Raw genomic sequence first — 57671 nt, forward strand, 5'->3', positions numbered from 1 at the left:
GGGGGTGCTACTCGGGCGGCCCGGGGGATGTAACCACTGCCGGGCCCGGTGCATTCCGGGTCGGGCGAGCACCGGTGGTTCGGTGGTTCGGCGGGGGCGCTCGCGGCTGCCCTGCATGGTTACGCCAGGTATAACCATGGGCCCCCGTCGCCGATTCCCCACCGACTGAGACCCAGACCACCCGGGCAGCCCGCCCAGGGTGGGCGAACGGGTGGCATCTCCCAGCTCAGGCGTCGGGGCGAAAACGGATATCTGACTCAGCCGAGTGGTTACGTGACACCGTGGCCCGGGACCCGCCCGCTCCGTTATCCCTGCCCGGGGCGGGGGCGCGGCGCGGGTGGCGGGGCCTGCGCCGTCGGCGGGTCGGCGGGTGTCGCTGGCCAGGGGAGCTCGGGGGAGCGGTGGAAGGCGATGCCGGCCGCCGTCCAGCGGGGTCCCTGCCCGGCCAACCGGGCGCGAAACGCCGACCAGTCGTGGGTGGCCCGCGGTGACCAGCCCAGCTCCGCGATGGCGGGCAACCGGGGCAGGAGCATGAACTCTATCTCCGCCAGCGAGGTGACCGACTCGGTCCAGAGCGGGGCCTCCACGCCCAACACGGCCTCCGCCGGCACCCCCGTCACCTGGGTGGCCGGATCCCAGTCGTACGCCCGCCGTACGTCGATCAGGCCCGCCCAGTCATGTCCGATCGGGGTGTCGGAGGCGTACTTCATGTCCAGATACGCGTGGTTACCAGGGGAGAGGATCAGGCGGGCGCCGCGGCGGACCGCGCCCGCGGTCGTCGGGTCAACTCCGTCGGTGCCCCACCACTGGAGCACCCGCCCCTCGATGTGGGCTGCCGGCGCCAGCTGGTGCCAGCCCACCACCGTCTTGCCAAGCTCGGCCACGATGCGTTGCGCTCGCTCGACGAATCCGGTGTACGCCGCTCCCTTCACTTTGAAGGCCTCATCCCCGCCGATGTGCAGGTACGGCCCGGGGGTGCGCGCGGCGACTTCCCCGAGCACGTCGGCGACGAATTCGTACGTCTGCGCGTTGGCTGGGTCCAGGTAGCTAAAGCCGACCTCGGTGCCGGTGTAGGGCACCGGTGTGGTGCCGTCCGGGGCCAGCTCCGGGTAGGCGGTCAGCGCGGCGTTGGTGTGCCCCGGCAGGTCGATCTCCGGAACGACGGTGAGGTGCCGTTCGGCCGCGTACGCGACGATCCGCTGATAGTCGGCCGGGGTGTACCACCCGCCGGGGCCGCCACCGACCGCCGTGCTTCCGCCGACCGTGGTCAGTCGTGGCCGGGACTCGACCGCGATCCGCCACCCTTGGTCATCGGTGAGGTGCAGGTGCAGGTGGTTGAGCTTGTAGCGGGCGAGGTGGTCGATCACCCGCAGTACGTCGTCAACCCCGAAGAAGTGGCGGGCCACGTCGAGCATGGCGCCCCGGTATGGGAAGCGCGGCCGGTCAATGATCGACCCACCGGGCAGCGTCCAGGTGGCGCGAACTGGTGTGCTGCTCTCGATCGCGGCCGGGAGAAGCTGGCGCAGGGTTTGGGTGCCGTGGTGGAGCCCGGCGGTGGTGGCGGCACTGATCCGGACGCCGGTCGGCGTCACGTCGAGTCGGTAGCCCTCGGGGCCGAGGTCGGGCTGCTCGGCGAGGACGAGCACGATGCCGTGGGCCAGCTCGGGGTGCGGGGCTTCGGCGATCGGGAGCCGATATCCAGTGGCCGGGCGGAGCAGGCCGGCGAGGCGTTCGGCGACGGCCCGTGCGGCGGGGTCAGGGCTGACCCGTACCACGGTGTCGGCCGTCAGCGTGAAGTCAGCGCGGGGCTCCGGTCGTACCTGTTCGGGCGCGGGCACCACGTCGCCCAGCCGGACCGGAGTGGGGGTGAGTCGGGTGCCGGCTTCGTGGGCCGCCAGCCGGGCCAGCTCGCCCGCTGCCGGCTGGGCCGGGGCCAGCTCGCCCGGTGTCGGCTGGACCGGCGTCGGCTCGCCCGCTGCCGGCTGGGCCGGGGCCAAGGTGGATGTCGTCGGGGTGTTCGCGTCGCCGTCGGTGGCCGGCACGGTGCCCGTCGCGCCCGAGGTCGCGGGTGCGGGCCGGTGCTCCGGCTGCTGCGGCGAGGTGGCGGGGGTGGGGTGCACGGAGCTGCCTTTCGGGGGTGTATTCGCGGCGGTTATGGCAAGGCTTCACCGAGAGCGTTGCATCAAGGGTACGGCGGCAGGACGGATGCGTGATCGTGCGCGTGGAAGCGTTTCCAAAGACGGGTGCGAACACGGAAAGTGGGGACAGCTGTGCCGATTGTCACCGAACGGTCCCTGAAGGTTCGATGTTCGCCTAACCTTCGCCCCACGATCGGCAGCGTGGCCACGGACCGTCGGCGACCGGGCCGGCCCGGTGGCAGCTGAACTTCGTCAAGTGACACATTCGGCGTGCGTGGGAGGCTCTGGTGGCAGCGCAGAAGACAGTCGATCACAAGTACGTCTATGACTTCGCCGAGGGGAACAAGGACCAGAAGGATCTCCTCGGTGGCAAGGGCGCGAACCTGGCCGAGATGACCAACCTCGGCCTGCCGGTGCCGCCCGGCTTCACGATCACCACCGCGGCGTGTCAGGCGTACCTCGCCACCGGTAGCGAGCCGGCCGGCCTCGCCGATCAGGTCGGCTCCCACCTCGACGCCCTGGAACAGGCGATGGGGCGAACCCTCGGTGACCCGGAGGACCCGCTGCTGGTCTCGGTGCGTTCGGGCGCCAAGTTCTCGATGCCGGGCATGATGGAGACCGTCCTCAACGTCGGCCTCAACGACCGGAGCGTCGTGGGGCTGGCCCGTCAGGCCGGCGGCTCGACGGGCCCCGACTCCGCCAGCGACAGCGACCGGTTCGCGTGGGACTCCTACCGCCGCCTGATCCAGATGTTCGGCAAGACCGTCTGCGATGTGCCGGGGGAGGACTTCGAGCACGCCCTTGACGACGCCAAGCGGGCCAAGGGCAGCGACCTGGACCTGGACCTGACCGCCGACGACCTCCGTGCACTGGTCGACACCTACAAGAAGATCTTCCGCCGGCACACCGGCCGGGACTTCCCGCAGGAGCCACGGGAGCAGCTGGACCTTGCGATCCGGGCGGTCTTCGAGTCGTGGAACGCCGAGCGGGCGGTGATCTACCGCCGCCAGGAGCGACTGCCCGCCGAGGCGGGCACCGCGGTGAACGTGGTCGCCATGGTCTTCGGCAACCTCGGTACGGATTCGGGGACCGGTGTTGCCTTCACCCGTGACCCGGCCAGCGGGGCTCAGGGCATCTACGGCGACTACCTGGCCAACGCACAGGGCGAGGATGTCGTTTCCGGGATCCGCAACACCGTGCCGCTGCAGGAGCTGGAGCGGATCGACAAGAAGTCCTACGACGAACTGCTCGACTACATGGCCCGGCTCGAGCGGCACTACAAGGATCTCTGCGACATCGAGTTCACCATCGAGCGGGGCAAGCTGTGGATGCTTCAGACCCGGGTCGGCAAGCGCACCGCAGCCGCGGCGTTCAACATCGCCGGGCAGCTCGTTGACGAGGGCCTCATCGACCTGGACGAGGCGCTGCACCGGGTCAACGGTGCCCAGCTCGCCCAGCTGATGTTCCCGCGTTTCGACCTGGACCACGAGTTCCAGCCGGTCGCCACCGGTATCGGCGCCTCTCCGGGCGCAGCCGTCGGCAAGGTGGTCTTCACCTCTGCCCGCGCGGTGGAGCTGGCCGGCCAGGGCGAGGCGGTGATCCTGGTCCGCCGGGAGACCAACCCGGACGACCTCAACGGCATGATCGCCGCACAGGGCATCCTCACCTCGCGGGGCGGTAAGACCAGCCACGCCGCCGTGGTGGCCCGAGGCATGGGCAAGACCTGTGTCTCCGGTGCCGACCAACTCGACGTGGACATCCCGGCGAAGCGGTTCACCGTGGCCGGACAGACCGTCAACGAGGGCGACGTGGTGTCGATCGACGGCACCACCGGCAAGGTCTACCTGGGCGAGGTGCCGGTGATGCCGTCCGAAGTGGTGCGGTACTTCGAGGGCACCCTCGACCCGGAGCAGGCCGACGTACTGGTGCGGGCCGTACATCGGATCATGACGCACGCCGACGACCGGCGGCGGTTGGCCGTGCGGACGAACGCGGACACCAAGGCGGACGCGGCGCGGGCCCGGCGCTTCGGCGCCCAGGGGATCGGCCTGTGCCGCACCGAGCACATGTTCCTTGGCGACCGGCGGGAACTGGTCGAGCGGCTGATCCTCGCCTCCACCGACGCCGACCGGGAGCAGGCGCTGGCCGCGTTGCTGCCGTTGCAACGGGCGGACTTCATCGAGATCTTCCGTGAGATGGACGGGCTGCCGGTCACGGTGCGGTTGATCGACCCGCCGCTGCACGAGTTCCTGCCCCCGCTGGAGCAGCTGGCGGTCAACGTGGCGGTGGCCCAGGAGCGGGGCGAGGCCGCGGCCCGGGAGGAGGCGCTGCTGGCCGCCGTCCGGCGGATGCACGAGGAGAATCCGATGCTGGGCCTGCGTGGGGTCCGGCTCGGCCTGGTCGTTCCTGGCCTGTTCGCCATGCAGGTCCGTGCGATTACGGAGGCCGCCGTCGCGGTCACCAAGTCTGGTGGGTCCGCCTTCCCGGAGATCATGGTCCCGCTGGTCGGTGCGGTGCAGGAGTTGGAGACGGTACGCGCCGAAGCCGAGAAGATCATCGCCGAGGTGGTCGGCGGCAGCGGTGTCGAGGTGTTGATCGGCACGATGATCGAGGTGCCACGGGCGGCGTTGACCGCCGGCGAGATCGCCGAGGCGGCGCAGTTCTTCTCGTTCGGCACCAATGACCTGACCCAGATGGCGTGGGGCTTCTCCCGCGACGACGTGGAGGGCGCCTTCTTCTGGCGCTATCTCGAGCTGGGCATCTTCGGCATCTCGCCATTCGAGTCGATCGACCGGGACGGGGTGGGCCGGCTGGTGCGGATCGCCGCCGAGGAGGGGCGGGCCGCCCGGTCGGGGCTGAAGCTCGGCGTCTGCGGCGAGCACGGCGGTGACCCCGACTCGGTGCACTTCTTCCACGATGTTGGGCTGGACTACGTCTCGTGCTCGCCGTTCCGGGTGCCGGTCGCCCGGCTGGAGGCGGGGCGGGCCGCCGTGGAGACCGCTGGTTCAGACAGCCGCTGACCTGACGGGCGGTGGCGCGGCCGTACCGTTGGCCATCACCGCCCACCGGCCGCCCGGCGTAACCTGACGGCATGAACCCGGTCGACCCGGACCAGCGGCGGTGGGTGGACGAGCCCGCGAAGGACACCGGGCAGGGTCGGTCGGCGTTCGAGCGAGACCGTGCCCGAGTACTGCACTCGGCGGCCTTCCGGCGGCTCGCCGCCAAGACCCAGGTGCACACGGCCGGCACCGACGACTTCCTTCGCACCCGGTTGACGCACTCGTTGGAGGTCGCCCAGATCGCCCGCGAGATGGGCAGTCGGCTCGGCTGCGACCCCGACGTGGTGGACGCCGCCGGACTCGCCCACGATCTCGGGCACCCGCCGTTCGGGCACAGCGGCGAGGAGACGCTGGACGCCCTCGCCACGACCTGCGGCGGCTTCGAGGGCAACGCGCAGACCCTGCGGGTGCTCACCCGCCTGGAGGCGAAGGTGATCGGCCCGGATGGCGCCTGCGCCGGGCTGAACCTCACCCGGGCCACCCTCGACGCGGTCAGCAAGTATCCGTGGCCGCGCCGGCCGGGCGAGCGCAAGTTCGGGGTGTACGCCGACGACCGCCCGGTCTTCGAGTGGCTGCGCGCCGACGTGCCGGACGGGCGGCGGTGCCTGGAGGCGCAGGTGATGGACTGGGCCGACGACGTCGCGTACTCGGTGCACGACGTCGAGGACGGCATCCATGGTGGGTACGTGACCCTACGTCCGCTGCTGGCCGACCCCGACGAGCGGGCGGCGCTCGGTGCCGATGTCGCGGCGACCTACTCCAGCGAGTCCCCGGCCGACCTTGCTGAGGTGCTGGTTGACCTGCTCGCCGACCCGCTGCTCGCGGCGCTGGCCGGCTACGACGGGAGTCACCGGGCGCAGGCCGCGCTGAAGGCGACCACCAGCGTGCTGACCGGTCGTTTCGCCGCCGCCGCCGTGGCCGCCACCCGGCGTCGGTTCGGGCCCGGCCCGCACCGGCGGTACGCCGCCGACCTGGTCGTGCCGCGTGAGGTCCGGGCCCGGTGCGCGCTACTCAAGGGCATCGCCCTGCGGTACGTGCTGCGTCGCCCTGGCTCCGCCGCCCGGCACGAGCGGCAGCGGCAGCTCCTCGCCGGCCTGGTAGCGGGCCTGACCGATCGGGCCCCCGACGCGTTGGACGCGGTGTTCGCCCCGCTGTGGCGGGCTGCCGGAGATGATGCGGCCCGACTGCGGGTGGTGGTCGATCAGGTGGCGTCGTTGACCGATCCGGCGGCGGTGCAGTGGCATGCCCGGCTCTTCGGTGGCCTGACCGGCGAGCCCGGCACTTCGGTGGCCCGACCGGCGCCGTCCGGGTCGACTGACTTAGGTTAACCTAACCGCATGACGGATCGTCCGAAGAAGGTCACGTCCACCCGCGTCGTCCGGATCGGACGGCCCACCCCGCACGTTGTTCGGCTGGTTCTCGGCGGCGACGAGCTGGCCGGACTGCCGGTCGGTGAGTTCACCGACCACTACATCAAATTTCTCTTTCCGGTGCCCGGGGCGGTCTACCCGGAGCCGATCGACCTGGCCGCAATCCGTCGGGACCTACCGGCCGCGCAGTGGCCGCGGCTGCGCGCCTACACCGTACGGGCCTTCGACGCCCACGCCGGTGAGCTGACTGTGGACGTGGTGTACCACGGCGACGAGGGGCTGGCCGGGCCGTGGGCGGCGGCGTTGCGCCCCGGTGACCCGGTGCACTTCGTCGGCCCGGGTGGGGGTTACGCCCCGAGCCCCGAGGCCGACTGGCACCTGCTGGTCGGCGACGAGAGCGCCCTGCCGGCCATCGCCGTCGCCCTGGAACGGCTGCCCGCCGGCGCGCCGGCCACCGTCCTGGTCGAGACCAGCGGACCGGCCGAGGAACAGCCGCTGCCCAGCCCGGGGCAGGTACGGCTGACCTGGCTGCACCGGGGGGAGCGACCGGTCGGCGCGGCGCTGGTCGCGGCGGTCCGGGAGCTGGACTTCCCACCCGGGGTGCACGCCTTCGTGCACGGTGAGGCGACCTTTGTCCGGGAGCTGCGCCGGCTGCTGCGGGTGGAGCGGGAGGTTCCGCGCGAGCGGCTCTCCGTCTCCGGCTACTGGCGTCGCGGTGTGGACGACGAGGGCTGGCGGGCCAGCAAAGCGGAGTGGAACCGTCAGGTCGAGGCCGAGGAGTCCGTCGCTACCCCGACCTGACGCCGACCGTTCCGATTTCGCCCCGGTGCTACCCCCGCCACCCGCAGGATGGCAGGGGGGCATTGGTGGAGGGCGGGCAGCGGCTCGTCGTCGGAGGGGGCGGACATGGACGAGTGGGCGGAGCAGCGGGCCGCGAGCAGGAGCGTGGACCGACTGCTGCTGGGCCTGGCTGTCGGCGGTGTGCTGGCCGTCGTGGCCTGGGGGGTCTGGTCGCCCGAGTCGGTCTCCAGCGTCGGGGAGTCCGGCCTGAGCTGGGTCATCACCACGTTCGGCTGGTTGTTCGTCGTCGCGGCGAATGCCTTCCTGGCGTTGACCATCGTGCTGGCCCTCTCCCGGTTCGGCACCATTCGGCTGGGGGCCGAGACCGAGCGGCCGGAGTTCACCACCCTGGCCTGGGTCGCCATGATGTTCAGCGCCGGGATGGGGATCGGCCTGGTCTTCTTCGCCGTGGCCGAGCCGATCCAGCACTACGCCTCGCCGCCACCGGCCACCGGGGCCGAGCCGGAGACTGGCGCCGCCGCCTCGGTCGCCATGCAGTTCACCCTCTTCCATTGGACGCTGCACCCCTGGGCGATCTACGCGGTGGTGGCGCTCGCCCTGGCCTACTCGACCTTCCGTAAGGGGCGGGAGAACCGGATCTCGGCGGTGTTCCGCCCGGTGCTCGGGTCCCGAGCCGACGGCACGGTCGGGCGGGTGATCGACCTGCTGTCGATCTTCGCCACGGTCTTCGGCTCGGCGACCAGTCTCGGCCTTGGCGCGCTCCAGGTCGCCGCGGGCCTGGACCGGGTCGCCGGGATCCCCAGCAGCAGGGCGGTGGAGCTGGTGGTGATCGGGGCGTTGACCCTGGCCTTCGTCATCTCGGCCTTCTCCGGGCTGTACCGGGGCATCAAGTGGCTGTCCACCACCAACGTGGTGCTGGCGGTGTTGTTGATGCTCTTCGTCTTCGTGGTCGGCCCGACCGTCTACGTCCTTGATGTGCTGCCCGCCTCGATCGGCGACTATTTCAGCAACCTGATCTTCATGTCGACCCGGACCGGGGCCTTTTCCGAGTCGTCCTGGTTGGGCTCCTGGACAATCTTCTACTGGGCCTGGTGGATCTCCTGGGCGCCGTTCGTCGGCACCTTCATCGCCCGCATATCCCGTGGCCGTACAGTGCGCCAGTTCCTGATCGGCGTGCTGTTGGTGCCCAGCGGGGCCAGCGTGGTCTGGTTCGCGGTGCTGGGCGGCAGCGCGCTGCGGGTGCAGGCCACCGGCGGCGCGGACCTGGTCGCCGAGACCGCCGCCGGCAGCGAGAATGCGCTCTTCGGCCTGCTCGAGGCACTGCCGCTGGGCGTGCTGACCAGCGTGCTGGCCATGGTGCTGGTGACGCTCTACTTCGTCACCAGCGCCGACTCCGCCTCCCTCGTGCTGGCGTCGCTGTCCTCCCGGGGTGCGCTGCACCCGCGCCGGGTGATCGTCGTCACCTGGGGTGTGCTCATCGGTGGAACCGCCGCGGTGCTGCTGCTGGCCGGCGGGCTGAGCGCGCTCCAACAGGCGACGATCATGGTTGCGCTGCCGTTCGTGGTGGTGATGCTCGGCCTCGCCGTGTCGCTGGTCAAGGAGATGCTCCAGGACCCGGCGGTGCGGGCGCGCCCGCCCCACCAGCACGGGCTGGCCGAGGCCCTGCACCGTGCCCGTTCGACCAGGGAAGAGGAGCACCACGCCCGCTCGACCAAAAAAGAGGAGGAGTAGTCCCCGACCACTCTGGTCTCACGCCGCGAGTTCCGCCGAGGGGGATTCGGGCGGCGGTCGCCGTGCCCGCGTCCCCCGGCCATCGGGACGCCGGTCGGACAGGGCAGGATGTACGGCGAGGAGGTGGCGGAGATGACGGGGCGGATCCGGGACGAGGACATCGCGTTGGTCCGCGAGCGCACCTCGATCGCGGAGATCATTTCCGAGACGGTCACCCTGCGGTCCGCGGGTGGCGGCAACCTCAAGGGGCTCTGTCCGTTCCACGACGAGAAGAGCCCGTCATTCAACGTGTCACCGGCCCGAAACGTCTGGTATTGCTTCGGCTGTGGGGCCGGTGGGGACGCCATCAAGTTCCTGATGGATGCCGAACACCTCAGTTTCGTCGAGTCCGTCGAGCGGTTGGCCGGCCGGGCCGGCCTTCAGCTTCGCTACGTGGCCAACGACCAGACCACCCCCCGGGCCCGGCCGCAGCAGGGGCAGAAGCAGCGGTTGATCGCCGCGCACGTCGCCGCGGTCGAGTTTTACCAAGGGCAGCTGACTACCCCCGGAGCCCGGCCGGCCCGCGAGTTCCTCGCCCAACGCGGCTTCGACAAGGCCGCCGCCGAGCGGTATGCCTGCGGCTTCGCACCCGACGGGTGGGACCTGTTGACCCGCCACCTGCGCCAGCAGGGTTTCAGCCACGACGAGTTGGTTATCGCCGGGCTGTCCCGGCCGGCCCGGTCGGGCAGCCTCATCGACCGGTTCCGCCGCCGGCTGCTCTGGCCCATCCGGGACTTGGCCGGTGATGTCGTCGGCTTCGGCGCCCGCAAGCTCTTTGACGACGACGACAGCCCGAAATATCTGAACACTCCTGAGACGCCGATCTACAAGAAGTCCCACGTCCTCTACGGCATCGACCAGGCCAAGCGGGAGATCGCCAAGCAGGGCAAGGTGGTCGTGGTCGAGGGCTACACCGACGTGATGGCCTGCCACCTGGCCGGGGTGCCGACCGCCGTGGCGACCTGCGGCACCGCATTCGGCGGCGACCACATCGGGGTGCTGCGCCGGCTGCTGTTGGACACCGAAGCCGTCGCCGGGGAGATTATCTTCACCTTCGACGGGGACGCGGCCGGGCAGAAGGCGGCGCTACGCGCCTTCGATGACGATCAGCGCTTCGTCGGGCGTACCTTCATCGCGGTCAGTCCGGACGGCATGGACCCCTGTGAGCTGCGGCTGGCCAAGGGGGAGCTGGCCGTTCGGGACTTGGTCGCGCGCCGTGAACCGTTGGTCGACTTCGCGCTGCGGCACGTGATCGGCCGGCACGACCTCGACACCGTTGATGGCCGGGTGGAGGCGATGCGGCGGGCGGCCCCGCTGGTCGCCAAGATCAAAGACCGGGAAAAGCGCCCGGAGTACGTCCGTAAGCTCGCCGGGGACCTCGGCATGGAGATCGAGCCGGTGCAGCGGGCCGTGCTGGCTGCCGCCCACGCTCCCGACAGGGCCAACACCGCGCCCCGCGGGGCCCCAGCACAGCCGCAACCGCAGTCACCGGCGGACAGCCCACAGGCGGCGGTCGAGCGGGAGGCGCTGAAGCTGGCCCTGCAGGCGCCGGTGCTCGCCGGGCCGATGTTCGACGCCGTGGAGGCCACGGAGTATCGCCATCCGGTGCACGTCGCGGTCCGGGCGGCGGTGGCGGCGGCCGGGGGAGCGGCGGCGGCTACCGGCGGTGCGGTCTGGATCGAGTCGGTCCGCCACGCCTGTGCAGACCTCGCCGCCCAGGCGCTCGTCGGCGAGCTGGCTGTCGAGCCGTTGCGAATCGATGGGGAACTCGATCCGCGCTACGTGTCGGTGACGATGGCCCGCCTCCAGTGGGGGGCAGTGACCGGCCGGATCCGGGAGCTCAAGTCGAGAATTCAGCGGATAAATCCGGTCAGCAACAAGGACGAGTACTTCGCCGCCTTCGGCGAATTGTTGTCCCTCGAGCAACATGCCCGGGCGTTGCGTGAGCAGGCCGCGGGTGGGCTGTGATGCCGACCGCCGGCAGGTGCGGGTACCGGTAGCCGTGGGAGGGTGCTAGATGGGGTTGTTCCGCCGCCGGCCGAAATTGTCGCCGGCAGACCGTCCACCGCTCGACGCCGGGGAACGGGTGCTCGCCTGGGCTGCCGCCGGTGGCTGCGCTGAGGGCAGCGTACTGGTCGCCACCAACCTCGGGCTCTGGCTACCCCGGCGGGTGGAACGGCTGGGCTGGCACGACATCCTCCGGGCGGTCTGGTCTGGGCAGGAACTGGTGGTCACCGCCGCCGAACCCGTCGTCGAGCGCGACGACTACCTGGTGGTGGCCGACCGCCCCACCGAGACCTACCCGCTGCCGGACCCGGGGGAACTGCCGCACCAGGTGCGGGAACGGGTGACCCGCTCGGTGGCGTACACCGAGGCGCACCCGGTGCCCGGTGGCGCGGGCCGGGTGGTCGCCCGGCGCGTCCCGGGGGTTGATGGGCTGACCTGGACCGTGCGGTACGAGCCGGGCACTCCCGTCGACGATCCGGCGGTCCGTGCGGAGACCGAGCGTCTGGTCGCCGCAGCCCGCGCCGCGACCACCGCACCGGAGGTGTGACAAACACGGCCAGGGGGCGGTGGAGGCGGCCCCGCCGCGGATCTGGACCGGCCGGCTGGGCGAAAACCTGGTGGGGAGTGTCGGACCGGGTGGCTAGGGTCAGGGGGTGACCACGGCTCAACCACTCATCCAGGCGCGGGGGCTGGTGAAGCGGTTCGGCGGCTTCACAGCGGTCGACGCCATCGACGTTGCGGTCCGGGCTGGGGAGGCGTTCGGCTTCCTCGGGCCCAACGGCGCCGGCAAATCGTCCACCATGCGCATGATCGGTTGTGTCTCGCCGCCCAGCGGCGGGGAGCTGCGCATCCTCGGCATGGACCCGGTGCGAGACGGGCCGGAGATCCGGGCCCGCCTCGGTGTCTGCCCCCAGCTCGACACGCTCGACCCGGAGTTGACCGTCCGGGAAAATCTGATCACCTACGCTCGCTACTTCGGCATCGCCCGCCGGGTGGCTCGGCTGCGTGCCGCCGAGTTGCTCGACTTCGTGCAGCTCAGCGAGCGGGCCGACAGCAAGGTGGAGCCGCTGTCCGGCGGCATGAAGCGACGGCTCACCATCGCCCGCGCGCTCGTCAACGAGCCCGAGATCGTGCTCCTGGACGAGCCGACCACCGGTCTCGACCCGCAGGCCCGGCACCTGGTCTGGGAGCGGCTGTTCCAGCTCAAGCAGCAGGGCGTCACGCTGGTGCTTACCACGCACTACATGGACGAGGCCGAGCAGCTCTGTGACCGGCTGGTGGTGATGGACGGGGGGCGGATCGTCGCCGAAGGCTCCCCCCGCGTGCTGATCGAGCAGCACTCCACCCGCGAGGTGGTCGAGCTGCGCTTCGCGGGCGAGTCGCAGGAGCCGTTCGCCAGCAAACTCGAGCAGCTCGGCGAACGGGTCGAGGTGCTGCCCGACCGGATCCTGCTCTACGTGCCCGACGGTGATGCGGCGGTGGCCGAGGTGACCGCGCTCGGCCTGCACCCGATCAACGTGCTGGTGCGGCGCAGCGGCCTGGAGGATGTCTTTCTGCACCTCACCGGCCGCACTTTGATCGACTGAGGCCGCGAGGAGCCGGGCCGGAGGGTCGGATGGATGGGGAGCGAAGTGGCATGACACAACTCGCGGCCAAGCGGGCCCGGCCCGGCCCGGCCCGGGTGCCGGCGTTAGCGGTGCTGCAATACCACCTGGTCGGTTACCGGCGCACCTGGCGGGGTGGGGCGCTCTCGTCGTTCCTGCTCCCCACACTGACCGTGCTTGGCTTCGGTGTGGGCGTCGGGGCCCTTATCGACCAGGGGGTCGAGGGCGTCTCCTACCTGGAGTGGATCGTCGGGGGATTGCTCGCGTCAACCGCGTTACAGGTGGCGATCGCCGAGTCCACCTGGCCGGTCTACAGCAGCCTCCAGTGGACAAAGATCTACTTCGCCCAGTTCGCGGCACCGCTGCGGGTAGCGGACATCATGGCCGGTCAGCTGGCGTTCGTGCTGTTCCGGGTGCTGACCTCGGCCGCGGCGTATCTGCTGGTGACCGGGGTGCTGGGGGCCCTGCGCTCACCGTGGGCGGTGCTGGCGCTACCGGTGGCGGCGCTGCTCGGCCTGGCTGTTGCCGCACCCACCTTCGCGTACGCGGCAACAGCCTCCAGCGACAGCTGGCTCGCCTTACTATTCCGGTTCGCGGTGATCCCGATGACGCTCTTCGCCGGGGTCTTCTTCCCGGTCGAGTCGCTGCCGGTGGGGCTGCGCTGGCTGGCGTACGCGACGCCGCTCTGGCACGCGGTTGACCTGAGCCGGGCAGCCACCCTCGGCACTGCGCCGGTCTGGTCGGTCACCGGCCACCTGCTCTACCTCGCCGCCTGGGCGGTCGGCGGGTGGCTGCTCGCCCATCGTGCCCTGCGCCGCAGGCTCGTCGTCTAGGAAAGGGGGCGTCATGGTCACTCTGGTGTTGCCCCGGCTGATGGATGTCTCGGCGGCGTCGCGACGGTCGGTCTCGGTGGCCGAACGGAACGTCTCGGCCCTGAAGTCGATCTACTGGCTGTTGTTGGTCTCCGGCTTCATCGAGCCGCTGCTCTACCTCTTCTCCATCGGGGTCGGGGTGGGGGCGCTGGTCGGTGACCTGACGCTGCCCGGCGGAACCGTCGTCAGCTACGCGGCGTTCGTCGCGCCCGCGATGCTCGCCGCATCGGCGATGACCGGATCGTTCGCGGAGACCACCTTCAACTTCTTCGGCAAGATGAAGTACATGAAGCTGTACGACGGGGTGATCGCCACTCCCGTGCAGCCGTTCGAGATCGCCCTCGGCGAGCTGGCCTGGGCGATGCTCCGGGGCAGCGCCTACTCCGGCGCGTTCCTCGTGGTGATGGTGGTGATGGACCTGACTACCGCCGCCCGGGCGGTGGTCGCCTTCCCGGCGGCGGTGCTGGTCGGTTTCACGTTCGGGGCGATTGGCATGACGATCGCCACTTTCATGCGGAGCTGGCAGGACTTCGACGTGTTGGCATCGGCACAGTTCGTGCTCTTCCTCTTCTCCGGCACGTTCGTACCGGCACAGGCCTACCCGACGCTGCTGCGCTGGCTGGTCGAGGTAACTCCGCTCTACCGCGCGGTGCACCTGATCCGGGGGATCACCGTCGGCGGCGGTGGCTGGACGTGGCTGCTCGACATCGGATACCTGCTGGTGGTCCTGGCCGTCGGCCTCTTTATCGCATCCCGCCGGATGAGTCGGTTGCTCTACCGGTAACCGGTGCGCCGGCGAAGGGGTCGTCCGCGGCGGCCGGGCCCCATCGCTGGCCGTTGCCGCCGAAGGTCTCGCCCAGCTTGGACTGACCGAGCTTGTCTCGGCTCTCGCTGTAGAACCGGTTCGCTTGTGCCTGCGCCACTCCCGCCGCCTCCTGGACGGTCGGGTGGTCGACGATCTTTCGACCCCAGACCACCAGTTCCTCGTACGCTTCCCGGCCGGCGCGGGCGCCCAGGACGAATCCCAGCGCCATCCCGCCCAGGAACATGATCTTTCCGCGCATGGCGGCTCCTTCCGTACCTGACGTGTTAACTCCCCATCCTGCTCCCCGTGCTGGTCTCCGGGTGCCCTGACGCCGATTTATCCTGAACATCCTGAATATTGGGGTGGGAATTCCTGCGGCAGCACCCGCAACGGCCCGGTAACCCCCTCGACTGAGACCGCCGGTAGTCCTGTACTCTTGTCCCGTCGCCCGGCGAACCGGAGCTCCGGAAGTCGGGTGACGGCACGATCCCCCGTAGCTCAATTGGCAGAGCAGCCGGCTGTTAACCGGCAGGTTTTTGGTTCGAGTCCAAACGGGGGAGCTCCCTCCCCATCAAGCCCACCGACCTGAGTCGGTGGGCTTCCTTCGTTTCGAGGCCCGGACCATCAGGCCGGCGCATCACCCCACGGTGGTCCCTGCCGGTGGTTCCGGTACCGAAACGGGAGCCGGAGGGCAGGATAGGAGACGTTGACCAAGATCCCTAACGTGCCGGAAGGCGCATCGGGTGGGTGTGGATGTCCGGGAAAGGTGCCGCGGGCCGGGGCACGTTGGTCGCGCTGCTCATCGCGCTCGCCTGGCTGGTGGTCGGCGGCCTCGCCGGGCCGTACACCGGCAGACTCAGTGAGGTCACCACCAACGACAACGCCGCCTTCCTCCCCACCGAGGCCGAGGCGACCCGGGCCCAGGACCTCTCCGAACTCTTCGTGGACCAGCTGACCACCCCGGCGCTGATCGTCTACGAACGCACCAGCGGCATCACCGACGCCGACCAGCAGCAGATCGCCGCCGACGCGGCCGAGATCGCCGAAGTACCCGGTGTGGTTGGCCCGCTGCCGCCGCCGATCCCCAGCTCGGATGGGCAAGCGGTCCAGCTGATCGTCCCGGTGGACGATGAGCGGGGCGAGGAGATCGCCGACGTCGTGGCGGAGCTGCGCACCGTCGTCGGTGCGGATCGGGACGGGCTCACCGTCAACGTCACCGGGCCGGCCGGCCTGCTCGCCGACCTGATCGATGTCTTCTCGGCGATCGACGGGACGCTGCTGCTGGTCACTCTCTGCGTAGTGCTCCTCATCCTGCTGGTCGTCTACCGCAGCCCGGTGCTGTGGATCTTCCCGCTGCTCGCCGCCGGCATGTCTTTCTCACTGGCCACGGCGATCGTCTACCGGCTCGCCGAAACCGACATCCTGACCCTCGACGGGCAGGCGCAGGGCATCCTCACCGTGCTGGTCTTCGGCGCCGGCACCGACTACGCCCTGCTCCTGATCGCCCGGTACCGGGAGGAGCTACACCGGCACGACAAGCCCGCCGCCGCCATGGCGGCGGCCTGGCGCGGCGCCGCCCCGGCGATCGCCGCCTCCGCCGGCACCACCATCGCCAGCCTGCTCTGCCTGCTGCTGTCCAGCCTGAGCTCCAACCAGGCACTCGGGCCGGTGGCCGCCATCGGCATCGGCGCCACCCTGCTGGTGATGCTCACCCTCCTACCCGCGCTGCTCGTGCTCGGCGGACGCCGAGTGTTCTGGCCACGCCAACCGCGACTCGACCACGCCGAGCCGCAGACCGAACACGGCATCTGGGGCCGCGTCGCGGGGTTCGTCGCCCGCCGGTCCCGCACAGTGTGGTTGGTCACCGCGTTCGCGCTGGCCGCACTCGCCCTCGGCCTCACCCAGCTGAACGTGACCACCCTGGGCGAGAGCGACCTGTTTACCGAGCCGACGGACTCGGTCGCGGGCCAGGACACGATCGCCCGCCACTACCCGGCCGGCACCGGTAGCCCGGCCATCATCTTCACCCGCCAGGAGACCGCCGAACAGGTCGCCGCCGTGGCCCAGGAGACGCCCGGTGTCGTTGCGGTCCGACCGGTCACCGACCGCCCCGGCGTCGGCCCAGGCTCGGACTCGGGCGGCGATTCACCACCGACCGAGCCGCCGAAGGTCGTCAACGGCATCGTGCAACTCGAGGCGACCCTCGCCGACACACCGGACTCCGACGGCGCCGAAGAGACCATTCGGGAGCTACGGACGGCGGTCCACGCCGTACCCGCCGCCGACGCGGTCGTCGGCGGCGTCACCGCGATCAACATCGACACCGCTGACGCCTCCACCAGAGACCGCAATGTCATCATCCCGGTGGTCCTCAGCGTCATCGCCGTCATCCTGGCGCTGCTGCTGCGCGCCCTGCTCGCCCCGTTGCTGCTCGTCGCCACCGTGCTGCTCTCGTACGGCGCCACGCTGGGCCTCTGCGCGCTGATCTTCAAGTACCTCTTCGACTTCCCCGGTGTGGACGCCTCCTTCCCGCTGTTCGCCTTCGTCTTCCTGGTCGCCCTCGGCATCGACTACAACATCTTCCTGATGAGCCGAATCCGGCAGGAAGCGGTGCGGCGGGGTACCCGCTCCGGGGTGCTGCACGGGCTCGTCGTCACCGGTGGAGTCATCACCTCCGCCGGCGTCGTGCTCGCCGCGACGTTCAGCGCGCTGGCCGTACTTCCGCTGGTGGTGCTCATCGAACTGGGCGTGGCGGTCGCCGTGGGCGTCCTGATCGACACGATCATCGTCCGCTCGCTGCTGGTGCCCGCCCTCGCGTACGACATCGGGTCGAAGATCTGGTGGCCGAGCCGGCTGGCCCGGACCAGCGGAGGGCGGGAGTCGCGCGATGCCGGTTGATACGGACGTGGTGATCGTCGGTGGTGGCCTGGCCGGGCTGGCGGTGGCACGCCGGCTGCACCGCGCCGGGGTGCCCTGGCGGCTCCTCGAAGCGAGTGGCCGGCTCGGCGGCCGGGTCGGCACCGACCTCGTTGACGGGTTCCGGCTCGACCGGGGCTTCCAGGTGCTCAACACCGCGTACCCGCGGCTCGGCACCCTGCTGGACGTCAACCAGCTCGACCTCGGGTACCTCGTCCCCGGGGTGCTGGTGCGCCACGGCGACACCCGTACCAGACTGGTTAACCCGCTCCGCGAACCCGCCGGTGCGCCCACCGCCCTGCTCGCCGGAGTCGGGTCGCTGCTCGACCGACTCCGCTTCGCCGCACTCGCCACCGGCGCCGCCACGCTGCCCGCGCGGCAGTTACTCCACGCCCCGGAGACCACCACCGAGGCGGCACTGCGCCGCGCCGGCCTCTCCGGCACCATCATCGAGCAACTGCTCCGGCCGTTTCTCTCCGGTGTGTTCCTGGAACGTGAGCTGGAGACCTCCAGCCACGTCTTCGCGCTGGTGCTGCGCTCCTTCGTCCGGGGCCGCATCGGGCTGCCCGCCGAGGGGATGGCCGCGCTGCCGTACGCGATCGCCGCCCCGCTCCCCACCGACCTGATCGACCTGGACACCCCGGTTGACCACGTCGCGCCGGGTCGGGTGCGGACCCCGGCCGGTGCCGTCACCGCCCGGGCCGTCGTGGTCGCGGTCGACCCACCCACGGCGACCACTCTGCTGCCGGCGCTCTCCGCAGTCCGCATGCACAGCTACACGACCTGGTACCACGCCACCGAGACGGCGCCACTGAAGGAGCCGATTCTGCTCGTTGACGGCGACCGCCGAGAGTTGATCACTAACACCGTCGTCGTGAGCAAGGCGGCACCGACGTACGCGCCGAAGGGCCAGCACCTCGTCGCCACCTCGATGGTGGGCCCAACCGTACCGCCCGAGCCGGTGATCCGAACCGAGCTGGCCCGCCTCTACGGACAGTCCACCGCCGACTGGGCGTATCTGAGCACCGTCACCATCGCCGGGGCGCTCCCCGCCGCGCCACCGCCACAGGGCCGGCTCCGGCGCCCGGTCGCGCTCGGCGACGGCCTCTTCGTCTCCGGTGACCACCGAGACAGCCCGTCGATCCAGGGCGCACTGGCCAGCGGCTGGCGTACCGCCGGCGCGGTCCTCGCGTACCTGCGGCCAACGGCCTGACCGTGCCTCGGCCGAGCAGGCCGGGAGCACACTGTTATCCTCGCGTTGCCCATCGTGCTACAGCGCTTGCCGCCGTGATCGAGGGAAGCTGGTTCATGCTGGCCACTGATCAACCAGGCGGGTACGATCCAGCGCGGTACGGGGCGGTAGCTCAGCTGGTCAGAGCAGGGGACTCATAATCCCTCGGTCGCGGGTTCAAGTCCCGCCCGCCCCACATCAAGAAGCGCGCTTGACCTGGTGTTTCTTGCCACTCTTGCAATCTTTTCCATTGCTCGGCGTCGATGCAGAGGGCCGCTGTGAGCCCGACGTGAGCCCGGCGGATCAGGTGCACGCCGAGGGCCGCGCCGAGCTGCGCCAATCGCAACAGGTTCGTGGTCGCCCGCAGCGCTTCGTCCTTGTCCGCACGGGAGGCGACCAGGTACAGCTCTGCCAACTCGTCGACGATCACGATCACGACCACCGGCGACCGGCAGGCGAATTGCGGTACATAAAACACAGCTCGGCACAGTGCCAGTAGCGCTAGCGACAGTTGGCATCGTGCCAATTGGGCTATTGCCAGTAGCTACCGGCGCGCAGACAACCGCGATCCGGCTACAGCCCTCGTTCCGCCGACCGCAGGCGGTAGGTTCATCACGTGTTTCCGATGACTCTGCAAGGGATCACGGCCGTTGTCGGCGGAGCCGTCCACGACGCTCCCCAAGGCGTGATCGTGACCGCCCCAGTTGTGTTCGACAGCCGACGCGTCGAGGCCGGCGGCATGTTCGTGGCGCTGCCCGGTGAGCGCGTCGACGGGCACGACTACGCCGCCCAGGCGATCGAGGCCGGCGCGGCAGCGGTGCTGGCGTCACGGCCAGTCGGAGTACCCGCCGTGGTCGTCGAGGACGTGCCCACTGCCTACGGGCGACTCGCCCGCGCGGTGGTGGACCGGCTGCCGCAAACCACCGTGATCGGGGTGACCGGCTCGGTGGGCAAGACGTCGACCAAGGACATCCTCGCCCAGGTGCTGCCCGCGTGGGGTGCCACGGTGGCCAACCGGGCGTCGAACAACAACGAGCTTGGGTTGCCGTACACGGTCACCCGCGCCACCGCCGACACCCGCTATCTGGTGTTGGAGATGGGCGCACGCGGCATAGGCCACGTGGCCTACCTGACCCGCATCGCCCCACCCACCGTCAGCGTCGTCACCCGCGTCGGACACGCGCACCTTGGCGAGTTCGGGTCGGTGGAGAATATCGCCCAGGCCAAGGGTGAGATCGTGGAAGCGCTGCCCGACGCCCGCGACGGCGGGTTGGCCGTGCTCAACGGCGACGATGGTTTGGTGGCCGCGCTGGCGAGCCGTACCCGCGCCCGGGTGTTGACCTACGGCATCGACAACCCGGCTGACGTGCGCGCCGAGAGCGTGACCGTGGACGAGTTGGGCCGCGCCGGCTTCCGGCTGATGCATGGCGGCCAGGCCGCCGAGGTGCGGTTGCGTCTCTACGGCCTGCACCAGGCGTCCAACGCGTTGGCCGCCGCCACGGTTGCCCTCGGTCTAGGGCACCCGATCGAGGCGGTAGCCGACGCGGTGTCGCAAGCCGAGGCGGCGTCGCCCGGCCGCATGCAGGTCAGCACCCGCGCCGACGGGGTGACCGTCATCAACGACGCCTACAACGCCGCGCCTGACGCGATGCGGGCCGCGTTGCGCGCCTTGCACGCGATGGCCGGGGACGGGCGGCGGGCGGTCGCGGTGCTCGGGGAGATGGCTGAGCTGGGCGACCACGCCGCACAGGTGCACCGCGAGATCGGGCAACAGGTGGCCGAGATCGGAGCCGGGTGGCTAGTCGCCATCGGCGGAGCCGACGCCGAGCAGTACGCGACCGGAGCAGCCGGCAACGGCACGGCCCTAGACCGGGCGGGCAACGTAGCCGAGGCGTGGGAGTTGCTGCGCGACGGGTTGCGGCCGGGCGACGTGGTGTTGGTCAAGGCAGCCAACAGCGCCGGGCTCCTCGCGCTCGCGGACAAGCTAATCGAGGAACCCGGCGCCATCACCGCCCAGGCGTAGCACTCACGCGGACAACGCGACCTCGCTCCGGCTGCTCAGAGCGTCAAGGATCGCCGCACCGTAGCCGGTTACGTCACCGGTGCCCATCGTCAGCACCACGTCACCGCGGCCAGCCATCCGCCCGATGAGCCGCGCCGCCTGGTCCGGGCCGAGCGGCAGGCAGTAGTCGCCCTCGCGCAGCCGGGCCACGATCGCGGAGGTGTCCGCCACGGGTCGACCGGTCGGCACCGTGCCGTGCACATCCAGGAGCAAGACGTGATCGGCCTTGTCCGCCAGAACGCCGCCGATGCGCTCCCCGAACGCCAGCACGCGGGCGTGTCCGGATGGCTGGAACACCACGAACACCCGACCCCGCGCCAGGGTGCGCGCGGCATCCAGATCGGCGGCGATCTCGTGCGGGTGATCGGCGTAGGAATCGATCACCGTCACCCCGGCGCGGGTGTCGATGTGCTCGAACCGCCGACGCACCCCGGCGAAAGAGCACACTGCCCCGGCCACGTCGACGGGGTCCAGGCCCAGCGCCACCGCGCACGCAATGGCCGCCGCCGCGTTGTCCAGGTGGTGCGTCGCCGGAGTCGGCAAGGTCAGCCGGGCCTCCGTTCCGTTCGGCATCCGCACCGTCGCGGACGCACTCCAGCCCTCGGCGTGCACGTCCAACAGCCGCACATCCGCCGTCCGGTCCCAGCCATAGCGCAGTACCGTCAGGTCGGGACGCTCGTCGGCGATCACATCGGCGGCCACCGTCGCCCCCACACAATCCGCGTTGACGATCAGGAACCCGTCGGGGGCGACCCGGCCGCCGAACCCGACGTAGGCCCGCAGAACCTCGGCGTGGCTGACAAAATTCTCCGGGTGGTCGTCGGTCACGTTCGTGATGACCGCGATCGACGGAGTAAGGAAGTGGAACGAGCGGTCCGACTCGTCCGCCTCCGCCACCAGCAGCCGAGACGCGCCGAGGTGGGCGCCCGAGCCGACCTCGGCCACGTCGGCACCGATCAGGTAACTCGGGTTCTGCCCAAGCGTGCGCAGGATGTGAGCGAGCATGCCCGCCGTGGTGGACTTGCCATGCGATCCGGACACCGCCACCAGTCGCCGCGCGGCGGCCAACACGTCGAGGACCTGCGCCCGATGCACCACCGGGACGCCCGCGACCCGGGCCGCACGCACCTCGGGCGCGTTCTGCGCGACGGTGGTGTAGACGACGCAGCTAGCGCCCTCAGTGCGCGCCGGGTCGTGCCCAACCTGCGCTCGCACGCCGGCCGCACGCAGCGCCGCCAGCGCGGCCGAGTCACGTAGATCGCTGCCGCTGACCTCGTGGCCCAACTCGACCAACAGCCGCGCCAGGCCGGACATCGCGCAACCGCCGATGCCCACGAAGTGCGGACGGGACAGGTCGATCGGACCGGTGTACGCCTCGATTGTCGGGTTACCAGTGATCGTGTCGGTCATGGTGCCGTGTCTCCTTCTGTGTGAAAGCTGACGGGTTCGTGCCAAGAGCTGACGTGCTAGAGGGATTCACTCCTTCCACTCGTGCGACTCCTTGCACGGCCGAGCTGACCTCGGGTCACCGTCTCGGCCGCGCGAGTCCAATCGATCTGTGTCGGGCCATCCGACGCCCGTGTCGCCGAAGCAGACGGTGGAGCGGCCCGAAGCGACGGCAGGTAGCCCGCAGGCGGCATCGTCGGCCCAGGGGTCAGGCGCTTGCGCCTACGCCCTGACCGGCATGCCGGACGCCCGGCCGCGCGGGAGGCGGCGTGACCGATACGGACGGTGCCGAGGACGGCTCAGGTCCGCGTCGTAATCCACGGCGCTGTCCCTTCCATCCGCTTGGACGACGGACGAGCGGCCGAGGTGCGCCGCCGACGTAGCTACTGCTACTTCATTGAGCAGGAGTTGAAGATCGCGGCACACGCACCTTGGCGGCGACTCAGACAAGCGCAGCTGGATCCGCTCCATCGCTCTCTGATCGCGTAAGCGGCTCGACAGCATCTCGGTTTTCGCCCACGCGGCCACCTACAAACCACCGGCACCCAGAGCAAGATCACACGCAAACCAGAACTCTCGTGGAGTTGACTGCCGTCCCGTCCCGTCCCGTCTCGACGCTGGCGACCGTGCTGCGCGACCAGCGAACCATCCGGGCGAGGTCCACCTGTCTGACGCCGGCAGCCCTACGCGTGTTCGCTAACCGAGCCCCCAGCAACCGACGAGCATCCGCCACCGTTGCTGGCGTCACCGGCTCCGCAGCAGCGCGTAGGGGAAAACGCGCAGCGGTGGCAACTGCCATGACGACCACCTACCGCGCCGCGAGCAGCATGGGCACACCGACACGACGCGCGCCGACCAGCTCCGGGCGAGTAGCCCCGGGCCGACGGCAGGGCAGACGTAGTGATCGCGTGAACACCAACACCGCTGCTTCCCGGGAAGCGCACGGCCCCGCCGTTCCGCAGCTCAGACACCTACCATCCGCGCTCGACACCGCGTGTCGCTCAAGCGCGACCTGCGCGGCATCTACCTGTTCGCCGCCGGGGTACATGGCCATCCTCAACCGCCTTTCACGCTGGTGGTCGTACGCCTTGCGAGCGGAAGACCGGGCGTTGTCCGGCCTAGCGCAACGTGCCGACCGCCTGCCTGCGTGGACTGAGCAGCGCAAAGCAGGAGCCGCAACGCCGTAATCGACCTATCGCTTATCGTTACGACACGATGCCGTGGGGCGGACCTTGGGCAACATGACAGATGATGGATGTCGATATGCACCTCCTGCATGGGCACAACCGACACTCGGATGGGATCTTGGAGAGGCACTGCCTACCATCAAGGCTCGGCAGCCACGCAAGGACGCCAAGATGACATCGACCCGCCAGACCCGCTATTGCCGCTGCGGCGCACGGCTCGCACGCGACAATACCGATGGCCGCTGTTCACCCTGCTCGTCCCACGACCGACAGCACCCAGAGTCAGCGCCGAAGGTTCCGGCCGACTTTTGGAACGAGGTCGTCCTTGCTCGAGCGCTACAAGACCGCCACATGGGCCGAGTGATCCGAGCCTGGCGAACCCACCCCTACCATGGCCGCCATCCGATATCTCAAGATCAGGCCGCTTCCTGGGTCGGCATGAGCCAAGCTCAACTAAGCCGGATCGAGAACGGTCCCCCCGTCGTCCACCTTGACCGCTTGGCGCAGTGGGCAGCAGTGCTACACATACCGGAAGACCGATTGTGGTTCGCACTGCCAGCCGCCAACGAAGAGCTGGACGAGAAAGAGGGCACAGTGAACCGCCGCCAGTTCCTTTCCTCGACGGCCGCCACCGCCGCCAGCGGGTTTCTGTACGACCCTTCGATTCCCGCCCAGCCAATTGGTGACCACGAAGCCGTCGATTGGCTCGCATGGCACCTTTGGCAAAACCGTAAGGACGAGCTGGATCCTTCCCGAATCCCGCAGTCAATTTCTCATCGCTTGAACGCGCACCCACACGTCCTACGAACAGCAGGCGGAGCCTACCGATTCATGGACCCGGCACTGACCGACGTTCTCGTCGCCCACCGCGTATTCGGTGACATCGCCCAGGGCAGCGGGCATCTCCTCGCTACCGCCCAGACCAGTCACGCCACCGATCTCACCATCAGCGCTCTGGCAGCCGAAAACGAGAAAGCATGCCGGGGCCTGACCGCATGGATGCGTAGCGGTGCCACCGCAGTCCTCAGAGTCAACTCCGCCGGCATCCTCGCCAAGGTGGGAGCGGCTGACCTTAGCGATGCGGCAATCTCGGCCATCCGCAGCGACCGAGACGCCCGACACCTCTACGTCACAGCCGTCGCCAGCCGAGTCCTGGAACTGCCGTGGGAGCGAGCAGCCGATCTATCCGGCGCGACAAACACACATGCAGCCGACTGGACGCTTGGTGAAGGTGACGGCACGAAAGCGTGGGCATCGCGCCGTCTTGCCGATGAGCTTGCGAACAACCGGGACGCCGCCGCCCGATGGTGCAGCGCCGTACTGTTCGCGACGTGCATAGACATAGAGGATACCCGGATGCGATCCGCTCTGATGTTGGCTGTCAAGAACGAACCGTGCCGCGAAAACCTGCGCGCATATGCGGCAGTGCTGGCCGGTGCCACTCCTCTAAAGATTGGATAAGCAGTCGATGAAGCTGTTGAGCGTCAAGCCTGGTGAAGAAGTAGTCGACACGCTTACCCGGCGTGCAGCGGAAGAGGGCATAGCGAATGGCGCAATCGTCTCTCTCATCGGTGCTGTTGAGGGGTGCGCGATCAGCAACATGCCTGCGGACGACGCAAGCACGGACATCGTCAACGAGTACCGGCAGCCATTCGAGTTGAGTGGCACCGGCGAGATCCGGGACGGCAAGGTCCATGTGCATGTGGTCCTCGGTCGGGAGGGCGACGGGGCACTTGCCGGTCACCTGCACTGGGCGCGCGTCGAAACCTTCTTCGTGCACGCGTACACGATCCCGTTGGAGTAGGGTAGCCAGAGTCAGAAGGAATCAGCCCAATCACCTATCGCTACCCCTCCACAAGCTGGCAGTAGGTAAGCGTGCCATGAAAGCGGGGACTCAGGTCGGCCCACGCGGCGAGGCCAAGCCAACCGACCTGGCCGATTCAGGTGCTCGGACTGTACTTCGCAGATCCCGGAGCGGCTCAGGCAGAGCGGCAGCCAAAGTGAGCCCGACGTGAGCCCGGACGTCTACGGACTAAGCGACACTGTCCACTACGAATGAACCGCCGTAGGGGTGTCTACCTGCATAGATAGACACCCCTACGGACTGCCCGTCACCCGCGATCATGATCGGGATTCAACTCATAATCCCTCGGTCGCGGGTTCAAGTCCCGCCCGCCCCACTCCAAGCCACTCCTGAGCTGCGAAAACGTAAGCTGAAGATCATCGGGCACAGAGTCAGGGCGCAACCTAACTCCGATCTTGGGTTCGGTAGCTACTCTGCCCGGCACTGCCGGAGTTCCGCAGGAGGTCACCGACCAGGCCACGGCCGGTCCTTCTTCGGCAGCCAGTGCACGTAGGTCTCCAAGGTGATCCGCAGATTGGCATGCCGGAGCGCCTTCTGCGCCTCCTGGGGCTCGACGCCGAGGCAAGTTGCGATCCCTCCGGGTGATGAGCGACAGCAGGGTGTCGGCCGGGGCGGCGAGGACTAACTTGATCTTTAACCTGCGGGGCGGCGCGTTCGGTGATGCCGACGGAGGTGGCGACGTCACGCAGGCGTGCGGCCGGCTCGCGAACGATGGCCAGTAGCACGTGCGCGTGGTTGGTGAAAAATGTCCACCCCTTTCGCTGCGGGTGCAGTGTTCGGCTGGGCTGCCACAGTCATCAGCGCCTCCGTTCTCGACGTGGTCCTCTACTCCGATTTACGTAGTTCGAGACACGAAACCAGCATCGCAAGTCCTCTCCCTAGTCTTGACAGACGAAGCATGCTTCGCGAATAATTCGTCGTAGTTCGAAGGGGAGTACCCGACGTTCCGCGCACCGCCGTCAGTACGAGTCCGGCCTACCCGGGTTCCGGTGGTGCAGCCACTGGTTCAGTGGCTTGGGGAGACCTTCGTCCAGCACGGCCGGCCTCTTGTGTGGGTCCGGCCGGGACGAAAGGTCTCCCCAAGAATGTCCGTGTCCTGGTGGGTCTGGGCCGTACTCATGCTCGCGGTTGCCGCGATGCTGGCAGTCGACCTGTTCCTGCATCGCGACAACCACGTCATCGGGTTCCGCGAGGCCGCGATCTGGTCTGGTATCTGGATCGTCGCCGGTCTGCTGTTCGGCGTGATCCTGTGGCTGTGGCAGGGTGGCGAGGTAGCCGGCACCTATTACGCCGGATACCTGATCGAGAAGGCGCTGTCGATCGACAACGTGTTCATCTTCGCGCTGATCTTCACCTACTTCGCCGTCCCCGCCGCCTTCCAACACAAGGTGCTGTTCTGGGGAGTCATCGGCGCCCTGGTGTTTCGGCTGGTGTTCATCATCGTCGGCGCGGAACTGCTGGAATCGTTCTTCTGGACCGCCTACGTGTTCGGTGTGTTCCTCATCTACACCGGCTACCAGATGGCATTCCGCCACGGCGGGCAGACCCCGCCGGACCGCAACCCGGTCGTACGTCTGGTGCGCAAGGTGATCCCGACCGACCCGGCATATCACGGCGACAAGTTCTTCACCCGAATCAACGGCAAGCGGGTGGCCACCCTGTTGTTCGTGGTGCTCATCGCGGTCGAGGCCACCGACCTGATCTTCGCCATGGATTCTGTGGCGACGATCTTGGCCATCACCAGTAGCACCTTCATCGTCTGGACCGCGAACGCGTTCGCGATCCTCGGCCTGCGCAGCCTCTACTTCTGCCTCGCCGGGCTGCTGCGCCGCTTCGTGCACCTGCACTACGGACTTGCAGTCCTGCTCACCTTCGCCGGCGTCAAGCTGATCCTGTCGGAGACCCCGGTCGGCAAACTCCCGATTCCGGTCACTCTCGGCGTCATCGTCGCCACGCTCACGGTGTCGATCGTATGGAGCCTGCACAGCACCCGCGGCACCACCACGGACGCCATCGACGCCGGCGAGCCGACCGACTCCGCCCCGGATTCGCGCACTGATCACCTCGAACAGTTGCCGACACCGCGACGAGGGGCACGGTGATGACGACGACCCCGCTGTTTGTTCGCCGAGTTGCCCACCACTGCGACCACCGATGTCGGGAACGGCGCATGCCGCCGCGCAGCGGGCCGTGGGCTGCCTGCCCGGCCGACGGCCTTCCGGTCCGGCACGCCACCGTCGTCGGTGTCGACCTACGCCTGGCTGATCGTCGTCGCGGTGACCCGCTGGCGTCGCGGTACGGGGCGTGGACACCGGCGCAGTCGCCCAGGCCGCTACCCGCGGCAGCCGTGAGTCCTCACCACCGTCGACGAGCGCATCGAACTCGGGCTGATCCGTGGCGGCTGGATCGCCCACTACCTTCAGTGCCCTCGACCACCATCACGGCGTCGCCCTCGCCGTCCGGAACGGACAAGCAACCGCCGCGCCCGGCCCTCGCGAGTGAGGTGGGCAGCGACCCGGCGGCGAGGCCGAGCCGTACAAAGCTGCTCAGCCTCGCCGTGACACGTCCCTCGTGAGGCGCTGCCCCGTACCCACCAGACAGGAGGACCGATGGACGCCACCCGACAAGATCTCCCGCCCGGATCCGTCGTACGACGCCAGGCCGGCCGCATCGCCGATGTCCTGCGCGCGGAGACGACCGGCGGCGCGCTCCTGCTCGCCGGAGCCGTCATCGCGCTCATCTGGGCGAACTCGCCCGGATCCCCCGGCTACGACGCCATGCGCTCGTTCACTGTCGGTCCGACCTGGCTGCACCTGGATCTGTCGCTGGCGGCATGGGCCAAGGACGGCCTGCTGGCCATCTTCTTCTTCGTTGCCGGGCTGGAACTCAAACGCGAGTTCGTGACTGGTGAACTCCGGCAGCCACGCCGCGCCGCGGTGCCCATCGCCGCCGCCGTCGGCGGTGTCCTGGCACCCGCAGCCGTGTACGTGCTGATCACCGCCGCCGCCGGAGCCGACGCCCTACGCGGCTGGGCCATCCCCGCCGCCACCGACATCGCCTTCGCCTTGGCGGTACTCGCCGTCATTGGCCGACACCTGCCACCCGCCGTCCGGGTCTTCCTTCTCACCCTGGCCGTGGTGGACGACCTGATCGCCATCATGATCATCGCCGTTTTCTACACCGCCACCCTGTCGGTCACGCCGCTGTTGGCCAGCGCCCTACCGCTGGTTGCCTTCGCGATCTTGTTACGACGCCAGGTGACCTCCGCCTGGCTGCTTCTGCCGCTGGCTCTCACGGCCTGGGCACTCGTGCATGCCTCCGGTGTCCACGCCACCGTCGCCGGAGTTTTGCTCGCCCTCACCGTGCCCGCCCGCCCGCAGGCCCAGCACGAGCACACCGCCGTGCCCACCAGCCTGATCGAACGCTTCGAGCACACCGTCAAACCGGTCTCCGCTGGCCTGGCCGTACCTGTCTTCGCGTTGATGTCCGCCGGGGTTGCCATAGGCGGCCTGGGCGGACTGGTGTCCGCCCTCACCGATCCGGTCGCCATCGGCGTCATCGCCGGGCTCGTCATCGGCAAGCCCCTCGGCATCATCGCGGTCACCTGGCTCGTCACCCGCCTCACCCGAACAGGTCTCGGCACCAATCTGACCTGGACCCACATCACCGGACTGTCCATGCTCGCCGGAATCGGCTTCACCGTCTCCCTGCTCATCGGTGAGCTCTCCTTCGCCGATGGCACCGGACGTCATGACCATGTGAAGATCGCCATTCTCGCCGGATCTCTGCTCGCCGCCGTCCTCGCCGCCGTCATCCTGCGTCTGCCCCACCGTGCCCACCGACACAGCAACGACGCCATACCCCGCGACCCCGAGCAGACCCGAGCCGGGGAGACGGCAGGGACTGCGTAGAATTCCGTGTTTGACCCGGGTGGTCCTTCCTGTACAGGACGTCGATCCTGTCCAGGAAGGACCACGTCATGACAGACAAGAACAACGCTGTTCAGCTTCCTGAACCGACGTCGGCGGAGGTGGAGTTTGCGCAGCAGTGGTCGAGCGGGCCAAGGCCGATGGAGTCTCGTTGGTCGGCCCGGGTGGGCTCCTCGCGGGGATCATCCGGACCGTCCTCGAATCAGCGCTCGGTGCGGAGCTGGATGCTCACCTCGACAAGGCCGGCGATCAGACTCAGGAGCGGCGCGGGCGTAGCGGGAGCGGATCACCGGTGTTCGTGGCGAAGTGGTTCGCCTGGCGGTACCTCCGGCCCACCATCAAGAAGCGCGCCTGACCTCGGGTATCTTGCCACTCTTGCGATCTTTCCACTGCTCGGAGTCGATGCAGAGGGCCGCTGTGAGCCCGGCGGATCGCGTGGAGAGCCCTGACGGGGGACCAGGCGTGGGCGGGGCTGGCGTGTCGAGTAGTGGCTAGATAGGCAAGTAGCCACTTGCCTATCATTGTCGGGTGAGTGATGCTGGCGCAGACAAGGGCCACCAGGCTGGAACGGGTGACGTCTTCAAGGCACTGGCCGACCCGACCCGCCGGAAGATCCTCGACGAGCTGGCGGAGCGGGACGGTCAGACGTTGTTCGAGATCTGCTCGCGACTGACCATGAAGCACCAGCTGGGTTCGTCCCGCCAGGCGATCTCACAGCACCTGGAGGTGCTGATCCGGGCCGACCTGGTGGCCAGCCGTCGGGCGGGTCGCTACAAGTTTCACCACCTCAACACCGAGCCCTTGGAGCGCCTTACCAATCGATGGCGCAACCGCGAAGCGAAGGAGAGCTGATGCGCATTCACGTCACGAGCGTTCTTGTGCACGACCAGGAGGTGGCACTGCGGTTCTATACCGAGGTGCTGGGCTTCGTGAAGAAGATGGAGGTTCCGCTCGGCGACTACCGCTGGCTCACGGTCGTTTCGCCAGAGGATCCGGGCGGCTGCGAACTGCTGCTCGAGCCGGACGCCCATCCCGCGGCCAAGCCGTGGAAGGAGGCGTTGGTCAACGATGGAATTCCGGCTACGTCTTTCGCGGTCGAGGATGTCATCGCAGAAGTGGAACGACTTCGCGGTATGGGCGTCCGGTTCACCCAGGAGCCCCTGCAGATGGGTGCCGTCACCACGGCGGTCCTCGACGACACCTGCGGCAACCTGGTTCAGCTTGTGCAGGCCACCTGACCACCTGACCTCGGCCGATGGCCGGGGGAGGAGAGGTTCCGTCCGCCCGCTAACAGCGGCCGGACGGAACCCCTGGTGACGGGTTAGACACCGGGGCTAGCCCGCGCAGCCAGGAACGTTGTTGCAGTTGTTGGGCCGGTTTTTGATGACGACGGTGCCGGTGGCGGTGTTCAGGTTCACTGTTCCGGCAGTGTTGAGGATTCCTCCGCCGATGGTGATGGCGATGTTTTCGGTCACCTTCGTGGTGAACAGGCTGATTGTTCCGAAGTTTCGGATTCCACCGCCCAGGTCGGACTGGTTCCCGACTACCTTTGTTCGACGCAACACCGTTTCCCCGCTATTGAGGATTCCTCCGCCAGTGGAAGTTGCGGTGTTGTCCTTGATCAGGCTCTCCTCGACGACGGCGAAGTTGTCCCCCGCTTCGACGGACAACCCGCCTCCGGAGAGTTCCGACCTATTATTCGACAGGTTAACGTGCCGCATCGTTAGCTGCGCGGTGTTGCCCACCCGGACGCCGGCGCCGCTGTCGGAGGTGTTGTTTCCGGTGATTTTGGTGCCGGTCACCTCACCGTTGGCGCCGAACACGAACAACCCTCCAGCGGCGGTTGCTTGGTTGCCGGAGATACTGCCGCCCTTGATGGTGACGGTGCTGCCGGATTCGAATATGCCGCCGCCAGCGTTGGCAATATTGGCATCGATGTCAGACTCCCTGACTTTCAGGAGGCCGAAACTGTGGATTCCGCCGCCGCTATCGCCGGCAGTGTTTCGGCTGATAGTGGTGTGGTTGACGTGGGTGGTGCCGTTGTTGCCGATTCCGCCACCCGAGGTCAGCGCGAAATTGCGGGTGATGGTGCTGTGGTTGGTGGTGAGGGCACCGCCGGCGGCTACGAGGATGCCGCCGCCATCGTCGGGGGTATTTCCGCCGGTGATTTTGAGTTTGTTGAGGGTGAGGTTGCCGCCGGTGTTGATGGTGAGGATTCTGAATTCGTCTGCGGCGGCGGCGCGTTCGATGGTGGTGTGTTTGNNGCCGTTGAGGGTGATGGGGGTGGTGATGGCGGGGAGTCCGGCGCCGTCGATGTCGGCGGTGAGTAGGTAGGTGCAGTCTTTGGCGAGGTCGAGGGTGGCGCCGCCGCGGGCGTTGGCGAGGGTGATCGCGGCGATCAGGGCATCGGCATCACAGGGCACGGGGGTGCCTGGCGGCTTCTTCTCCTTCTTGCCCTTGCCCTTGTCCTTGTCGCTCTTGTCGTGGTGATCTCCGCCGGAGGATCGATCGTCGGCGGTGGCGAGGACGCGTCCGTCCGCGTTGGCGGGGGTGCCGACGGTGGTGAGAGCGAGGCTGGTTACGCCGGCGAGCCCGACGGCCCACCAACGCCATCGTGATCTCGTTGGAGTCTTACCCGGGTGACCCGGTGGGGGTCGGTGCGGACGGTTCATCGCGGCGTCGGTGTCCTTTCTTGGTCACGGATGATGAACCCACCCAGGGTGTTAGCTGGCGGGTGGTTGTTCCTCGGCTACCCGGGAGGCGGTAGCGGCACCTTTAGTTGAACCCAAGGGCATGGTTTGGGGGCGTGAAGGGGAAGAAAATATCCATTAGAGGATCGTGCCGCTACTGCCGTCGGCGGCTTTGCTCTTCCTGCTTCAGCGGATTTAGGCCCCTCCTCCATCGGTCAATGGAGGAGGGGCCCGTATTCGGTGGGTGCGTGGTTGTTATCCGGCGCACCCTGGAACGTCGACGCAGTTGTTGGGTCGGTTTTTGATGACGAGGGTGCCGGTGGCGGTGTTCAGGTTCACCGTGCCGCCGCTGTTGAAGATACCTCCGCCGTCGGTCGTGGCGAGGTTCTTCACCACCCGGGTGTTGAACAGGGTGGTGACGCCGCCGCCAACGTTGTAGATGCCGCCACCCTGATCGGCCTGGTTGTCAACAATTTTGGAGTCTCGCAGCACAAGTTGGCTCGGGTTGAAGACACCACCGCCGAGGCCTGCAGCGGCGGTGTTGCCCTTGATGAGACTCTTCTCGGCGACCACGGTGGCATCGGAGTCGATGAACAACCCACCACCGAATCCCGCTGTCGAGGTGTTCTTGGTGATTTCGACCTTTCGCAGGGTAAGTTGCCCGTCAACCAGCGCTCCGCCGAACTGGGGCGCCGTGTTTCCGGTGATTTTGCTGTCGGAGATCGTTCCGACGCCCTCGGTGATCAGCAAACCTCCGGTCGAACTAAGTGCTTGGTTATCGGCGATGACACTCTTCGTCGCGCTCACCGTGGCAGCGCTGCCGACGCTTGCTATGCCGCCGGTGTCGCTGGCGGTGTTCGCCTTTACCTGTGACGTGGTGACGGTGAGGAGGCCATTGTCATTGATGATGCCGCCGCCGACGGTGCCAGCGGTGTTGCGGCTGATGGTGGAGTGGTTGATGGTCGTGGTGCCGTTGTTGGCGATGCCGCCTCCTGTGGTGGCGGTCATGTTGCGGGTGATGGTGCTGTGGTTGGTGGTGAGGGCGCCACCGGGGTTGACGAGGATGCCGCCGCCGTCGCCGGTGGTGGTGTGTCCGCCGGTGAGTTTGAGTTTGTTGAGGGTGAGGTTGCCGCCGGTGTTGACGGTGAGGATTCTGAATTCGTCTGCGGCGGCGGCGCGTTCGATGGTGGTGTGTTTGTTGCCGTTGAGGGTGATGGGGGTGGTGATGGCGGGGAGTCCGGCGCCGTCGATGTCGGCGGTGAGTAGGTAGGTGCAGTCTTTGGCGAGGTTGAGGGTGGCGCCGCCGCGGGCGTTGGCGAGGGTGATGGCGGCGATCAGGGCGTCGGCGTCACAGGGCACGGGGGTGCCCGCCGGCTTCTTCTCCTTCTTGCCCTTGCCCTTGCCCTTGCCCTTGCCCTTGTCGTTTTTGTCGCGGTGGTCCCCGGCGGAGGACCGATTGTCGGCGGTGGTGGGGTTGCGTTCGGCCGTGTTGGCGGCCGAGGCGGCGGGGGCGCCGACGGTGGTGAGGGCCAGGCCGGTTACGCCGGCGAGCCCGACTGCCCACCATCGCCATCGTGATCTTGTTGGAGTTTTACCTGGGGAACCCTGTGGGGGTTTGTGCGGACGGTTCATCGCGGCGTTGGTGTCCCTTCCTGGTCACGGATGATGAACCCGCCCAGGTGGTAGCTGGCGGGTGGTTGTTCCTCGACTACCCGGGAGGCGGTAGCAGCCTCTTCAGTTGAACCCAAGGAGATGGCTATAGGAGCGCGAAGGGGAAACAAATGCCCATTGGTATTACGCCACCACCGCTCCCGGAGGCCTTGTTCTCCCTGTTTGCACGGGTTGAGGGTCCGTCCTCCGTCGGTAAACGGAGGAGGGACGCTCACTTAGTTAGGCGTGGTGCCTATCCGACGCACTCTGGAACGTTGACGCAGTTGTTGGGTCGGTTTTTGGTGGCAACGGTGCCGGTGGCAGGGTTCAGATTTACTACGCCAATGGCATTGTTGAAGATTCCCCCGGCTTCGGTGACGGCTATGTTTTTGACCACCTGGGTGTTGAAGAGGGAGAGGGTTCCAGTAAAGTTGTTGTAGATCCCGCCCCCCTGGTTTCCGGACTGGTTTCCAATCACCCTTGTGTTGCGTAGCACCAGTAAATCGAAGTTGAAGATACCGCCACCGTTAGCGACGGCGGTGTTGTTCTTGATGGTGCTGTCCTCGACGGTCACGACTGTGTCGGGGTTCACGTTCAGGCCGCCGGCTAGCCCCATCGTTGTGCTGTTGTTGGCAATGAGGACATCTCGGAAGGTGAGTTGCCCAAGGCTTACGTTAGCGCCACCCGCCGCGCGGCCAGAATTACCGGTGATCTCGGTGTTCGAGATCGTGCCGCTTCCGTTGAACGCTTCCAGGCCGCCACCGGCGGTTACGGACTGATTGTCGCTTATTCGACTGTGGTCGACAAACAACGTTCCGTTGGTGCTCTGGATGCCGCCGCCGGAGGCGCCGCTGATGTTGGCGGTGATGTCAGACTTGGTCACGGTGAGTAGGCCGGTGTTCCAGATGCCGCCGCCGGGAATATCCGCGGTGTTCCGGCTGATGGTGGAGTGGTTGATGGTCGTGGTGCCGTTGTTGGCGATGCCGCCTCCTGCGGTGGCGGCGATGTTGCGGGTGATGGTGCTGTGGTTGGTGGTCAGGGCCCCGCCGGGGTCCACGAGAATGCCGTCGCCGTCGCCGTCGGTCTGTCCACCGGTGATCTTCAGTTTGTTGAGGGTGAGGTTGCCGCCGACGTTGATGGTGAGGATTCTGAATTCGTCTGCGGCGGCGGCGCGTTCGATGGTGGTGTGTTTGNNGCCGTTGAGGGTGATGGGGGTGGTGATGGCGGGGAGGCCGGCGCCGTCGATGTCGGCGGTGAGNAGGTAGGTGCAGTCTTTGGCGAGGTCGAGNNNNGCGCCGCCGCGGGCGTTGGCNAGGGTGATNGCGGCGATNAGGGCGTCGGCGTCACAGGGCACGGGGGTGCCCGGCGGTTTCTTCTCCTGCTTGCCTCTACCCTTGTCGCTCTTGTCGGGGTGATCCCCGCCGGAGGATCGACCGTCGGCGGTGGCGAGGTCGCGTCCGGCTGTGTTGGCGGCCGCGGCGGCCGGGGCGCCGACAGTAGTCAGGGCCAAGCCGGTCACGCTGGCGAGTCCGACGGCCCACCATCGCCGTCGTGATCTCGTTGGCGTTCTACCTGGGCGACCTGGTGGGGGTCGGTGTGGACGGTTCATCGCGGCGTTGGTGTCCTTTCCTGGTCGCGGATGATGAACCCACCCACTGGCTGGCGGGTTGTCTCTCGGCCATCCGGGAGGGCGGTAGCAGCACTTCTAGTTGAACCCGAGGAGATGGTTTTAGGGGTGCGAAGGGGAAGAAGATATCCATAAGAGCATTGTGTCGCTCTGTCTTCGATGGTTCTGGACTTTCTGTCCAGCGGGTTTAGGGCCCCTCCTCCGCCGGTGATGGAGGTGGGGCCCTACTAGGATAGGCGCATGGTTGTTATCCGGCGCACCCTGGAACGTTGACGCAGTTGTTGGGCCGGTTTTTGATGACGACGGTGCCGGTGGCGGTGTTCAGGTTCACTGTACCGCCGCTGTTTAAGATACCTCCGCCAACGGTGATAGCGAGGTTCTTCACCACCTGGGTGTTGAATAGGGTGACGTTACTGCCGGCGTTGTAGATGCCGGCTCCCTGATCGGCCTGGTTGCCGACAACCTTTGTTCGGCGCAACACGGTTTCCCCGCTGTTGAAGATTCCTCCGCCAGCGCCTGTTGTGGTGTTGTTCTTGATGATGCTGTCCTCGACGACGGCGAAGCTGTCCACTTGTCCGACGAACAACCCGCCTCCGGTGGAGCCCGACGTATTGTTCGACAGGTTGACGTGCCGCATTGTTAGCTGTGAGGTGTTCTCGATCCGGACGCCGCCGGCGCTGCTGGCGCTGCTGGTGTTTCCGGTGATTTTGGTGCCGGTTACCACACCGTTGGCACCGGACATCAACAACCCTCCAGTGATGATTGCGTGGTTGTCCGAAATGCTGCCGCCCTTGACGGTGACGGTGTTGCCGGTTTCGTAGATGCCGCCGGCGGTGATGGCGATATTTGCATCGATGTGAGATTCGTTGGACTTCAGGAGGCCGGCACTGTCAATTCCGCCGCCGGTGGTGCCGGCGGTGTTGCGGTTGATGGTGGAGTGGTTGATGGTTGTGGTGCCGTTGTTGGCGATGCCGCCTCCTGCGGTGGCGGTCATGTTGCGGGTGATGGTGCTGTGGTTGCTGGTGAGGGTGCCACCGGGGTTGACGAGGATGCCGCCGCCGTCGCCGGTGGTGGTGTGTCCGCCGGTGAGTTTGAGTTTGTTGAGGGTGAGGTCGCCGCCGACGTTGATGGTGAGGATTCTGAATTGGTCGGTGGCGGCGGCGCGTTCGATGGTGGTGTGTTTGCCGCCGTTGAGGGTGATGGGGGTGGTGATGGCGGGCAGGCCGCTGCCGTCGATGTCGGCGGTGAGCAGGTAGGTGCAGTCTTTGGCGAGGTCGAGGGTGGCGCCGCCGCGGGCGTTGGCGAGGGTGATGGCGGCGATGAGGGCGTCGGCGTCACAGGGCACGGGGGTGCCCGGCGGTTTCTCCTGCTTGCCTCTACCCTTGTCGCTCTTGTCGCGGTGCTCTCCGGCGGAGGACCGATCGTCGGTGGTGGGGTTGCGTTCGGCCACCTCAGCGGCCGAGGCTGCGGGGGGCCCGACGGTGGTGAGGGCTAGGCCGGCGACGCTGGCGAGCCCGACGGCCCACCATCGCCGTCGTGATGTCGTTGGAGTTTTACCTGGGGTGCCCGGTGGGGGCCGGTGTGGACGGTTCATCGCGGCGTTGGTGTCCTTTCCTGGTCACGGATGATGAACCCACCCAGGTGGTAGCTGACGGGCGGTTGTTCCTCGACTACCCGGGAGGCGGTATAGCAGCCCCTTTAGTTGACCCCGAGGAGTTGGCTTTAGAGGTGCGAAGGGGAAGAATGTATCCATAAGAGTATTGCTTACTGCAGGCCTATTTTCCTGGTTGCAGGGTTGAAGGGTTCCCTCCTCGGCCGGTAGGCGGAGGAGGGAACCCTTCGTTGAGGCCCGATATCCAGGTGGAAAGTGCGCGGTTGCTATCCGACGCACTCCGGAACGTCAACGCAGTTGTCGGGTCGGTTCTTGATGACGACGGTACCGGTGGCGAGGTTCAGGTTCACTACGCCAGGGACGGCGTTGAAGATGCCTCCACCTTCGGTGACGGCGATATTCTTGATCACCTGGGTGTTGAAGAGGGTGAGGACGCCGGCAATGCTGTTGACGATTCCGCCTCCCTGGTTTCCGGACTGGTTACCGACTACCTTTGTGTTCCGCAGGACCAGCGAATCGAAGTTGAAGATACCTCCGCCATTAGCAGCGGCGGTGTTGTTCTTGATGATGCTGTCCTCGACAACCGCAGTCGTGCTGGGGTTCACATTCATCCCGCCGCCCAGCCCGGTTGTTGCGGTGTTGTTGGCGATGAGGACCTTTCGGAGCGTGAGCTGTCCAGTGCTTGCGGTGACTCCGCCCACCGCAAGCGCAGTATTGTCGGTGATCTTAGTGTTTGTGACGACGCCGGTACCGCCGAATAACTCCATTCCGCCGGCGCTGGTCTGGCTCTGATTTGCGGTGATCCGGCTGTGGTCGACCAACAGCGTTCCGTTGGTGCTCTGGATGCCGCCGCCGGAGGCGCCGCTGATGTTGGCGGTGACCTCGGACTTGGTCACCGTGAGTAGGCCGGTGTTCCAGATGCCGCCGCCGGTGGTGCCGGCGGTGTTGTGGCTGACGGTGGAGTGCTTGACAGTTGTGGTGCCGTTATTACCGATGCCGCCTCCTGCGGTGGCGGCGATGTTGCGGGTGATGGTGCTGTGGTTGGTGGTGAGAGCCCCGCCGGGGTCCACGAGAATGCCGCCGCCGTCGCCGTCGGTCTGTCCACCGGTGATCTTCAGTTTGTTGACGGTGAGGTCGCCGCCGACGTTGACGGTGAGGATGCGGAACTCGTCGACGGCGGCGGCGCGTTCGATGGTGGTGTGTTTGCCGCCGTTGAGGGTGATGGGGGTGGTGATGGCGGGCAGGCCGGCGCCGTCGATGTCGGCGGTGAGCAGGTAGGTGCAGTCTTTGGCGAGGTCGAGCACAGCGCCGCCGCGGGCGTTGGCCAGGGTGATCGCGGCGATCAGGGCGTCGGCGTCACAGGGCACGGGGGTGCCCTGCGGCTTCTTCTCCTTCTTGCCCTTGCCTTTGCCCTTGCCGTTGTCTTTGTTCTGGTCGTCGTGTTTGCCCTGGTCGCCGCCGCGGTTGTCGCGGTCGTTGCCGGGCCGGTGGGGTTTGTCGGTGCGGTTGTCGGTGGTGAAGGCGCGTCCGATGGCGTCGGCGGCCGGGGTGGCGGCGACGCCGACGGCGGTGAGGGCGAGGCCGGTCACGCCGGCGAGTCCGACGGCCCACCAGCGCCGCGGTGACCTCGCCCGGTGTCCGCCGGGGCGGTCCGGTTNGGGTTCGTGGGTGTGGTCCTGCTGGTTCATCGCGGTGTCGGTGTCCTTCCCCCGTGCGTGGCGAGGAGGCACCAGCCCCGGGGGCAGACCGGGGTGGTGTCGTCCTCGGCTACCGGGTAGGCGGTAGCAGCCACCCGCACGCTAAACCGACACAAGCCCCACGAGAATGCGAACACGAAAAATTTGCCCAAATCGGGCAAAAGTGCCTTGAGGTGTACCTAGAGGGATGATTAGGTCAGCTGGCTCGAGTCAGGGTCTCGAACCAGTCGTCAGTAAGCTCCACCTCAGCGCTGGCGAGGTTCTCCTCCAGGTGCGCCATCGAAGAGGTGCCCGGAATCGGCAGCATGACCGGCGAGCGACGCAGCAACCACGCCAGGGCGAGCTGCGCGGGCGTCGCGCCGTACTCGGCACTGATCGTTTCCAGCGGGCCGCCGGGGCGGGCGAGGTCACCGGTTGCCATCGGGTACCAGGGGATGAACCCGAGATCGTTGCGCTCGCAGTACTCCAGCACCGGCTCGGCGTCCCGAGTGCTGACGTTGTAGAGGTTCTGCACGGTGGCGATCGGGGTGATCTGTCGAGCTGTCTCGATCTGCTCGACGGTCACCTCGGAGAGGCCGATGTGCCGGATCTTGCCCTCCTGCTGGAACTGGATCAACACGCCAAGCTGATCCTCGAAGGGCACCTCCGGGTCGATGCGGTGTAGCTGGTGTAGCGGGATGCAATCCAGGCCGAGGTAGCGAAGGCTCATCTCGCACTGCTGACGCAGGTACTTCGGGAGCCCGAGCGACTGCCAGTCCTCCGGACCGCCCCGGACCAGCCCTGCCTTGCTCGCGATGACCAGATCATCGGCGTACGGGTGCAGCGCCTCTTTGATCAGCATCTCGCAGACGAACGGCCCGTACGAGTCGGCGGTGTCGATGAACGTAACCCCGAGCTCGACGGCGCGTCGGAGCACCCGGACCGCCTCCGCCGGGTCTTCCGGCATGCCCCAGACCCCCGGGCCGGCGAGCTGCATGGACCCGTACCCGAGTCGGTTGACCGGGAGGTCGCCCCCGATGCGGTAGGTACCGGAGGCCTTGGCCGGCTGGTTGCTGGCGTGCGGTGACATGCAGGCGTCCCTCGTCGGTCGGCGGGCCAACGGCAGATCTACCTGGTGGTTCTACCCCCGCTGCTGGAGGTCATGCGCGCAGCACCAGCGCCGTCGATCACTGGTGTCGTCGGGCTGTCGGCACGGTCGGCGCGAGGGTCGACCCGGGCTCGGGCGGGGCCGGTTGCCTCACTCCGAAGATGGTCGGGCCTTGGGCCGGGCGCGGAGGTGGGCTCGCTCTCCCTGCTGGCCGAAGAGGCTGAGGATCTCGACCGGCTGGTCCTCGGCGACGCCGAACCAGTGCGGGACTCGCGTGTCGAACTCGGCCGCCTCGCCGGGCATCAGTACGAGATCGTGCTCGCCGAGCAGGAGTCGTAGCCGCCCGTTGAGGACGTAGAGCCACTCGTATCCGTCGTGGGTCTTGGGTTCTGGCTTCCGCTTGCTGATCGGGATGATCAGTTTGAAGGCCTGGATGCCGCCGACTCGTCGGGTCAGCGGCAGCACGGTCATGCCGTGGCGGATGATCGGGCGCAGGTGGATGCGGGGGTCGCCGGTGGGCGGCGCCCCGACGAGTTCGTCGAGGGTGACGCCGTGGGCGCGGGCGAGGGGGAGGAGCAGCTCGAGGGTCGGCCGGCGAGTGCCCGACTCGAGCCGGGAGAGGGTGCTCACCGAAATGCCGGTCTCCGCCGAGAGGTCGGTCAGGGTGGTTGCGCGCTGGCGGCGCAGGGCGCGCAGTCGGGGGCCGACCGCGTCGAGAGCCTGGTTCAGGTCACCGTCCATGGCCAGGAGTTTGCCACATCAGCAACAGAGTTTGCGGCCACTGCGGGCTGGGGGCACCGTGGCGGCGGGAGGTGGTCAGAATGACCGATCAGCTGAAAGAGAGCTACGACGTGGTGGTGGCCGGTGGCGGTGCCGCTGGCCTGAACGGGGCGGTGATGCTCGCCCGGTCGCGCCGATCGGTGGTGGTTCTCGACTCGGGCGCCCCACGCAACGCCCCGGCCGAGGGGGTGCACGGGCTGCTGGGCCGCGAGGACATGCCGCCGGCCGAGCTCCTTCGGCGCGGCCGGGCCGAGGTGCGCGGCTACGGCGGCGACGTCGTGACCGCCGAGGTCGCGACCGCGGCTCGGGACGGTGCCGGCTTCGTCGTGACCGTGGCCGACGGCCGGTCGGTACGGGCCCGCCGCCTGCTGGTCACCACGGGACTGGTTGACCTGCTACCGAGCATTCCCGGGCTACGTGAACGCTGGGGCCGAGACGTTCTCCACTGCCCGTACTGCCACGGCTGGGAGGTGCGGGATCAGGCCATCGGTGTGCTCGCCACCGGTCCGAGATCGGTGCACCAGGCCCTGGTCTTCCGCCAGCTCAGCGCCGACGTCAGCTACTTCACCCATATGTCCGCCGGACCCGACGAGGAGCAGGCGGAGCAGCTGCAAGCCCGGGGTGTACGGGTGGTCACCGGTACGGTGGCGGCCCTGGAGACCGCCGCCGACCGACTCGTCGGGGTACGGCTGGTGGACGGCACGGTTGTACCCCGGACGGCCCTGGCGGTTGGGCCGCGGATGGTGGCGCGGGCCGGGTTTCTGGCCGGGCTCGGGCTGCGGGCGGTCGAGCACCCGAGCGGGCTCGGCGAGCACATCCCGGCCGATCCGACCGGACGCACCGAGGTGGAGGGGGTCTGGGCGGCGGGCAACGTCACCGACCTGATGGCCCAGGTAGGGGCCGCCGCGGCCGGCGGTGCTGTCGCCGGAGCCGCGATCAACGCTGACCTGATCGCTGCGGAGACCCAACGGGCGGTCGCCGCCCTGCGGCACCCGTTCTCGGGCCGGTCCGAGGCGCGGGTCGCCGAGCTGGTGGCGGGCGAAGGCCGGCACGGATTGTGAACGGGCAACGGGGCGTCGCGGGGCGGCCGAGAAGAGGGGCAATCAGGCGCGCGACAGCCGGCTGATCGGCTAACGGACAGGACGCCGGGCGTCACGCCGACGCACTGTTATAGCAGGTGAGAGGCGTGGATGGCGGGCCACATCCCGACCCTCGGGCCTGGCGGAGCCAGCAGTGTTTCGGTCGGCACCGCCCCACCGCCCCACCGAGCCCGGCGCGAGCGTCGTCGCTGACGCGATCCGTGCCGTCGGCCCGCCCCACCCACGTTTGGAAGGAGCCGACCAATGGCTACTCCCACCGTGACCGTTGCCCTGAACGCGGCGGTCTACGCTCCCGGTGACGAGATGAGACTGACCGTCACCTACAGCGACACCGATACCTGCCCGGCGACCGTCACCGTCGTGCTCACCGACGTGCGGGGCCACAGTAGCGCGCCCGTACAGATGACCGCGGTCATCGACCCGCTCACCCTCACCGTCGTCGATGACTCCGGCCGCGCCTGGACGAAGCTGTCGGACAACGGCGCGGTGGCCGACTACCGGGCGGTGGCGTGATGCCCCGGGTCACCGTCACGGTGCGCGACTCCGGCGGGCGCACCGCTACCACCACCGCCGACTACCAGGTTGGTTCGCCCGTCCTGGGCGGCTACTACCTCTCCGGCAACGGAAATCCGATAGCGGACCTGGCGGGCGGGAACATCCGGTCACTGACCCAGTACCGCAGCTTCGCCGACGGCTACCTCTTCCCGGGCTGGAACAAGCCCTGGTTGACGGAGCTCGGTGCGGCCGGGATGAAGATCAATATGGTGCTGGAGCTGAAGCACTACGGCGCCTCGCACGCCAGAGGGCAGACGTTTCGGGTCAACGGCCGGACGTACACGGTCCCGGCTCCGGCGATGACCATCCAGCAGCGGCCCGGGACGACCTGGCCCCGGGCATACGGGTACGGCCAGGTGCTCTCCGGGCAGTGCGACGGGCTGTTCGCGCGAGCGCTGGCGCAGTATCAGGAGATGGGCGTTGGGGTAAACCTCCAACTCGCCTCGGAGCTGGACACCGACCACGAGTTCGGCACCACGGAGGCGGGGAGGGCGTACTCCTGGGCGGAGTCCGACGCCCGTGCGGTGGCGGCGTTGACGTACATCGTCACCTGGTTCAAGGCCCGGAGCCTGCCCGCCGGCACCACCTTCTCGGTGGGGGCGGGCGGCTTTGACCGGGCCTGCTATCAGCGGACCCATCCGGAGGCGCTGATGGCGAAGCTCGACTTCCTGCAGTGGAATGTCTACGCCACCAGCGCCACCCACACCGCGCTGGCCCGGTTTCGCCGTACCAAGGACTGGGCGGTCGCCGATCTGGGCCCGATCGCCCTCTCCCGCCCGGTCCTGATCGCGGAGTGGGGGGTCCGGTCGGCTGAGCTTCCCGACCAGGCGGCGTGGATCGGGACCGTGCCGGCCGCCGTCGCCGCGCTCAACGCGGAGCAGGGGCCACGGATCGTGCAGACGAACTACTTCAACTCCGGGTGGGGTCGGCTGGTGCCGAAGGACGCCGGTCTGGCCGCGCTCAAGCTGGCCTACACCACCCGACCGTACGTCTGAGGGGCCCGGTGTGCGCCGCCGGTGGCCTGGTGTTGTGGCCGGCGCTGATCACCCGCCCGGTACGCCGCGGCCTGGTCAGCGTTAGTGGCCCGGTGCGCGGTGGCGGCCCGGGGTGCGGCACCGGGGTCGGCGCTGGCGGCGGTGCCGGGGTGGGCTGGGGGCCCGGTGTGGTCGGTGGCGCCGGAACCTGGTGGCTGCTGCTCATCGACCAGGAGTTCCCAGCCCAGTGGCCGGTAACCGCACCCGTTAAGAACCTGGTTGCCCGGCCAACTGCTCCCGCATGCTGCCGCGCTGCGCCGCCCGGCTGATGTCGCTGGGCGACACGATCCCGACCAGCCGCCCGTCATCCACCACGAGTGCCCGTCTGTCGGCGCAGTCGGTGAGCCGGGGGAGGAGCTCGTTGAGCGATTCATCCGGGGTGGCGAGGACCAGTTCGTCGGTGCGGCAGGCGATCTCGGCGAGGGTGGTGGTGGACCGGCGATCTGCCGATACCCGGCGGACTCGGTCGAGGGTGACCAGCCCGACCGGTCGGTCGTCGGCGACCAGCGGAAGCGCTGAGTACCGGTACGCGAAGAGGTAGTGCTCGATGAAGTCGGCAACGGTCATGTCGCCGGCGGCGGTCTGTGGCTCTGGTGTCATCACGTCGGCGATCCGGATACCGCTCAGGGCGCTGCCCATCCGGGCCTGCCGCTCCTCCATCGTGGCGGCGCCGATCAGGAACCAGCCGATCAGGATCAGCCACAGGCCGGCGAACCCGCCGCCGGCGAAGAACTGCCAGAACCCCAGGCCGATCAGGAGCGCCCCGAGGACCCAGCCGGCCCGGGCGGCCACCACCGACGCCTTGGTCCGGTCCCCGGTGGCCTTCCACACCGCCGCCCGCAGCAGCCGCCCGCCGTCCAGTGGGGCGGCGGGCAGCACGTTGAAGACGGCTAGCAGTACGTTGATGCCGGCGAGCCAGGCCAGCGCGCCGAGCCACAGCCCGTCGTACCCGGTCATCGCCACTCCCGCCGCGATGGCGCCGAAGAAGACGCCGATCAGCAGGCTCACCAGCGGCCCGATTCCGGCGATGCGCAGCTCTGCGCCCGGGTTCGGCGCCTCACCCTTCAGCTCGGCGACTCCGCCGAAGAGCCAGAGCGTGATGCCGCCGACCTCGAGTCCGTTGCGCTTGGCGACGATCGCGTGCGAGACCTCGTGGGCGAGCAGGCCGAGGAAGAAGACCACGGCGGCGGCGAGGCCGGCGATCAGGTACGCGATCCCTGGCTGGTCCGGGTAGGTGCGGGGGAACTGGTTGGCGGAGAGCGCCCAGGCGATCACCAGGAAGATGACCAGGACACTCCAGTTGACCCCGACTGGTACGCCCACGATCCGGCCGAGCCGGAAGCTTGCCCTCATCGTCCGGTCATACCCCTGGACCCTGCCCCCATGCCAGGGGAGAAAGGCCACTGGTCGTCGCGAGATCGTACGAGGAGGGTTGGGTCCCACCGCCGGCCGGCGGTGGGACCCAACCTCTGGTGGCGCGGGCCGGGTGGCAGGTCAGCCCGCGCAGCCTGGGACGTTGACGCAGTTGTTGGGTCGGTTCTTGATCACAACGGTGCCGGTGGCGGTGTTCAGATTCACGGTGCCGCCCGCAATGTTGAGGATGCCCCCACCGTCGGTGACGGCTGTGTTCTTGACGATTTTGGTGGCGAAGAGGGTGAGAATGGCGTTGTCGTTGTTGAAGACGCCGCCGCCGGTATCGGCCTGATTTCCGGCGATCCGGGTGTTTCGAAGCACGACTGGAACGGCGAGGTTGCGAATTCCACCGCCCCGGGGCGCCCTGTTGTTGGTGATTTCACTGTCCTCGATGGTTGCGGCGCTCGCGCCGAGAACGTTCTGAATTTCGAGGCCACCAGCGCCATCGCCCGGGGCGTTGTTGTCCGTGAGCTTAACGCGTCGCAGGGTGAGTTGCCCCTCCTCGAAGATGCCGCCCCCCGAATTGGCGGCGGTGTTGTGGCTGACGGTGGAGTCGGTAACAACGCTGATGGCAGCGTTGTCGCCGATTCCTCCGCCGGCTAGTCCGGAATGGTTGTGGGTGATGCTGCTGTGACTGATGCGTGTGGTCGCATTGTTGACACTGCCGACTCCGCCGCCGATCGCGAATCCGGTGGCGGTGTTTTTGGTGATGGTGGAGTGTCCGATGGTGAGCAGGCCCGCCGTATTCTGGAGGCCGCCAGCGCTGGCCCGTGCGGTGTTCCCACTAACCGTGGAGTGCTTGACGGTGGTCGTGCCGAAGCTGGCCACACCGCCACCGTTGTTGCCGATGTTCTTTTTGATCACGCTGTGGTTGATGGCGAGGGTGCTTCCGCTGTTGGCGAGGATCCCCCCACCGTCGTCGAATGTTTCGGTCTGGCCGCCGGTGATGGTGAGGTGGTTGAGGGTGAGGTCGCCGCCGGCCTCGACGATCAGAATGCGGAACTCGTCGGCGGCGGCGGCGCGTTCGATGATGGTGTGTTTGCTGCCGTTGAGGGTGATTGGGGTGGTGATGGCGGGCAGGCCGGCACCGCCGAGGTCGGCGGTCAGGAGATAGGTGCAGTTTTTGGCGAGGTCGAGGGTGGCTCCGCCGCGGGCGTTGGCGAGGGTGATCGCGGCGATCAGCGCATCCGCATCGCAGGGGACTGGTGTGCCGCCACCGGGCTTGCCTTTGTCGTCATGGTCGCGCCGGGCGTCGGTCTTGCCGCGGTCGCGCCGGGCGTCGGTCATGCCGCTGCCGTGCTTGCTGTGGTCGTCGGCGGTGGTCTGGGTGCGCCCGGCGGCGTCGGCGGCTGGGGCGGCGGCGACGCCGACGGTGCTGAGGGCGAGGCCGGTCACGCCGGCTATCCCGGCTGCCCACCAGCGCCGCCGTGGCCTCGGTCGGTCCCCGTTCTGGCGGGCGGCCTCGGGTTCGTGGGTGTCCTGATAGCTCATCGCGGTGTCGTGTCCTTCCCGCCAGCGACGAAGAGACCACCGTCGGATGGACCGGGTGGCTTCCTCGGCGACCGAATCGTTGGTAGTAGCCACCCGCACGCTAGCCCCGTCGCAACCGGAATCAGACATGAAATCAAAAACATCCTCAAAACGGACAGGATTGTCGGCTTGACGATGGTTGGCCATCCGGGCTGACGCGATGGGTGTCTTGTACCGATATGAGGAACTTTACGGTGAAAGCGCCTCATCATTCGGTTTGGTGGACTTTAACTACTGGTGCGGCTGGACGGCCGCCCCACCGCTTCACCAGGAGCGCGGACCCGACCGACACGAAGGTAGATCACGATGCCGGACCAAGCACGGCCACCAAGACGAGCCCGTCGGCGGCGGCTCGCCCGGACGGCGACGACGCTGGGCGTAGCGACTCTCGCTGGCTTTGCGACCGTGGCCGCCACCGGATCCATGGGCCTCGCCCAAGCGCCCGGGGCGCTCACCCGAGCCGCCCTGTCGGGGAGCGACGGCAGCAACACCTCCGGCAAGGGTGGCCCGGAACAGCACCGAAACAGCTCCGCCAACGGCGACGGGGGTGGTGAAATGAGCACCGCCGGAAACCCGGGCTGGAAGGGTGATGGCCATGGTGACGGCAAGGACAAGGGCACCCCGGTGCCCTGCGACCCCAACGCCCTGATCGCCGCCATCACCGCGGCGAACCAGGCCGGCGGCGGCACCCTCCGCCTCGCCGAGAAGTGCACCTACACCCTCACCATCAACCAGGACGACAACGGACTACCCCAGGTCTTCCAACCCATCACCATCTACGGCCAGGGCGCCACCATCATCCGGGCCGCCGCCGCCGACGACTTCCGCATCTTCGAGGTCATCACCGGCGGCGACCTCACCCTCAAAGACCTCACCGTCGCCGGCGGACAGATTGCGGACGCCGACGGCGCCGGCATCGCTGCTGGCGAAGGCACCCGCCTGACCCTCGAACGGGTAACCGTCCGCGACAACATCGCCACTGGCGCGGGTAGCGAAGGCGGCGGAATCTACAGCGACCGGAGCAAGGTAACGATCACCAAGAGCACCATCACCCGCAACACCGCCGAAGACGGCGGCGGCCTCTTCAACGACAACGCCGTCGTCTTGATCAGCAAGTCGAAGGTAACCCACAACACCGCCAGCGACGAAGGTGGTGGATTGGCCAACAACGACGGCAACGCGACCATCGACCACGTCGTGATCAGCGACAACACCGCGGTCGATGGTGGCGGCATGCACAGCGACGGGGACCTCACCGAGATCACCAAGAGCACCATCACCCGCAACACCGCCAGCGGACTCGGCGGCGGCATCTACGACGACGGCGACGAATCCCTCCTGCTCCAGCACGTCAAGGTCGCCGAGAACACCGCCACCTCCGGCGGCGGGCTCTACCTCGTCGAGGACATCGGCGCCACCATCGAGGACAGCAAGATCGTGTACAACACCGCCACCACCGGCGACGGCGGCGGCATCGCCATCGTCGGCGTAGAAGACGGTGACCCGGTGGTGGCCCTGCGCCGTACCACCGTCTCCGGCAACCAGGCAGGTGGAGCGGCCGGCGGCATCTTCTTCAGCCCATTCGATGAAACCAGGGTCCTCACCCTCACCGACGTCCGGGTCACCGACAACATCGCCCAGAACGAACCCGGCGGCGTCTACAACGGCGGCGTGATCAACGTCTTCGGCACCATCACCATCATCAACAACCGACCCACCAACTGCATCGGCAGCCCCGGCTCTGTACCAACCTGCTTCGGCTGACCGACCCACCACGACTGACGCCCCCGGCACTCGCCGGGGGCGTCAGTCGTCGGCTCTGGCCCGACCACGCCGGGGCCTGCGCCCGGTATGGTCGGCGGCGGTGATCTCGGCGGCCTCAGCGAGGGGCGAGGCGGTCAGTGCCGAGGCGGTCCCGCAGCACCTCCGGCACCAGGACACTCCCGTCGGGCTGCTGGAACTGCTCCAGGATCGCTGGGAAGAGGCGGCTGGTGGCCAGCGCCGAGCCGTTCAGCGTGTGCACGAAGCGGGTCTGCTTGCCACCCGGCTCGCGGTAGCGGATCGCCGCCCGCCGGGCCTGGTAGTCACCGCCCCAGGAGACCGACGAGACTTCCTTGTACTTTCCGGTGCTCGGCATCCAGACCTCGATGTCGAGGGTCTTGCGCATCGCGGCGCTCGAGTCACCGGCCGCGAGCAGGCTGCGCTGGTAGTGCAGGCCCAGCCGTTCCACCAGGCTCTCGGCGTGGGTGACCATCGCCTCCAGCGCCGCGTCGGCCTGCTCCGGCAGGACGAACTGGAAGATCTCCACCTTGTTGAACTGGTGGCCGCGCACGGTGCCGCGCTCGTCCGAGTGTGACCCGGCCGCCTCCCGGCGATAGCACGGGGTGTACGCGAACACCTTCAGCGGCAGCTTCGTGGTGTCCAGGATCTCGTTCTGGTACGCCCCGAGGATCGCCGTCTCGGCGGTCGGCAGCAGGAACTGACCACGGGGGGCGGACTGCCGGTCCAGGTGGTAGACGTCGTCGTAGAACTTGGGGAACTGCCCGGCGGCGAAACCGGCGGTCTCCAGCAGCAGGTGCGGCGGGAGCAGGAACTCGTAGCCGGCCGCGATGTTCTGGTCGATCAGCCAGTTGACCAGCGCCCACTCCAGCCGGGCGCCCAGGCCGGTGTACATCCAGAAGCCGGAGCCGCCGAGCTTCACGCCCCGCTCGTGGTCAACCAGGCCCAACCGTCGGCTCAGCTCGACGTGGTCGCGTACCTCCGCGATCGCCGGTGGCTCGCCGAAGGTCTTCACCACCCGGTTGGCCTCCTTGCCGCCGGGCACCACGTCCTCGGCGGGCAGGTTCGGCAGCTCGCTCATGCGAACCCGGAGCTGGTCCTGCACCTCGCCCAGCTCGGTCTCCAACTCGGCGAGTTGCCGACGACCGGCCTCGGCCACCGTCGGCTCCGGCTCGCGGCCGGCCCGCTTGGCCTCCGCGTACGCCCGAGCTTCCGCCTTGCGGCGTTGCCGCTCGCCGTCGATCTCGGTGATTAGACTGCGCCGCTGCTGGTCAAGCTGCGACAGCTCGTCCAGCGCACGGGTCACCTCCGCCGGGTCCAGTCGCTTGGCCAGCGCGGACGCCACCGCGTCGCGATCTTTCCGGATCAACTCCATGTCGAGCATGCTGCTCCGTACGCCTCCGTCCGGATGTCGGGTGAACCATCAGATGCTACCGTCGCGGGCCCACCGCTCCCGGCCTGCCCTCAGCGTCGGCTCCGGCTACCGCACGCGGAAGGTGATGCCGGCGCGTTGGAGCCGGTCCAGCAGGGCATCGCCCATCGCCGTGACCGGGGTGACCTGGCCGGTGGCCGGGGGGAGGTCGTCCAGGGCGAGGCAGAGCGCCGACTCGGCGAGCATCTTCGCCGTCTCGTCGTAGCCGGGGTCACCCCCCGTCACCTCGGTACGCACCTGCTGCCCATCGCTCTCGGCGAGGAACCGCAGCTGGAACCAGGAACGGGCTCGCCGCTCGCGGCTCGGGCCCTGCCCGGGGCTGAGCCGACCGAACAGCCAGCGCCGGGTCGGCGGCAGCTTCACCAGCCCCGTCACGGCGGCGATCCCGGCGGCTCCGGCCAGCAGAGTCGGTAGCCGCCGTACCGCCGCGAAGTGCCGGTAGCGGAAGTCCGGCCCGTACTCCGGGCGGGCGGCTGCCGAGCGGCGTACCACCTGGGGGTCGATCGTCGGCAGCGGCACCACCCACATGCCGAGCTCGGGGGAGCGGGCGATCCGGCCCGACACCGCCCGGACCCGCCGGCCCTCCGGCGGCGGCTCGACCGTCCGCCGGGCCGCGGCGGCCCGGCTCGTCTCGCCGGTCCGCGAGAACGCGGTCAGGGCCGAGTGGTACGTGCCGCCGGAGAAGCGCCCCCCAGCCCGCACGAAGCCGTCAACGCGGATTGGCGTGCCCGTCGGGAGCTGCTTGAGCGTGAACCAGACACCCAGGTCGTACGGGATTGAGTCGAAACCGCAGGTGTGCACCAGCCGGGCGCCGGTGCGTACCGCCGTCTCGTGGTGTCGCACGTACATCAGGTCGACGAACTCCGGCTCGCCGGTGATGTCCAGGTAGTCGGTGCCCGCCGCGGCGCAGGCGGCCACCAGCGGCTCGCCGTGGTGGATGTACGGGCCCACGGTGGAGGCGACCACCCGGGCGCGCTCGGCCACCGCCCGCAGTGACGCGGGGTCGGTGACATCGGCGGTGAGCAACGGTAACTCGGCCAGCGTCGAATCGACAGCGGTAAGTCGAGTTCGGACAGCGGCGAGCTTGTCCGGGTTCCGCCCGGCCAGCGCCCACCGCAGCCCGGGCGGCACGTGGTGGGCCAGGTATTCGGCGGTCAGGCCTCCGGTGAAGCCGGTGGCGCCGAACAGGACGAGGTCGTACGTCCGCTCCGGAGACATCCGCTGAGTCTGCCACTTGAGGTGCCTATTCGGCAGAGGGCAACTCTGGACTGAAGACGGTCCGGACGCAGCCGTCCCGTCGGTCCCGAAACAGGGCGTACCCGCGCGCCCCCTCCTCCAGCGGCAGCCGGTGGGTGGCCAGGTACTCGGTTCGCAACTCGTCGCGGGCCATCCGTTCCAGCAGCGTCGGCACCTGCCCCGCTCCGTGCTGCCGCGCACCCCGTACCCGCAGCCCTTTGGCGCCGACCGCGCCCAGCGGGAAGGCGTCCACGTGCCCGGTGAACTCGCCGAGCACGACCACGGTGCCGCCCTTACGGCAGGCGTGCACCGCCTCGCGGACCGCCGGAGGCCGCTCCGCCGCGCCGGTGAACCGCTCGGTCAGGGAACGCGGTCGCCCGTCCCAGGCCGGTCCGACCGCCTCCACGCAGATGTCCGGCCCCCGCCCGCCGGTCCGTTCGCGCAACTCGGCGAGGATGTCCGTGTGCCGCGGATCGACCGTCTCCGCGTCTGTGTGCCGTCGTGCCATCCGCAGCCGGTCCACCTGCGGATCCATGATTATCACCCGGTCGGCGCCGAGCAGGCTGGCCGCACGGGCGGTGAGTTGACCGACCGCCCCGGCACCCCAGACCGCCACCACGGCTCCGGGTTGGACCCCGCCTAGTTCGGCGGCGAGCCAACCAGCGGGGGCGGCGTCCGCGGCGAAGAGTGCCCGTTCGTCGCTGACCGCGTCGGGAATGCCGTACGCGCCGACATCGGCGTACGGGACGCGGACGTACTCGGCGTGACCACCGGCGAACCCGCCCGCAGCGGTGGGCCGCCCGAAGGCGCCGGGCACGGGATGCCCGTACGCCAGCTCGCTCGCCTCCGGCGCCAGGTTTCCGTTGTCACAGCACCACGGTGCGCCGGAGCGGCACTGCCAACAAGAGCCGCAGGCCACAGTGGAGCTGACCACCACCCGGTCACCGACCCGGTGCCGGCTTACCTGCGGCCCCACCGCGACGACCTCGCCCAGGAACTCGTGTCCGAGGATGTCCCCGTCGGCCAGGTGTGGTGCCAGACCGGCCAGGAGGGGCAGGTCCCCGCCGCAGGTGGCGCTCAGACGTACTCGCACGATCGCGTCGTGGCCGTTGCGTAGCTCCGGATCGGGTACCTGCCGGACCGCGACCTGGCCGGCATTCGCCCAGCACAGCGCTCTCATCCGGCCGGCCCCCGGTCGATCGGCGAGCGGTCGGCGCGGAGCACCTCACCGGTCTCGGCGAGCTGCTTGGCCTGTCGCAACGCGGCCCGTACCACCCGGTCGGGATGGTCGCCCGCCACGTGCGCGGCGAGACCCGGAAGGGTCGTACCAGGACGGATTCGCGCGGCCAACTCGGTGCCCCGGTCCGCGGGCGCGGGCCAGACGTCTACCTGGACTGCGCGGCCGAGTCGGCGCAGCGGCTCCGGCCACCGCCCGCCGGGCAGCACCTCGTTGGGCGGCCGGTCAACCGTCACCACCGCCCAACCACCGGCTGGCTGGGCAGTGGGGCGCGGGTCAACCGCGCGGACCCGCCGTCGGGCGCCGGCGAGCCGCGCCAGCATCCTGGCCCGCCTCGTGCGGTGCTTCACCCGTGCCTCCCCTTCGTTCCGTCCGCCACCGGGTTCGTCCGCTATCCGGTTTCGTCCGTCACCGCGGTTCGTCGTCACCCGGCTCGCCGCCGCCCCGTCTGACGCCGCTCTTCCCAGCATCGGTTCAGCCTGGGTGAAACGGGTTCCCCCGGAAGGGGTGAACCGCCACCGGCCGGGTAACCGCAGGGCCTGGGGAGAACGTGTCCGATGGGGGTGGGGCCGATGCCGGAGGAGCGACGGCAGACCACGGGAGTTGGCACGCCACTCCTGGCGTCCCGACTGACCCCGGGTCCACTGCCTGGACCGGTGGTGCTGCGGCCCCGGTTGCTGCGGCAGCTTGACGAGGGGACTGCTGTGCCGGTGACTCTCGTCGTCGCGCCGGCGGGCTGGGGCAAGACAACGTTGCTCACCTCCTGGTATCAGGCCGCCACCGGCGGCGATCCGGTGTGGGGTGGTCCGGTGACCGACGCCGCCGACGGGGGCCGTGCCGGGTCGCCGACGACGGTCGGGGCGGGGGAGCCGGACCTGTCGGAGTCGGGGTCTGGCCGGGACCGGCCGGACCTGGGCTGGGTCTCGGTAGAGGCCGGTGACGACGGCGAACGCCTCTGGTCGTACCTGGCGGCGGCGCTGAGACCCGCGGTGGGCCCGCCGCGATCGGCGGCGCTGGACGGGCCGCCCCGTCCAGATCAGCTGGAGGTGCTGGCCGCGGCACTTGCCGCCCGGGAGCGGGCGGTGCTGCTGGTCCTGGACGACCTGCACCGGATCACCGACCCGGCGGCGGTCGCCGGATTGGAATTCCTGCTCCGCCACTGTGAGCAGCGGCTGCGCCTGGTGGTCGGGGCTCGCGCCGGGGTACCGCTGGCGGTCCACCGGTGGCGGCTGGCCGGCGAGCTGACCGAGCTCGGTCCAGATGACCTGGCTTTCACCGGCGATGAGGTCGCCGACCTGCTGACCGCGCATGGGACGGCCCTTCCGGCGGAGGGGGTCCGGCGGCTACGCGAGCGCACCGGTGGCTGGCCGGCGGCGCTCCGGTTCGCTGCGCTCGCCTTGCCGGGGCAGCCGGACCCGGCCCGGTGGGTGGGGCAACTCGGTGGCGACCAGCCGGACATCGCCGGCTACCTGCGCGAGGAGGTCCTTGGCGGGTTGGATCCGGATGACCGGGAACTGCTCCGTAGTACGGCGGTGGCGGACGCCGTCTGCGCTGGCCTCGCCGATGCGGTGACCGGCCGCCCGGACACCGGGGCGAGGCTGGCCGAGCTGGCCGGCGTCGGCGGCGTCCTGCGACACGACGACGGCCGTCCCCCCTGGTACCGCTGCCATCCGCTCCTGGCCGACCTGCTCCGGGACGAGCTGGCCCGACTACCGACCGAGCACGTGCGGGAGCTACACCGGCGAGCCGCTGGTTGGTACGCCGACAACGGGCGGCCCGCCGACGGCCTGCGGCACGCGCTCGTAGGCGGTGACTGGGCCGGGGCCACCGAGCTGTTCCTCATGACGTGGCCGGAGCTGGCGCCGTACGACCGGGAGTGTTCGGCCGCGCCACCACCACCGCCCGCCGAGACTATGGCGCGGGATCCGGAGCTGGCCCTGGCGTGCGCGGCGGAACGGGCGTACGCGGGGGATCTTTCGGCCGCGGAGGGGTATCTGCGCTTGGCCGGGGCGGCGGGTGAACTGCCGGTGCCTCGCCGGGAGCGCTTCGTCCGGTTGGTCGCCGCGGTGGAGCTCGCGGTGGTCCGCTGGTCCGACGACATTCCGGCGGTGCGCGCCGCCGCCGCCCGGCTACTTGCCACCCACTCGGCGACGCGGGCACCCGGGGGACAAGACCGCCCGCCGGCGGTGCCGCCCGTCGCCGAGCCGCGCGGCACCACGGTCGAGGATGCCGACGGGTGGGCGGTGGCGGGCACCGCGCTCGGCCTGGTCGATGTCGCCGCCGGCGAGCTGGGCAGTGCGCAGCGGCAGCTGGAGGCGGCGTCCCTGGCCGCCCGGACCGCCGGATGGGTACGAACCGAGCTGGCCGGTGCCAGCCGGGTGGCGCTGCTGTGCGCGATCCGCGGTGAACTGCGGCGGGCGGAGGCGGGGGCCCATTCCGCGCTCGCCCTCCCACCCTGCCAGGGGTGGTCCTGCCGGACCGACTGCGGCTACGCGTACCTGGCGCTGGCCGTGGTGGCGCTACTGCGGGATCAGCCCGAGGAGGCGGCGGCGAATCTGGCGTTGGCGGAGCCGGCGATCGTGGAGCCCGCCGCGAGGGCGGTGGTGGCGCTATCCCGCTCCCAGCTGTTGCGGGACGCCGGTGACCTCGCGGGTGGGTACCGACTGCTCGTCGCCGCCCGGGAGCGGCTGGGGGAGTCGCGGGGGGAGTTGGACCGGTGGCTGCGGGGTGCCGAGGCCGACCTACGCGCGGCGCGGGGCGACTTGGACACCGCCCGGGAACTGCTTGCCGGGACGGGCCCGGAACTCGCGGTCGGCCTCGCCCGGGTGGAGCTGCGGGCCGGAGACGAGCAGACCGCCGAGGCGGTCCTGCCCGACTGGCAGGCGGCCGAGGCGGTGGACTGGCCGCTACCGGTGCGGGTGGAGGCCGCGGTGCTGAACGTGGTGCTGGCCGAGCGGGCGGGGGATGACCGACGGGCGCACCGAACCCTGGAGGTCGCCCTCGACCTGGCCGGCGGGGAGGGCATCCGGCGGCCGTTCACGCGTGCCGATCCGGAGCTGCGGGACCTACTGGCCGCTCATCTGGACACCGGTACGGCGCACTGGTCGGCGGTGAGCGACCTGGTGCGCGGGGCGGCGGAGCCGGACGAATGGGCCGGGCCTGCCGGGGCTGCGCTGGCCGAGCCACTGACCGAACGCGAGGTGACCATCCTGCGCTACCTGCAGAGCATCCTCTCCAACGTGGAGATCGCGGCCGAGCTGTCGTTGTCGATCAACACCGTGAAGACGCATGTACGCAACATCTATCGTAAACTCGACGCCACCCGCCGTCGGGAGGCCGTCCGTCGGGCCCGGGATCTGCGGCTGATCTGAGCGGCGGTCCCCGACCCGTATCCGGATCGTCCCCATCCGGGCCGCCAGGTCCACCTCACCTGCGGGTCGCCGCCGCAGCGTGGCCCTGCTGGTGGCCGCCGCCGCGCACCGCGGCGGCGGCCACCACCGGCGAAGCGCGCCGGTCATTTCCGGCCGGCGGCGTCAACCGCTGCCAGCAGGTCGGTGAGGTCGTACCCGCCGTCGTGTCGGGCACCGTTGACGAACAGTGTCGGGGTGGCCTCCACACCGCTGCGAATGCCGCCGACGAAGTCCCGCCGGACCCGATCGCCGTGGGCCTGCCGTTCGGTCTCGGCGTCGATTTCGGCGGCGGAGAGACCGAGTTGTCCGACGCCGAGCGAGAGGTGTACCGGGTCGAGCTGGTCCTGGTGCTCGTACAACCAGTCGTGCATCTCCCAGAACCGTCCCCGGGCTCCGGCCGCCTCGGTGGCATGGGCGGCGTTCTCCGCGTACGGGTGCACGTTGGAGATCGGGAAGTGTCGGTAGACCAGCCGGACCGTGTCGGCCCGCTGACGGAGTAGTTCACTGAGGTTGGCGTAGGCGACCCCGCAGAACTGGCACTGGAAGTCCGCGTACTCAACGAGCGTCACCGGCGCGTCCACCGGTCCCCGGACGTGGTCGCTCTCCGTCACCGGGGTTCGGAGGAGTGGGGTGACCTGGTGTGGGGTCGTCATCACCGCACCACCCAACAGGTGCCCCGTGCCGACCAGGTCGGCACGTTCGGATCGGTCATGCCCCCACTGTCGCTGGTGGCGGGGTGAGGGCGGCTCACCCGGCCCGGATGGTTCCCGACTTCGCGGCGTCGGCGCGACGAGTTGGTTGTGCGGCCAGCGGAGGAGGGCGTGGCAAGTGACCACGCCGGGCGGGCGGGGTCTGCGCGTTTCGTCGCATCAGGCCGCTACATTGGGCCCGTGACTGTTTCGGGTCTCGGGTACTCCGGCCCTTGACTGTTCGGATTGAGAACTGTTCGTGTTGACAACTGTTCGTGTTTGATTACTAGTCGGGCTGGTAACTGTTCCGGATGGGAGATGTTCGGGTTGGGGGCTGTTCCAGTTAAAAGACAGCTCCGTAACCGGAGGGTGAAATATTCGGATAAGAGCGACCTGGCATTCGAACCCCAAGAATTGCTCACCCCAGGGGGTGGCGACCGAGCGTGTCGGAGGAATACTCTCGGTCGCGGCCTGCGTACTGATGAGGTGCCTGTTGGTGGGCGAGTGGAGGTACTCACGTGAGCCTGTCGATCGTAAAGGCGGTCCTACCCGGGAGCGTCGTGGAGATCTCGCCGCGCGGTGAGATCGATGTCGATACCGCGTACGAGGTACGTGAGGCGGTCGCTGAGGTCCTGGCCAAAGGCCGTCCTCGCCGCATCGAGTTGAACATGCGGCTGGTGACCTTCATCGACTCTGTCGGCATTAGCGCGATGGTCGCCGGCTTCCAGACCGCAGAGGTGAGCGGCGTGAAGCTGGTGGTAACCGAGCCGAGCCGGTTCGTGCACCGGCAGCTCTGGGTTGCTGGTCTACTCGGCCTCTTCGGCGCCCCCGAGCCCTACGTCGCGGGGGCGGCGGCCCCAGAGGTCCTGCCGGGAGCCTGACTTAGCTCGCCCCGGGCGGTGTGCGGGCCGGGAGCTGTTCGGCAGCGGACGGCTCCCGGCCCGCACACCCGGGCTAGTAAACCGACAGATGCACGTGGTTGGTGTGGTCGCTCGATGGATCGCCGGCGGCCCCGCTGTACGACTGCCACCCACTGCTGGGCAGCCAGATTTGCCGATACCAGATCACGTAGAGCACCGCGAGTTGGTCGGCGTTGTCCACCAGGAACGCCGCCAGGTTGTTGCCGTACGTTCGGTCGCCGCCGGTGGCATCTCCGCCGAAGCCATCCGGCTGAGCGGCGAAGTCGCAGGCCCGGCCCTTGGGGTGCTCGCCGGAGCTGCCGGAGCGGAAGCAGGACACGTAGCGGGTGAAACCGGCCGCCTTTGCCTGGTTCAACGCATGCAATGTTCGCGGGGTAATGCAACCATCCGCCGGGGTGGGATCATTGACGCTGCACGTCTCAGCCGGCCAGGAACCATCCGCGTTGCGTGGGGCCGGGGCCGCCTGGGTCGAGTTCTGGGTGGTGTTGGTGGGGGCGGCTGCGGCGCGGGCCTGCTCATTGGCGACCGTCAGCGCCTTCTCCGCCTGCTCCTTGCGCTTGGCCATCAGGGCCTCTTGCTTGCGCTGTTCGATGATTTCGGCCTCGACCGCCTGGCTGTCCTGGGTGATCTGCTCTTGGGTCTCCTGCAACTGGTGCAGGGCCTGATCCTCGTTGGCGACTACCGCCTCCAACGTGGCGACGCGGTCCAGGAGGTTTTCCGGTGAGTCGTTGTCGAGTAGCACCGACGCGGTGCGCAGCGGACCGGTGCGATAGGCCAAGTCGGCGATCTGCTCAACCCGCTCGGTGTGCTCGGCGTGCTCGGCCTTGGTGGTGTTGAGTTGGGCGGTGAGCTGCTGCTGTCGCTGCACCGACTCGGTAAGCGCCCGTTTGGCGTCCAGGTAGCCCTTGCTGGCTGCCTCGAGCTCGGCGCGAAGGGCAGGGGTGCCGCCCTCCGGGTCGTCGGTCACCGCGAGCTGGCGGGTGGGGGGAGCGGCTACCGCGGGGCCGGCGGGGACGAGGCCGGCGCTGATGAGGGTGAGCGCCACAATGATCAAGGCCGCCGCTCGGACGGCGCGGTGTCGTACGGGTGCCACTGTTGGCATATGCAGATGTCCTTCCGTCAACCACCGACC

General features: G+C 68.7%; 44 protein-coding genes, 2 tRNA genes, 2 pseudogenes and 1 riboswitch (1 of these 49 running past the window's edge). Of the genes and pseudogenes, 27 read left to right on the top strand and 21 right to left on the bottom strand.

Annotated elements, in window-relative coordinates; translation table 11 throughout:
- Positions 1-305: 305 nt before the first annotated feature.
- Positions 306-2120 carry a beta-N-acetylhexosaminidase gene (locus B116_RS0101620; RefSeq protein WP_027659016.1) on the bottom strand — a complete coding sequence of 605 codons (1815 nt, stop codon included), beginning with the start codon at positions 2118-2120 and terminating at the stop codon, positions 306-308.
- Positions 2121-2425: 305 nt separating this feature from the next.
- Between B116_RS0101620 and ppdK the strand changes: the two genes are divergently transcribed.
- From ppdK to B116_RS0101665, 9 genes are all read left to right on the top strand, one after another.
- Positions 2426-5158, top strand: a complete 2733-nt coding sequence (ppdK, locus tag B116_RS0101625) for a pyruvate, phosphate dikinase (protein ID WP_027659017.1) — start codon at positions 2426-2428, stop codon at positions 5156-5158.
- A 71-nt stretch (positions 5159-5229) separates the two neighbouring features.
- Positions 5230-6525: a deoxyguanosinetriphosphate triphosphohydrolase gene (locus B116_RS0101630; RefSeq protein WP_018724396.1), complete on the top strand. Its 1296-nt coding sequence runs from the start codon at positions 5230-5232 to the stop codon at positions 6523-6525.
- 9 nt (positions 6526-6534) lie between these two features.
- A complete protein-coding gene (locus B116_RS0101635; protein WP_027659018.1) occupies positions 6535-7368 on the top strand; it encodes a siderophore-interacting protein in 834 nt (277 codons plus the stop codon).
- 105 nt (positions 7369-7473) lie between these two features.
- Positions 7474-9099, top strand: a complete 1626-nt coding sequence (locus B116_RS0101640) for a BCCT family transporter (RefSeq protein ID WP_018724394.1) — start codon at positions 7474-7476, stop codon at positions 9097-9099.
- Positions 9100-9207: 108 nt separating this feature from the next.
- On the top strand, positions 9208-11106 hold the full coding sequence (dnaG, locus tag B116_RS0101645) for a DNA primase (RefSeq protein WP_027659019.1): 1899 nt from the start codon (positions 9208-9210) through the stop codon (positions 11104-11106).
- 49 nt (positions 11107-11155) lie between these two features.
- The gene (locus B116_RS0101650; protein ID WP_018724392.1) at positions 11156-11692 is read left to right on the top strand and encodes a hypothetical protein; all 537 of its coding nucleotides are present in this window, start codon (positions 11156-11158) and stop codon (positions 11690-11692) included.
- 106 nt (positions 11693-11798) lie between these two features.
- Entirely contained in the window at positions 11799-12731 is a 933-nt protein-coding gene (locus B116_RS0101655; protein ID WP_018724391.1) for an ABC transporter ATP-binding protein, read from the top strand.
- Between the two features lie 50 nt (positions 12732-12781).
- Positions 12782-13582, top strand: coding sequence for an ABC transporter permease (locus B116_RS0101660; RefSeq protein ID WP_027659020.1), 801 nt, complete (start codon positions 12782-12784; stop codon positions 13580-13582).
- A gap of 13 nt (positions 13583-13595) precedes the next feature.
- Positions 13596-14405, top strand: a complete 810-nt coding sequence (locus B116_RS0101665) for an ABC transporter permease (RefSeq protein WP_027659021.1) — start codon at positions 13596-13598, stop codon at positions 14403-14405.
- Here the strand turns inward: B116_RS0101665 and B116_RS0101670 are convergent.
- Positions 14365-14685 (bottom strand): hypothetical protein, encoded by a 321-nt coding sequence (locus B116_RS0101670; RefSeq protein WP_027659022.1) that lies wholly within the window; start codon positions 14683-14685, stop codon positions 14365-14367. The genes B116_RS0101665 and B116_RS0101670 overlap by 41 nt on opposite strands.
- A 228-nt stretch (positions 14686-14913) precedes the next feature.
- On the opposite strand from B116_RS0101670, the gene B116_RS0101675 reads away from it, so the two are divergent.
- The 4 genes from B116_RS0101675 (at position 14914) to B116_RS0101690 (ending at position 18769) form a co-directional block, all read left to right on the top strand.
- Positions 14914-14986: transfer RNA gene (locus B116_RS0101675), tRNA-Asn, on the top strand.
- 193 nt (positions 14987-15179) lie between these two features.
- The gene (locus tag B116_RS0101680) at positions 15180-17324 is read left to right on the top strand and encodes an MMPL family transporter (protein ID WP_018724387.1); all 2145 of its coding nucleotides are present in this window, start codon (positions 15180-15182) and stop codon (positions 17322-17324) included.
- On the top strand, positions 17314-18555 hold the full coding sequence (locus tag B116_RS0101685; RefSeq protein ID WP_027659023.1) for an NAD(P)/FAD-dependent oxidoreductase: 1242 nt from the start codon (positions 17314-17316) through the stop codon (positions 18553-18555). Before B116_RS0101680 ends, B116_RS0101685 begins: the two co-directional genes overlap by 11 nt.
- A gap of 140 nt (positions 18556-18695) precedes the next feature.
- Positions 18696-18769, top strand: a tRNA-Ile gene (locus B116_RS0101690).
- Positions 18770-18931: 162 nt separating this feature from the next.
- On the opposite strand, the pseudogene B116_RS28885 reads toward B116_RS0101690, so the two are convergent.
- Positions 18932-19051, bottom strand: a pseudogene (locus B116_RS28885) (hypothetical protein); the annotation flags it as partial.
- Positions 19052-19264: 213 nt separating this feature from the next.
- Here B116_RS28885 and B116_RS0101695 point away from each other — a divergent pair.
- Positions 19265-20596: a UDP-N-acetylmuramoyl-tripeptide--D-alanyl-D-alanine ligase gene (locus B116_RS0101695; RefSeq protein WP_223874493.1), complete on the top strand. Its 1332-nt coding sequence runs from the start codon at positions 19265-19267 to the stop codon at positions 20594-20596.
- Between the two features lie 3 nt (positions 20597-20599).
- Here the strand turns inward: B116_RS0101695 and B116_RS0101700 are convergent, their stop codons facing one another.
- Together B116_RS0101700 and B116_RS28890 are read right to left on the bottom strand one after the other, a co-directional pair.
- Positions 20600-22045 (bottom strand): UDP-N-acetylmuramate--L-alanine ligase, encoded by a 1446-nt coding sequence (locus B116_RS0101700; protein ID WP_027659025.1) that lies wholly within the window; start codon positions 22043-22045, stop codon positions 20600-20602.
- A gap of 592 nt (positions 22046-22637) precedes the next feature.
- A complete protein-coding gene (locus B116_RS28890) occupies positions 22638-22880 on the bottom strand; it encodes a helix-turn-helix domain-containing protein (protein WP_082312658.1) in 243 nt (80 codons plus the stop codon).
- Positions 22881-23619: 739 nt separating this feature from the next.
- On the opposite strand from B116_RS28890, the gene B116_RS0101705 reads away from it, so the two are divergent.
- The gene (locus tag B116_RS0101705; protein ID WP_223874497.1) at positions 23620-24729 is read left to right on the top strand and encodes a helix-turn-helix domain-containing protein; all 1110 of its coding nucleotides are present in this window, start codon (positions 23620-23622) and stop codon (positions 24727-24729) included.
- A 7-nt stretch (positions 24730-24736) separates the two neighbouring features.
- Positions 24737-25072 (top strand): PPC domain-containing DNA-binding protein, encoded by a 336-nt coding sequence (locus B116_RS26115; RefSeq protein ID WP_082312660.1) that lies wholly within the window; start codon positions 24737-24739, stop codon positions 25070-25072.
- A 596-nt stretch (positions 25073-25668) separates the two neighbouring features.
- On the opposite strand, the pseudogene B116_RS28895 reads toward B116_RS26115, so the two are convergent.
- A pseudogene (locus B116_RS28895) lies at positions 25669-25930 on the bottom strand (MarR family transcriptional regulator); the annotation flags it as partial.
- Positions 25931-26217: 287 nt separating this feature from the next.
- On the opposite strand from B116_RS28895, the gene B116_RS0101720 reads away from it, so the two are divergent.
- The 5 genes from B116_RS0101720 (at position 26218) to B116_RS0101740 (ending at position 30299) form a co-directional block, all read left to right on the top strand.
- Positions 26218-27234: a TerC family protein gene (locus tag B116_RS0101720; RefSeq protein WP_027659027.1), complete on the top strand. Its 1017-nt coding sequence runs from the start codon at positions 26218-26220 to the stop codon at positions 27232-27234.
- A 507-nt stretch (positions 27235-27741) separates the two neighbouring features.
- Positions 27742-29043: a Na+/H+ antiporter NhaA gene (nhaA, locus tag B116_RS0101725; protein WP_027659028.1), complete on the top strand. Its 1302-nt coding sequence runs from the start codon at positions 27742-27744 to the stop codon at positions 29041-29043.
- A gap of 136 nt (positions 29044-29179) precedes the next feature.
- Positions 29180-29416, top strand: a complete 237-nt coding sequence (locus B116_RS24630; protein ID WP_033667239.1) for a hypothetical protein — start codon at positions 29180-29182, stop codon at positions 29414-29416.
- A 173-nt stretch (positions 29417-29589) separates the two neighbouring features.
- The gene (locus B116_RS0101735; RefSeq protein ID WP_027659029.1) at positions 29590-29913 is read left to right on the top strand and encodes an ArsR/SmtB family transcription factor; all 324 of its coding nucleotides are present in this window, start codon (positions 29590-29592) and stop codon (positions 29911-29913) included.
- Positions 29913-30299: a VOC family protein gene (locus B116_RS0101740; protein ID WP_027659030.1), complete on the top strand. Its 387-nt coding sequence runs from the start codon at positions 29913-29915 to the stop codon at positions 30297-30299. Before B116_RS0101735 ends, B116_RS0101740 begins: the two co-directional genes overlap by 1 nt.
- Positions 30300-30395: 96 nt before the next feature.
- Here the strand turns inward: B116_RS0101740 and B116_RS0101745 are convergent, their stop codons facing one another.
- From B116_RS0101745 to B116_RS0101775, 7 genes are all read right to left on the bottom strand, one after another.
- Positions 30396-31733, bottom strand: coding sequence for a right-handed parallel beta-helix repeat-containing protein (locus tag B116_RS0101745; protein WP_027659031.1), 1338 nt, complete (start codon positions 31731-31733; stop codon positions 30396-30398).
- A 273-nt stretch (positions 31734-32006) separates the two neighbouring features.
- Positions 32007-33383, bottom strand: coding sequence for a hypothetical protein (locus B116_RS0101750; protein WP_027659032.1), 1377 nt, complete (start codon positions 33381-33383; stop codon positions 32007-32009).
- A gap of 271 nt (positions 33384-33654) precedes the next feature.
- On the bottom strand, positions 33655-35010 hold the full coding sequence (locus B116_RS0101755) for a hypothetical protein (protein ID WP_027659033.1): 1356 nt from the start codon (positions 35008-35010) through the stop codon (positions 33655-33657).
- 265 nt (positions 35011-35275) lie between these two features.
- Positions 35276-36622 carry an autotransporter outer membrane beta-barrel domain-containing protein gene (locus B116_RS0101760; RefSeq protein ID WP_027659034.1) on the bottom strand — a complete coding sequence of 449 codons (1347 nt, stop codon included), beginning with the start codon at positions 36620-36622 and terminating at the stop codon, positions 35276-35278.
- Between the two features lie 284 nt (positions 36623-36906).
- Positions 36907-38328: a right-handed parallel beta-helix repeat-containing protein gene (locus B116_RS0101765; protein WP_027659035.1), complete on the bottom strand. Its 1422-nt coding sequence runs from the start codon at positions 38326-38328 to the stop codon at positions 36907-36909.
- A gap of 205 nt (positions 38329-38533) precedes the next feature.
- Positions 38534-39406 carry an aldo/keto reductase gene (locus tag B116_RS0101770; protein WP_027659036.1) on the bottom strand — a complete coding sequence of 291 codons (873 nt, stop codon included), beginning with the start codon at positions 39404-39406 and terminating at the stop codon, positions 38534-38536.
- Between the two features lie 168 nt (positions 39407-39574).
- Positions 39575-40165 carry a helix-turn-helix domain-containing protein gene (locus tag B116_RS0101775; protein ID WP_027659037.1) on the bottom strand — a complete coding sequence of 197 codons (591 nt, stop codon included), beginning with the start codon at positions 40163-40165 and terminating at the stop codon, positions 39575-39577.
- Between the two features lie 80 nt (positions 40166-40245).
- Here B116_RS0101775 and B116_RS0101780 point away from each other — a divergent pair, with 80 nt between their 5' ends.
- The 3 genes from B116_RS0101780 (at position 40246) to B116_RS0101790 (ending at position 42854) form a co-directional block, all read left to right on the top strand.
- Positions 40246-41265 (top strand): NAD(P)/FAD-dependent oxidoreductase, encoded by a 1020-nt coding sequence (locus tag B116_RS0101780; RefSeq protein ID WP_018721338.1) that lies wholly within the window; start codon positions 40246-40248, stop codon positions 41263-41265.
- A 282-nt stretch (positions 41266-41547) separates the two neighbouring features.
- Positions 41548-41817: a hypothetical protein gene (locus B116_RS0101785; RefSeq protein WP_027659038.1), complete on the top strand. Its 270-nt coding sequence runs from the start codon at positions 41548-41550 to the stop codon at positions 41815-41817.
- Complete coding sequence (locus B116_RS0101790) at positions 41817-42854, top strand: hypothetical protein (RefSeq protein ID WP_027659039.1); 1038 nt, start codon at positions 41817-41819, stop codon at positions 42852-42854. The genes B116_RS0101785 and B116_RS0101790 overlap by 1 nt, the downstream gene beginning before the upstream one ends.
- A 246-nt stretch (positions 42855-43100) precedes the next feature.
- Here B116_RS0101790 and B116_RS0101795 read toward each other — a convergent pair whose 3' ends face one another.
- Both B116_RS0101795 and B116_RS0101800 read right to left on the bottom strand, forming a co-directional pair.
- Positions 43101-44246, bottom strand: a complete 1146-nt coding sequence (locus tag B116_RS0101795) for a site-2 protease family protein (protein WP_027659040.1) — start codon at positions 44244-44246, stop codon at positions 43101-43103.
- A 141-nt stretch (positions 44247-44387) separates the two neighbouring features.
- Entirely contained in the window at positions 44388-45797 is a 1410-nt protein-coding gene (locus tag B116_RS0101800; RefSeq protein WP_027659041.1) for a hypothetical protein, read from the bottom strand.
- A 462-nt stretch (positions 45798-46259) separates the two neighbouring features.
- Here B116_RS0101800 and B116_RS0101805 point away from each other — a divergent pair, with 462 nt between their 5' ends.
- Positions 46260-47600, top strand: a complete 1341-nt coding sequence (locus tag B116_RS0101805) for a right-handed parallel beta-helix repeat-containing protein (protein WP_033667254.1) — start codon at positions 46260-46262, stop codon at positions 47598-47600.
- A 115-nt stretch (positions 47601-47715) separates the two neighbouring features.
- Here B116_RS0101805 and serS read toward each other — a convergent pair whose 3' ends face one another.
- The 4 genes from serS to B116_RS0101825 form a co-directional block, all read right to left on the bottom strand.
- Complete coding sequence (gene serS / locus B116_RS0101810) at positions 47716-48999, bottom strand: serine--tRNA ligase (protein WP_027659043.1); 1284 nt, start codon at positions 48997-48999, stop codon at positions 47716-47718.
- Between the two features lie 96 nt (positions 49000-49095).
- Positions 49096-50265: a saccharopine dehydrogenase family protein gene (locus B116_RS0101815; protein WP_027659044.1), complete on the bottom strand. Its 1170-nt coding sequence runs from the start codon at positions 50263-50265 to the stop codon at positions 49096-49098.
- A 25-nt stretch (positions 50266-50290) separates the two neighbouring features.
- Positions 50291-51463, bottom strand: a complete 1173-nt coding sequence (locus B116_RS0101820) for an alcohol dehydrogenase catalytic domain-containing protein (RefSeq protein WP_027659045.1) — start codon at positions 51461-51463, stop codon at positions 50291-50293.
- Positions 51460-51843 carry a hypothetical protein gene (locus tag B116_RS0101825; protein ID WP_033667240.1) on the bottom strand — a complete coding sequence of 128 codons (384 nt, stop codon included), beginning with the start codon at positions 51841-51843 and terminating at the stop codon, positions 51460-51462. Before B116_RS0101825 ends, B116_RS0101820 begins: the two co-directional genes overlap by 4 nt.
- A gap of 249 nt (positions 51844-52092) precedes the next feature.
- Between B116_RS0101825 and B116_RS0101830 the strand changes: the two genes are divergently transcribed.
- Complete coding sequence (locus B116_RS0101830; RefSeq protein WP_027659047.1) at positions 52093-54891, top strand: LuxR C-terminal-related transcriptional regulator; 2799 nt, start codon at positions 52093-52095, stop codon at positions 54889-54891.
- Between the two features lie 143 nt (positions 54892-55034).
- On the opposite strand, the gene B116_RS0101835 is transcribed toward B116_RS0101830, so the two are convergent.
- On the bottom strand, positions 55035-55583 hold the full coding sequence (locus B116_RS0101835; protein WP_018721349.1) for a DsbA family protein: 549 nt from the start codon (positions 55581-55583) through the stop codon (positions 55035-55037).
- Between the two features lie 554 nt (positions 55584-56137).
- On the opposite strand from B116_RS0101835, the gene B116_RS0101840 reads away from it, so the two are divergent.
- Complete coding sequence (locus B116_RS0101840; protein ID WP_018721350.1) at positions 56138-56500, top strand: STAS domain-containing protein; 363 nt, start codon at positions 56138-56140, stop codon at positions 56498-56500.
- A gap of 73 nt (positions 56501-56573) precedes the next feature.
- Here B116_RS0101840 and B116_RS0101845 read toward each other — a convergent pair whose 3' ends face one another.
- On the bottom strand, positions 56574-57632 hold the full coding sequence (locus tag B116_RS0101845; protein ID WP_027659048.1) for a coiled-coil domain-containing protein: 1059 nt from the start codon (positions 57630-57632) through the stop codon (positions 56574-56576).
- A 15-nt stretch (positions 57633-57647) separates the two neighbouring features.
- Positions 57648-57671: riboswitch (cyclic di-AMP (ydaO/yuaA leader) on the bottom strand (it continues 108 nt past the right edge of the window).

The sequence above is a fragment of the Salinispora fenicalii genome (assembly GCF_000514815.1).
GTDB lineage: Bacteria > Actinomycetota > Actinomycetes > Mycobacteriales > Micromonosporaceae > Micromonospora > Micromonospora fenicalii.

Bases quoted from the DNA above. Each gene is read 5' to 3' on its own strand.
- nhaA (WP_027659028.1), top strand. From the start codon at position 27,742: ATGGACGCCACCCGACAAGATCTCCCGCCCGGATCCGTCGTACGACGC.
- B116_RS0101660 (WP_027659020.1), top strand. From the start codon at position 12,782: ATGACACAACTCGCGGCCAAGCGGGCCCGGCCCGGCCCGGCCCGGGTG.
- B116_RS0101680 (WP_018724387.1), top strand. From the start codon at position 15,180: ATGTCCGGGAAAGGTGCCGCGGGCCGGGGCACGTTGGTCGCGCTGCTC.
- B116_RS0101665 (WP_027659021.1), top strand. From the start codon at position 13,596: ATGGTCACTCTGGTGTTGCCCCGGCTGATGGATGTCTCGGCGGCGTCG.
- B116_RS0101650 (WP_018724392.1), top strand. From the start codon at position 11,156: ATGGGGTTGTTCCGCCGCCGGCCGAAATTGTCGCCGGCAGACCGTCCA.
- B116_RS0101775 (WP_027659037.1), bottom strand. From the start codon at position 40,165: ATGGACGGTGACCTGAACCAGGCTCTCGACGCGGTCGGCCCCCGACTG.
- B116_RS0101685 (WP_027659023.1), top strand. From the start codon at position 17,314: ATGCCGGTTGATACGGACGTGGTGATCGTCGGTGGTGGCCTGGCCGGG.
- B116_RS0101740 (WP_027659030.1), top strand. From the start codon at position 29,913: ATGCGCATTCACGTCACGAGCGTTCTTGTGCACGACCAGGAGGTGGCA.
- B116_RS0101825 (WP_033667240.1), bottom strand. From the start codon at position 51,843: ATGCTGGCGCGGCTCGCCGGCGCCCGACGGCGGGTCCGCGCGGTTGAC.
- B116_RS0101815 (WP_027659044.1), bottom strand. From the start codon at position 50,265: ATGTCTCCGGAGCGGACGTACGACCTCGTCCTGTTCGGCGCCACCGGC.
- B116_RS0101780 (WP_018721338.1), top strand. From the start codon at position 40,246: ATGACCGATCAGCTGAAAGAGAGCTACGACGTGGTGGTGGCCGGTGGC.
- B116_RS28890 (WP_082312658.1), bottom strand. From the start codon at position 22,880: ATGGCAGTTGCCACCGCTGCGCGTTTTCCCCTACGCGCTGCTGCGGAG.
- B116_RS0101700 (WP_027659025.1), bottom strand. From the start codon at position 22,045: ATGACCGACACGATCACTGGTAACCCGACAATCGAGGCGTACACCGGT.
- B116_RS0101635 (WP_027659018.1), top strand. From the start codon at position 6,535: ATGACGGATCGTCCGAAGAAGGTCACGTCCACCCGCGTCGTCCGGATC.
- B116_RS0101800 (WP_027659041.1), bottom strand. From the start codon at position 45,797: ATGAGCTATCAGGACACCCACGAACCCGAGGCCGCCCGCCAGAACGGG.
- B116_RS0101640 (WP_018724394.1), top strand. From the start codon at position 7,474: ATGGACGAGTGGGCGGAGCAGCGGGCCGCGAGCAGGAGCGTGGACCGA.
- B116_RS0101805 (WP_033667254.1), top strand. From the start codon at position 46,260: ATGGGCCTCGCCCAAGCGCCCGGGGCGCTCACCCGAGCCGCCCTGTCG.
- B116_RS0101670 (WP_027659022.1), bottom strand. From the start codon at position 14,685: ATGCGCGGAAAGATCATGTTCCTGGGCGGGATGGCGCTGGGATTCGTC.
- B116_RS0101630 (WP_018724396.1), top strand. From the start codon at position 5,230: ATGAACCCGGTCGACCCGGACCAGCGGCGGTGGGTGGACGAGCCCGCG.
- B116_RS0101750 (WP_027659032.1), bottom strand. From the start codon at position 33,383: ATGAACCGTCCGCACAAACCCCCACAGGGTTCCCCAGGTAAAACTCCA.
- dnaG (WP_027659019.1), top strand. From the start codon at position 9,208: ATGTACGGCGAGGAGGTGGCGGAGATGACGGGGCGGATCCGGGACGAG.
- B116_RS0101785 (WP_027659038.1), top strand. From the start codon at position 41,548: ATGGCTACTCCCACCGTGACCGTTGCCCTGAACGCGGCGGTCTACGCT.
- B116_RS0101705 (WP_223874497.1), top strand. From the start codon at position 23,620: ATGGGCCGAGTGATCCGAGCCTGGCGAACCCACCCCTACCATGGCCGC.
- B116_RS0101760 (WP_027659034.1), bottom strand. From the start codon at position 36,622: ATGAACCGTCCACACCGGCCCCCACCGGGCACCCCAGGTAAAACTCCA.
- B116_RS0101720 (WP_027659027.1), top strand. From the start codon at position 26,218: ATGTCCGTGTCCTGGTGGGTCTGGGCCGTACTCATGCTCGCGGTTGCC.
- B116_RS0101835 (WP_018721349.1), bottom strand. From the start codon at position 55,583: ATGACGACCCCACACCAGGTCACCCCACTCCTCCGAACCCCGGTGACG.
- serS (WP_027659043.1), bottom strand. From the start codon at position 48,999: ATGCTCGACATGGAGTTGATCCGGAAAGATCGCGACGCGGTGGCGTCC.
- B116_RS0101830 (WP_027659047.1), top strand. From the start codon at position 52,093: ATGCCGGAGGAGCGACGGCAGACCACGGGAGTTGGCACGCCACTCCTG.
- B116_RS0101795 (WP_027659040.1), bottom strand. From the start codon at position 44,246: ATGAGGGCAAGCTTCCGGCTCGGCCGGATCGTGGGCGTACCAGTCGGG.
- B116_RS26115 (WP_082312660.1), top strand. From the start codon at position 24,737: ATGAAGCTGTTGAGCGTCAAGCCTGGTGAAGAAGTAGTCGACACGCTT.
- B116_RS0101790 (WP_027659039.1), top strand. From the start codon at position 41,817: ATGCCCCGGGTCACCGTCACGGTGCGCGACTCCGGCGGGCGCACCGCT.
- B116_RS0101820 (WP_027659045.1), bottom strand. From the start codon at position 51,463: ATGAGAGCGCTGTGCTGGGCGAATGCCGGCCAGGTCGCGGTCCGGCAG.
- B116_RS0101770 (WP_027659036.1), bottom strand. From the start codon at position 39,406: ATGTCACCGCACGCCAGCAACCAGCCGGCCAAGGCCTCCGGTACCTAC.